Here is a 57,671-nt window from a genome sequence, read left to right as displayed (position 1 = left end):
AGGAAGCAATGCAGACCAAGAAGCTGGTATTAATATTGTCCGTCGTGCTCTACAAGCTCCAGCACGCCAAATTGCGACTAATGCCGGTGAAGAAGCAGCGATTATTGTTGGCAAAGTGCTTGAAAATAATTCAGACACTTTTGGTTACAACACTGCAACAGGTCAATTTGGTGATTTGATTTCTTTGGGGATCGTTGACCCAGTTAAAGTTGTGCGTTCAGCTTTGCAAAATGCTGCATCAATTGCTAGCCTTCTTATCACCACAGAAGCAATGGTTGCTGAACTTCCGAAAAAAGAAACTCCAATGCCTCCAATGGGTGGCGGCGGAATGGGTGGAATGGGCGGAATGGATTTCTAAGCGCCTTAAACCCATAGGTAAAAAGAAACGGGCCATTTTGGCCCGTTTTTTATTGTGTTTTGAAAGTTTATAAGTGTTTTAAAGCCTCATGAAGCATGTATATTACAAGGCATTCTTATACCTTGAAGCATTGTTGTATTTACAACTTTATATTTCACGCGCTTTTGGTGATCTTTGTATAATGTCTTTTGTAATACAGACATTCGTGTAGTGCAGACTTCTTTCGTGTAATGCAAGCCTATTGGTCTTCTTTAATTGCTTGTCTGTTTTTCCTGCTATATTTTTTGTGCTAATAGGTTGCAACAGTTTGCGATACATACGCAACAAGTTCCCATAGCTTTTAAAAAATGATTTTCAGCAAATGATTGGTATGGGATATTTGTACAAGATGGCTTATTTCTATTTGCTTGGGCGGGGGTACTTTCAAATTTATAGAATAACGTCTTGTGGCATGGCTTCAACGCCTAAAACTTCTGGAATGAAATGGCGCAAAAGATTTTCAATTCCGTGTTTGAGCGTGGCTGTTGAGGATGGGCACCCAGCGCATGCACCGCGCATATTTAAATAAACGATACCGTCTTCAAAACCACGAAAAGTAATATCCCCACCATCATTAGCAACAGCTGGGCGAACACGTGTTTCAAGAATCTCTTTAATTGTCATAACAATATCTGCATCTTTTTCGTCATAAAATTCTTCATACGCTTCAGGTGCTTGTGTTTGGAGAGTGGCATCATTGATAACAGTTGGGTCATTGGAAAGAAAATGTTCCATAATTGTGCCCAAGATCGCTGGTTTGAGATGCTGCCATTCCCCGTCATTTTTTGTTACAGCAATGAAATCATGTCCTAACAAGACACTGCTGACATTGGGAATTGTAAACAGTTTAGCAGCAAGAGGTGAATTTTGATCAGCTTCTTTGCTGTTGTGAAACTCTAACACACCTTTGGCAAGGACCACGCGGCCTGGTAAAAATTTGAGTGTTGCAGGGTTTGGTGTGGTTTCAGTTTGAATAAACATATATTATCCTTTTGTTGCGTAAGCTTTAAGGAAACAATTAACGCAAAAAAACTTAAATATTGATATAATCGCTTCAATATTTTTATTCCAAAAAATCGTTTAGAAGCACGATAACGGAAATAAAAACACTTTCTATTGACGATTAATGGTTTAAATAAGCTCACCTGCTTTATGTTATCATGAAGAAGGTAAAACATGGTAGCGATATCTTGATGTTTGTTAATCAATTTGCAAATTTTATCCGTTTTTGAACTTGCATGCATAAGCAGTTTTACTAAAAGAACTGCTTTAAAGGTTTAAAATGCACGTTATCAAGCATTTGTTCCTTCATGAATAAAGATATATGTTTGCACTTGAAGATATGGGGGCATTTAACCTAACAAAGGGCAACAAGGGGTATTGTTTGCATCAAGCGTGGTTTTAGTTTGCATTTGTCATCGGCTATAGTTTTTTTCAATCAAAACTTATTGTTTATGAATGATGTAAAAAGCCAACAATTTCACGAACGTGCTTCATTGTGTTTTCAGCCAATAGGCTAGCACGTTCAGCCCCATCACGCAAAACAGAATCAATATAAGCATTATCTTGATGAATACGGCGTAATTCTTGCGTAATTGGTGCCAGTTTATGGACAACAAGATCAGCTAAAGTCGCTTTAAAAAGCGAAAATTGTTGACCTGAAAACTCTAAAAGCGCCTTCTCTTTACTGATTTGCGCAAAGGCTGCATAAATACCAAGTAAATTGTCAACTTCTGGGCGCCCTTCTAAAGCAGTAAGCTCATCGGGAAGGGGGGCGGAGTCTGTTTTTGCTTTGCGTATTTTTTGAACGATAAGATCAGCATCATCAGTTAAATTAATTCGTGAAAAATCTGAAGGATCTGATTTTGACATTTTCTTTGTGCCATCACGTAAAGACATAATGCGCATGCCCGTATCACCAAGAAGAGCTTCTGGTATTGGGAAAAAGCCTTGTTCTTTGTTTTCTCCCTCTTTTATGGGTTCTCCCTCTTGTATGGGGATGCCAACATTTAAATGTGCAATCCGCTCAGCGTAATCATGATTAAATTTTTGCGCAATATCACGTGTGAGTTCAATATGCTGCTTTTGATCTTCTCCTACTGGAACATGTGTTGCACGGTAGAGCAAAATGTCAGCAGCCATAAGGCTTGGGTAGGCAAAAAGCCCAACAGATGCTTGTTTACGGTTTTTTCCAGCTTTATCTTTAAACTGTGTCATCCGTTGGAGCCAACCGATGCGGGCAATACAGTTAAAGACCCATGCTAATTCAGCATGTTGAAAAACCCGTGATTGGTTGAATACAATATGTTTTTGTGGGTCAATACCAGCAGCTAAAAAGGCTGCTGTAACTGCACGGGTTGAGCTTTCTAAGGTGAGTGGGTCAGGGTTAACCGTTAATGCGTGCATATCCACAACACAATAAAGGCATGTATAAGATGCTTGCAGTTCAACCCAGCGCTTAATTGCACCTAGGTAATTACCAAGATGCAAATTGCCACTTGGTTGCACACCAGAAAAGACGAGGGATGCGTGGGTATCCATAAGAATAAGCCTTTCTTTAATGATGTTACGTATTGCTTTTGTTGTGGTAAAGCTTCTTTTTTGAAAGTCAAATAGGATATTATAGGCGCTGTTTCAAATTTTTACGTAAAAAAGGGAAATAGCTCATGCCAAGGGAAAAGCAAATGATACAATAAAACAATAGAATAGAGAAAATTAAACCTGCTAAAGTTCCTATTCGCAAGAAAAGTGGTGCTTGTGAGGATAAAGGAAAAGATAGAAACCCGAGTGCATAATACAAAGCTGCAGCCATTAAGAGAATGGCAACAATCAAACACCCAACCCACTTGATAAGCTGCATATCACATTTCCAATAACCGCGTTTGATAAGGGTGCTACAAAGCAAAAGTGTGTTAACCCATCCAGAGGTAATTTCTGCAATCACAATGCCACGTGCTGATAAAAGCGGAAATAATGTGAGCGCTAAACCAATATTGATCAAAACACAAATGCCTGCAAAAATCATGGGTGTTTTTGTATCTTCATGGGCAAAAAAGTTTGGAATGAAGACCTTTATGAGCACAAAAGCTGGAAGCCCTAATCCATAAAGTTCAAGCAGGTGTGCAACAGTGTGTGTTGATTGGCTTGTAAATTGACCACGCTCAAAGAAAAGGCTGACAATGGGGTTGGATATCAAAAAAAAGAGGATCGATGCCGGTAAGGTTAAAAACAGGGTAAATGCAATGGCATAGTTTTGCAAATAATTGGCTTCTTTGTTATTTTTATTGCGGAAGGCTTTTGTTAACTCAGGTAAAAGAACAGTCGCAACAGCAATACCAACAACGCCTAATGGTAATTGATAAAGGCGGTCAGCATAAACCAAAGAAGAAACAGCACCTGGGTGGCTGGATGCAATATTGGTATTGATCAATAAATTGATTTGCGTAATTCCCCCCGTAATGGCAGCGGGAAATGCCAGGGTTAAAAGCTGGCGAACATTGGGGCTCAGATAAGGAAGACGTAGGGAAATTTTCATCCCACTTTGACGCAAAGCAACTGCAATTAAAGTAAGTTGAAGAAGGCCAGCAACCATAACCCCCCAGGAAAGGTTTAGCCCAATCTGCCAAGCATCAAGCTGAAATATCCAAGCATAGGCGAGCACACCGATCATCACAATATTTAAAAAGACGGGGGCAATAGCTGCAACAAAATAACGTTGTAATGCATTGAGCATTCCCCCCATCATGGCTGCTAAAGACATGCACGCTAAATAGGGAAACATAATTGCAGTAAAACGAATTGTAGCCTCAAATTTTGTTGCATCTTCTGCAAACCCTGGTGCAATTACAGTACGCACCAAAAAAGGCATACTTACTTCTATAGCAATGGTTAAAAGTAAGAGTAGCGAGAACAAAACACCAAAAACCTCTTCTGCAAATTTGCGTGCATTTTCAGTTCCATTTTCAGTAATTTTTTTTGAAAACAGGGGAACAAAGGCTGCGTTAAAAGCACCTTCAGCAAAAAGACGGCGAAATGTGTTTGGAAAACGAAAAGCTGCGTTGAAAGCGTCAGCAGCAGGACCTGTACCAAAAGAAGCTGCCATGAGTATTTCACGCACAAAACCAAAAAGACGACTTGTGCAAGTTCCAGAAGCAACAGTTATAAATTTTTTAATTAAGCTCATAAAGATATATTATGTTTGGAAAACAAAAATAGAGTTTGAAAAAAGCAAAAATCACAAGAGACCATGCAAATATTATCACTCATGTTAGTCTCATAGTATTTTATGACGGTGTTTGCCCTTTCTGTCAATAAAATGCATCAAAGTTACATACATCAAAGTTATTTGAGTGATATTTGCTCCACTTCAAGTTATAGATTTTATCATTCCTCTTCAATTGATCTATAAACAGAACAAAAGACAATAAGGGCAATATTGATGCCTTTTTAAAATATCTCCACGAAAATTTTAAAATCTTATGCTGATGTTAGTCGCATTCTTATCAGTTGCTTTTCTTCCTAAACTTTATGGTGGCATGACACACTCTTAATACGTTCCAGCATCTCCTGGTTATGAGCTTATACTTTTCCAATAAATGAGAGCTCACTTTATTCATTTACACATCATTCAAAATGAGAGGCTTTCTGCCTTTCGTTGAAAAACCTCTGTAAGTTGAAAAACTATTTTATTGCCAATTTTCTGAAATTACTTTATTAATTAAAAGGTGTATTGATCGTATACGCAGCGATCAAGAGGGATTCAAAAGTCCTTCCAGTTCGAACACAAAAATTAACCCATTATCATATGGGGTTCCCGGGATTCCGGGAGTTTTTGTGATGTCCAGGTGCTATGGCACTAAAAGCAAAAAAGCTGACTCGAACTCAGTACTTTTGACTCCCGGAATACCAATGCGAGGGCGCTCGCTACCCGGCGGGGGGTTGATCTAGAAGTGCAAAAAAATCCTCATAATGATATTTTTGTAGGCAAAAAAATCCGATATAGAAGAAGAATGTTGGGAATGTCTCAAAAAACATTGGCTCATCATTTAGGTATAAGCTTTCAACAAATCCAAAAATACGAAAAAGGATTAAATCGTGTAGGAGCTGGACGGTTGAAAGACATTGCCGATATATTTGATGTTCCTATTTCCTTTTTTTACCCTGACACCACAACAAAAGAAGGTGGTGTGCACCATCATGATGAAATTATATCGAGCAAAGAAGAATATCTGCTTTTAAAAAGTTTTAGAGTTCTTACATCAGTAAAACAGAAAGCAATTTTAGAATTAATTTCTGATCAGAAGTAAAACTTATTAAATTATAATATAGCGCTATTCTTTCTCATAAGTATTCATGAGAACTTCTAAAAACTCCTCATGGCGATAACAGTTCTGTTTAGCCATGGCCATGATGCAAAAATGATTAATGGCAACCGTGCTGCTCTTTAATATTAATCTGTGCATCATCTGGCTTGTTCATGGTTTGAAAAAGCAGATGCAAATTTGGGTTTACCTGTCTCTTGAACTGTTAGTTATGCTTAGATGCAAGCTTGAAGTTAACATGTATATCTATAACCATAACGATGGAAAGATTTGTGGAAAAAATTACTTAAGAGTTATGTATGTGATGTAAAACGTAAAGAATTCCGGGCAGGGGGTATCTCAAAATATTTGTGCTGTTAAATCAGATGTGTCCCTTAAAGTGGGTAACATCCAGGATAGTTATGACAATGATTAACAATGGCAAAACTGTCAGCTTATACAGCCTATATATTCTTGATTCTTAGGCATCATAGTGATACTCAATTTATTTTAATTTATTAAAGGCATAAGGCATGCAATTATCTCCAATTTATTTTAAGAATAATCCATATAATCAAATTACAATTCTCTTTACTTTAGGCATTGTCTTTCTGTTGTTTTTTATTTTAGGAGATTCCGCTTATGCTGCTGGTGCACCAGTTGGATTACCATGGGAAACACCTTTAAAAAGAATTATGAGATTAATATCAGGACCTATCGCTTTTGGTATTTCTTTAGTTGCTATACTTATTGGTGGAATTGTTTTAGTTTTTGGTGGTGAGATTAACAGGCTTGTAAAGTGGGCTGTTCGTGTAGTTTTTGTTGTCAGTGTGGTCGTTTTTATCAACGCGCTCTTTGCAGGTGCTCTCTTGTAAATATGGTGATTGGAGAAATGCAATGGATGAAGAGTTAAGATGTACGCCCATATATCGTGCTCTTTACGAACCTAAGCTAATTATGGGAGCAGAGCGCGAACCAGTGCTGATTTTAACGCTTTTAATTGGCGTTTTTATTATTTCAGCAATGAGCATTGTTGCAACAATTATTGGCACGTGTATTTGGTTGATTGGCCTTTATGTGCTACGCAAAATGGCAAAAATTGATCCTATGTTGTTTCGCGTTTACATTCATTACTTGCGTTATCAGCGTTATTATCCAGCTCGCTCAAGCCCTTTTCGGGTTGCACGATCAAAATGGCCTTATTAGATGTTTTAATTAAAACATTCTCGTTTTAGTCTGGCTCGGTTTCTGATTTTTTAAATTTTGCCATCTTAATTGATGAAAGCTAAAATTATCCTCAAAAATTTAATTGGTTTTTGGGGTGGGAATATGGTGGTTTAAGAAAGCAGATGACAAAAAAATGATCTTGCGATAAGAAGTTTAAAGACTAAAAAGCGGGCACAATATAATATAAATAGATAATCATGAAAGAACTCACCCATATTGATCCTATAATTACCCATTATGATGCTGTATTTTGTGATGTTTGGGGGGTTGTGCACGATGGTGTGCGCGTTTTTGATTCAGCTGTGAAAGTCTTGCAGAAAATGCGCAAGATGGGGAAAAGCGTTGTTTTGCTCACCAATTCACCCCGACCACGTGAAGATGTTATAGCCCAATTGCAAAGGCTGAAGGTTGCCAGTGATTGTTATGATGCAATTGTCACTTCAGGTGATGTAACGCGTGATCTTATTTTGAGTGCACCGCAGAAAATCTTTTTTATTGGTCCGCAACGTGATTTGGCTTTGTTTAAAGGGTTAGCATGTGAGCTGGTTGAAGAAGAGGAAGCTGATGCGGTGGTTTGCAGTGGCTTTTTTGAAGATTTTGGGGAAACGCCACAGGCTTATGAAGGTATGTTACAGCACCTACAAGAACGGGGCTTGCCTTTTATTTGTGCCAATCCTGATATCACCGTTCATTGTGGCAATCAAACATTGTGGTGCGCTGGTGCATTGGCACAGCTTTACCAACATTTAGGCGGTGAGGTTCGTATTGCGGGTAAACCCCACGCACCTATTTATGAATGTGCTTTTGAAAAACTAAAAAACATCCGCGGGACAATAGAAAAAAGTCGGATTTTAGCTATTGGAGATGGCATTTTGACCGATGTTAAAGGCGCTATCGATTTTGGTATTGATGTCCTTTATATTCTGGGTGGGATCCATTGTCATGACTATACGCAAAATGGTGTGATCAATAAAGAAGCTTTGCATTCTTTTCTTGACCATTATGGTTATCAGCCACAAGCGATGATGTGGGCGCTTCAATAATGGATAATTTTTTGCGTCTTCAAGGGCACACAGAGATTCCTGAAATTTTACGTGGTGCAGTTTTGGCTATTGGGAATTTTGATGGTGTTCATCGTGGTCACCAAGCGGTGTTGCAAAAAGCGCTAGATTTAGCACGTGTAAAAAACAAGCCAGCTCTTGTGTTGACATTTGAGCCACATCCAAGAAGTTTTTTTCAAGGTTCAGATTGTATTGATCGTTTGACACCGGCAACTGAAAAAGCCGAAATCTTCAAAATTTTGGGTTTTCATGGTGTTGTTGAAGAGCCTTTTGATGCACAGTTTGCTGCTCTTTCAGCTGATGAATTTATTAGCGTTGTTTTAAAACAAGCTTTTGATGTTTGTGTTGTGGTAACGGGGGATAATTTTCACTTTGGTCGAAAAAGAAGTGGAAATGCGCAGTTTTTGCGTCAAAAAGGGGAAGAGTGCGGTTTTGAAGTTGTTCAAATTCCTTCTTTATGCACCCTACAGGGGGAAAAAATTTCTTCTAGTTTTATTCGTCAGCTTTTATCACAAGGGCAGGTGGAAAAAGCAGCCCATTTATTAGGGTACCATTATCGTGTGCGCTCAAAAGTTATACATGGTAAAAAGCTTGGTCGGTCTTTGGGTTTTCCTACTACCAATCAAGTGTTGCCTTCCCAAACAAGCTTAGCGCATGGTGTTTATGCAGTACGATTGCGCCGTTTAAGTGGTGTTTTGCATGATGGTGTTGCAAGTTTTGGCTGTCGCCCAACAATTGTTGATGGTGGAGCACCACTTTTAGAAACTTATTTGTTTGATTTTACTGACGATCTTTATGATGAAAACTGTACAGTTTCTTTTTTGCAGTTTTTACGAGGGCAAAAAAAGTTTGATGGACTAGAGCTTTTGAAAAAACAAATGCAACATGATGAAAGTGAAACAAAAGCGATTTTAAAGACAATTCAACCGCTTTCATCATTAGATCAGCTGCTGACTTTTAAAAAAACATCATGATCCGATCTAAAAAGGAAAAAAGAATCGCAAAAATAGAACTTAAGCTGATTATGAGAATAAAAATATATTCCAAAACGTCATGAAAAAGGTGAATTTTTCGTTTATGAGTAGGGGAATCAGCGGTTTGAATATCAGATTTCATCATTGTTTTTGTCGCTTTTTAGATAGCCTCATATTTTTAATAGTAAGAAAGTTTAATGTTTGTTTCTTTCTGTTTTATTAAAACACAAGGTTAAATAATACGCGCTAAAGAGCAAAGGTGAATTGAGCGTGTGCCATAGCAGCAATAAGCGAGCAGAGGAAGTGGTGCTGTTTTTAAAATTGTTTGCATAGCTTCAATGTGAGATTTTTCTATAACCGAAGGTGTAATAGGAATATAATGAGCTTGTATTCCATATTGATGAGCGGCTGCTTGAATGGTGGCAAAATCAGGCTGGTCAGGCTCTTCTTGATCGGGCCTGTTGCAGACAATAGTTTTAAATCCAGTTTTTGCGAGCGTTCCAATGTTTGCAACGCTGATTTGGGCACTAACAAAAATACCATCTTCAATTTGCTGCAACTTCATTTTTGTTTGTCCTTGTTGAGTATACTGCTTTGGTGCACTATTTATGTTGCTCTCTTGTTTTGTGCCTTTAAATAGGCAGTATAATTAAATAAACAGTGTGATAAATGAGATTTTTATGAGCGGCTTGAGTTTAACAAAAATTTATAGCCTGTCTAGAAAGATGAAAAGCCTCAAACGGCGTGAATGGTATAAAGTGAATGGTATAAAGTGGCTGCCAATTTAGTCTTATAAATTATCGTTAATGTCTTATAAAAAGTAATCTGCTGAAGTCAGATCAAACTTAGTGATCAAAGTGCTTTTATTGTGAGATCAATTGATAAAGATGTTGTTATAAAAATGCTTAAATCTTTGAAAGGGTAATATTGCGGTAAAAGTTACTTATTAAGAATTACTTGTAAAAAACAGGCTTTTAAAAAACAGGTCGCTCTTAAAATGCCTTAGTAACAAAAATTTTTACACAAATTTTTAAGGCAGTAATTACGTATCAATAATACAACTTAAGTAAAGAAAATTACACTTTCCTCTTCTTAATTTTTATGAACTACTTTTCAAATTCTATGTACTTTCTTTGCTTGGTATATAACACTCTTATTTAACTGCTCAAAATAGCTCAGATTTTGCTATGGATGTGAAGAGCTTATAAGATGAGCCTCTCTCAATGAGACTTTATTGAATGCCAAGCACCAAAGCTAAAACAATAATGGCATTGGCACTGATAATCAGTGTCGAATAAAGCATAGCAGTTTTTACAATATCAGTCATAACAAACCTCTCATTGTTTTTAGAAACCTCTCGCGGTTTCTTATTGTATCAATGTATGTTCACACAATGTTACAAGCTGTAATATACGCTGATATCAAACATTCGGCAAGCTTAAAATTTTTTTTTGAATTAAGGGTGGGTGGGTGTGCTTTATGTTATGGTTTATAGGGGGTAAAAGGTTTGTTATAGTGATGTGTAAATTTTAAAATATGTAAAAATTGTGTAGCCACGACCCCATTAATTGTGTAGTTACAACATCATTTTCACACAAGCTTTGTTACTTAAAGTTTGTGAGAAAAAATGCGCTAAAGAGTTTTTTTAAAGTTCTTTTGGCAAAGGGGGGTTGAATGTAATTGTTTAAGGAGAAAAGTGTGCAGCGTAGTCCGGGTACCCATATTGGAGACCAAAATCAATTTTCTGGTCGAGATATTGCGTTTGCGATGGGAATTATCATTATTCTCACGGTTCTCTTTTTACCTGTTCCTGCCTTTATTTTAGATTTGGGGCTTTCCTTTTCCATTGCATTTTCTGTTTTGATTTTAATGGTTTCGTTGTGGATTCAGCGGCCACTTGATTTTTCAGCTTTTCCAACAGTTTTGTTGATTACGACCTTATTGCGCTTATCCCTTAATATTGCGACAACTCGTGTTATTTTAACCCATGGTGATGAAGGCTATAAAGCCGCAGGAAATGTGATTCACGGTTTTTCGCAATTTGTGATGGGAGGGGATTTTGTTATTGGTCTTGTTGTTTTTGCCATTGTTATTATCGTCAATTTTTTGGTGATCACCAAAGGTGCAACGCGTATTGCTGAAGTGGGTGCACGTTTTACTCTGGATGCTATTCCAGGAAAGCAAATGGCTATTGATGCTGATCTTTCATCAGGTCTTATTGATGAGAAAGAAGCGCAGCGTCGCCGTCATGAGCTTGAAGAAGAAAGTTCCTTTTTTGGGGCAATGGATGGTGCATCAAAATTTGTGCGTGGCGATGCTATTGCCGGGCTTATTATTACGGCTGTTAATATTGTTGGGGGTATTATTATTGGTGTTACACGCCATGGAATGACATTATCTGGTGCGGCTGATGTTTTTACTAAACTTTCAGTGGGTGATGGTCTTGTTACACAGATACCGGCTTTGATTGTTTCTTTGGCGGCAGGTCTTTTGGTTTCTAAAGGGGGTACCCGTGGTTCAGCTGAAAAGGCTGTTTTGGGGCAACTTGGAAGGTATCCCAAAGCGCTTTTTGTATCTTCTCTTCTTTTATTTATGTTAGGGTTGATGCCTGGTCTGCCAGCTGTTCCTTTTATTCTTTTGTCTTTGCTTATGGCTTCGATTGGTTATTCTATTCCACATCGCTTGCGCAAAGAATCTCTTGCACAAGAAGCACAGTTGGCACAAGATGCACAAAAGGCTCATCAAGAAGAAAGCCAGTCACTTAAAGCATCGCTTGAAACGGTGCGCGTCGAAATTGCTATGGGCAAGCAATTGTCTAAACATTTATTATCCAAAAAGGTTGAGCTGGCTGACCGTGTTGCAAAAATGCGCCGTAAATTTGCGCAAGAATATGGTTTTGTTATTCCTGAAATACAGATATCAGATGATTATAAAGTGCCGGCAAAAAGCTATTGGATCAAATTATATGGTACGGTTGTGGCATCTTACGAAATGCGCATAGGTGAGGTTCTCATTATGCCGGGCAATAAACCTATTCCCAATATTCCAGGTGAGCAGGTATGTGAGCCGGCTTTCGGTATGCGTGCTTTTGCAACCTCAGAAACATTTCGCTCTGAATTGATGCGTGAAGGTTATATGGCGGTGGATAATCTTTCAGTATTATTAACCCATTTAAGTGAAGTTTTACGCAATAATTTAGCACAATTATTTTCTTATAAAGATATGCGCATTCTTCTAGAGCGCTTGGGGGGCGAATACCGTAAATTATTAGAAGAAATTTGTCCTGCACATCTTTCTTATTCTGGTTTACAGGCGGTTTTAAAACTTTTATTATCAGAACGTGTCTCCATTCGTAGCTTAAATCTTATTTTAGAAGCGGTGGCTGAAATCGCACCCCATGTGCGGCGTTCTGATTTGATTGCTGAGCATGTGCGATTGCGTTTATCACAGCAAATTTGTGGTGACTTGTCTGAAGACGGTGTGCTACAGGTTTTACGGATGGGAAGTTACTGGGACCTTGCTTTCCACAAAGCTTTAAAACGTGATGCAAAGGGTGAAATTATTGAATTTGATATGGATCCTGTTGAACTTGAAAAATTTGGAACCGAAGCAACAGCTATCATTCGCCAATATATGGAAAAAGCGGTGCGTTTTGTGCTGATCACATCGCCTGAAGCGCGCCCTTATGTTCGCATGATTATGGAACGCCTTTTCTCGACGTTGCCTGTTCTTTCTCATGCGGAAATTGCTCGTGGTGTTGAAGTTAAAACATTAGGAGTTATCTCTTCACGGGAGAAGAGTTGATGTCATTGACGTCTTTATTACCTGTAACCTCTTTGCCAATTGACCAGGTGGTTATCATCGCCATGTTAGTTTTTGCACGGGTAGGGGCTTGTTTGATGCTTATGCCGGGCATATCAAGTCTACGTATTCCCATGAATTTCCGTTTATTGCTTGCTATTGCTTTTTCATTTGTGATGCTTCCTTTGGTTGTTGATCTTTTTAAAGAACTTGGTGATAAACCTGATATTGCAGTCCTTACACGCGCTTTGTTTTCTGAAATGCTTATTGGGGCTAGTTTGGGGGTTATTGCTCATGTTTATCTGTGGGCTTTGCAATTTATGGCGACAATTATTGCCATGTCTATAGGATATTCAGGTCAACCTGGCCATAGTGTGATTGATTCAATGCCAGAAACTCAAATTGCTCATTTGTTTGTTTTAGCGGCTGTCATGCTTTTTTTTGCAAGTGATTTGCATATGGTGACTATTCGTGGCCTTTTGGCTTCTTATGATGTTGTCTCACCATCTTTTATTCCAAGTCCAGAAGCCGCTTTGATTGATTATCGTGATGTTTTGTCGCGAGCATTTTTAACCACACTATCTATTGCAGCGCCTTTTATTACTTATGCGATTTTAATCAATATTGGGGTTGGATTGGTCAATAAATTAACACCTACTATTCCAGTTTATTTTATTTCGTTGCCTTTTGTTATTGCAGGCGGGATATTTTTACTTTATTTCTTGATACCGGAGCTTTTACATTTTTTCAGTTTAGAACTTCAAAATTGGCTCAATAAGGGACCTTAAAAGTGCAAAAAGGTAAACGCTACCGTAAGCTTCTCAAAATACAAAGTTTTATGAAAGCTTATCATAAGATTGAATTAGAAGGTTTACACAATCAGCTTTCTGCTTGTGAAGAGGAGACGCGGGCACTTTTTTCCTTAATGGAAAAGGAGAAAGCTCCTGATTTTTTGGATGTCAATTTTTTAGCGCAGCGTTTACAACGTATAGCTAAAACAGAAAAACATCTTCAGGGGCAGATTGTGGAAAAAAAACAAATTGTGCATGAAGCTTCTAGCCGTTTGCAACGATTAGAAGAAAAGTGTAAAGAGGTTAAAGTTATAGAAGAACGTCAACAATTTAGTAATATGCTTGAAGATTATATTGCAGATAAAATGATAAAAAACGTCAGTTTGACATAAGTTTGGTACTTTATAGTGCTTAAATGTTATAGGGGTTACTTTATTTTTTAAAGCTATTGAAAGAATAAAAAAAATCCTATCTTTGTAGAAAATATGAATTACGAAGAAAAACGAGTAGTCGTTAAAAAGAGGCAGCATATAGCGCTTTAGTTGCTTTACATGATGTTTTTGTGTTGATCCACGCGGGGTGAGTTATTTAAACATTGTGTTTTGCTGAAAAATACATTATATACAAAATCTCTGCGCACACAAGTTACTTCGTGTACGAAGAGTGATTTTACTCACGTGAGTATAAACCATTTCTATGAAATTAGAGAAAAACATACATTATTGTCAAATTTAAGACGAAACTTAAGAATTTAAAACAAAGAAAAGCGAACGGTAATTAAATAAAGGGAAAAACTCATGGCTATTCAGCCACCTTCAGATATTGTTCTTGATGTTGCGCGCGCAGCTGACCCAGTTGAATATCGCGCTTCTGTTGAAAAATTGCGTGATTTACGCAACACAGCACGCACACAAACTATTGCACACCAAGAAAACAATTTTGCTCAACTCGTGCATGCTGATTACACAACCTCACATAACGTAACGCAAAACGAACTTCAACAAGTACACATAAAACCGCACAGCGTAGAGAACAAAAATACTGAAGCCTTTAAAAACTTTGAAGCCTTTATACTGCAGACTTTTGTTGAAAATATGTTCACAACTGAGATGCAATCCATTTTTGGAAAGGGGCAAGCGGGGCAAATTTGGAAATTTATGATGGCTGAACAATTGGCTAAGGAATTTGCTACATCTGGAGGAATTGGCATTGCGCAAATGTTGATTTCTGAACAGGCTAAGAAAGAAGAGGGGTCGTATAATGGAGAGAGAAATAGAATAAATGCTACCCATTAAAGACGCCGTTTATCATTGGTGCGATCATTCATAAAATGAGCTGATCTGGCACATTAATATCGAACACAAACTTAATATGACAATTGAAATACCATAAAGGGGAATAAAAATGTCTGTAGCGCAATGTGATGATGAAAATGTTACATTAAAAACAAAAGTTCTCAATAATGATCTGATTGGTCGTGATTGGGCAATAACAAAATTTATGGCTGCTGTTAAAGGGCTAATAGAAGTGGTTGATTATGAAAGCAATATGCTTGAAAGCCACGGCGTTCCAGATTATGAAGAGGTTAATTTACGTAAAACGCGTGGTCTGCGTGATCTTAATCAGTCGATGAAAGATGTTATGCGCTATTTAGATCAGGATGTTGAAAATAAAATAGAAAGTTTACTATCTGATTTACAAGAAAAATTACAGCGCAATAGTGAATTACTTCAAGTGCATTTAGAAGCTGTTAAGGAACTTTCTCAAATTATGCAAACAGCTGCTCGCGCTGAAGAAACAGATGGAACCTATGACCCCGTTTTAGTTAATGCTGGAAGCCGCAAATGATTAAAATGATTGCGATGGGAGTATGGGGTTGTTTGGTGGCTCTTGGCACTTTAATGCTGAGTGTTAAAGTGAATGCTGTACACCCCGATATTTCAGAAGTGTCTGCTCCCGTTGTAGAAGAGATTAGTTCTGGTCAAACAGAAATCGTCAGTGTTCCCATTTTAGTTGAGGGAGTTGTCCAGGGTTATATAATTTCACAATTAACTTATCTTGTAGACAAGAAAGTTGAGAAAGACATGTCTCTTCCTTTAAGTGTATTGATTAATGATGCTATTTTTAAGTGTTTTTGGGACAGTTATTCAGATGTGCGTGCAGTCGAGAAGATAAAATTTGAGACGGTTAAAAAACAGATTATAGATGAAATTAATCAGCATTTTCCAACGCCTGTTGTGAAAGATTTGCTTGTGAAACAGTTTAATTATCTTCCAGCGGATCAAATACGCGATATGAAACATACAGGATAGAAATATTTAAACTATGGTATGAAGAAGCTTTTTTGAAGCATAAAGTTTTCAAAAGGTTGTACTTTGGAAAAGGGTTTTTGAAAAACTTCTCCGGAAGTTATTAGTGTTAGAAAATTGTTTTTATATCAAATATGTCCAACCTTAATAAGATCCACGCGGGGTGAGGGGGGATATTATAAAAAGAACTTTTTATTTTATTATCAAATAGAGAGGCTTATTTGTATAATAGCATTTAGAATCTTTACTTTTTGTCTTGCACCCTTCTTATTTTTAAGGTGTGGTGCTTTAATCTACAATGCAGTTCGTATTTTAATGAGGCAGTACATATTTTAGTGGGTAAGTCTTTTTTGTATTCGTGCATTATTGAGTGCATTCATCAAATTACTGGTATTGGTTTCTTCATCGGATGGGTTTTTAAAAATGCACTTATCCAACTCAACCCCAAATTCTTCTGATGACATGATGAGCTGGAAAAAGGCTTGTACACCTTCATTTGAAAATTCCATATGAAGCAAGATTTTTGGTGTAGTATTCCAATCTAATTCATAACTGGCGTTACGCGCAAAACGCATGGTATTGGGGTAAAAACGCAATTCTGTAGCGCTTTCAATAAGTTCAGAAAGATGGTTAAAACGCTCTGTGTGGATACAGGCAATGAAGTCACCTACCTCGATCAGTCGCAATTCTGGAATAAATTGCGCTACCTGTTTTGCCAGAAACATTTCACGGATTTCAGTTATATAATTTTTTTTCATCGTATGACTTTATGTTATTGTTTTAATATTTTAAAGTTTATATTAATTTGGTGTTGAATTTTGAAAAAAGTTGCAAATGCTTATTTTAATGGATCTTCTGACTGTTGATGAAACGAATTAAAGCAGCAACACTTTCATATAATTCAGGTGGGATAACTTGGTCGACTTCAACTTGTTTATACAATATACGTGCTAACTCTACATTTTCGATAACAGGGATGTCATTTTCGACAGCAATTTCACGAATTTGTAAAGCGAGAATGTCTTGCCCTTTTGCAACCACAACTGGTGCATAATCAAGGGGTGGTTTATAGCGCAAAGCAACAGAAAAGTGGGTTGGATTTGCCACAATTAAGGTTGCAGTAGGAACATTAGAAATCATTCGCCGACGCATGCGGTCACGTGCTAAGGAGCGCATCCGTGCTTTGATCATAGGGTTTCCTTCAAGGTTTTTATGCTCTTCTTTAATTTCTTGTTTGCTCATGCGTAATTTTTGGCGCCAGTGAAAACGTGACCATGCTAAGTCAAATCCTGCAATAGCAGCAACGGCCACAATGAAAGAGAGCGAAAGACCGACGAGTTTTTTACGAATATATTCTGGTAAAGCTGGTGCATCTGTTAATAATGCATTGATGAAAATTGTATTGTTTTTGAAAAACATAATATAAACAATGATGCTCACACCGATCAGTTTGGTTAATGATTTTAAAAATTCCACCAACCCTGCTTTACTGAAAATGCGTTCAAATCCATTACTGAGTGAAACGCGCGACCATTGTGGGCGGATGCGCTCCATAATAATACGTGGTATATGTTGTATAGCTGATGCACTTATACCGATCAGGGGTATAATAATTAAAATAGGTGCTAATGCTAAGCCTACATTACCACCTACCAAATAAATCAAATGTTTAATATCTTCTGCAGTATTAATGCGCCACGATTCAGGGCGTTCAAGCCATTGAAGCAAAAAATGCGAAAGCTGTGATAGAGCTGGAAAAGCAATAAAGATAGAAATTACGCTAAAGCTTAAAAGAGAAGAAAAAATAGGCAATTCACGAGAAAAGGGAAGATTTCCTTTTTCTTCTGCTTTATGAATTTTGTGTTCTGTTGGTTCTTCTGTTTGGCTCTCTTTATCGGGCTTTTCATCTGACATGTTGGTTTAAATGCGCCTTTTAAGACGTTCCTTCTTCACCTGAGAGATTAATTGTTCCTTGTTCTGATAGTTTGATTGCTGTTTGGGCAATACTACGGCGTGCATTTATAATTGCTTCTTGTTGGATGGAGTCATTGCCTGAGGAAAGTTCTGCTTCCACTATACGCCGTGTACGTTGTGAAAGAGAATTTAAAACAAGGTCTTTCATCTGATTATCTGCACCATGCAAAGCTGTAATAACGGTATCAGCTGTAATCTTATCAAAAAGCAATAATCGTGCTTGTTCTGTCAAACGCGGAATATCTTCGAAAACAAAAAGCTTTGCTTTGATTTTTTCCAGATCTTCTGGACTCAAATCTTTAAGATTTGCAAGCATCTCGTCAACATCTGCTTTATCAAGCTCATTAAGGATGGTGGCCACTTGTCCATGATGCGCTTTCTCTCCCACATTATTATCTTGTGAGAAAACAGAACGCAGCGCTTCATCAAGGACTGTGTCTATTTCTGGCGAAACTGGGCGTAGATGCAATCTTCTACGGGTAAGATCAGCACGCACCGCCATAGGCTGCGCCATTAAAATTTTTGCTGCAATTTCAGAAGGAAGACGCGAAACAATATAGCTAACCACTTGGGGATGTTCTTGTGCAAAATGCATTTGCAAAACATCGATGTTTAATTTTGCAATAATCTCCCAAAGGCTTTCGCGAGGTGGAGCTGGTGCCTTTGAAGGGTCAAGAACTAAAGCTGCTTCTTCTTCTGATAATGTTTCTTGTACCAGACTGTCGAAACGTGAACCAGCTTCAGAAAACGAAGCTCCTTCAGCGAAGGCATCTTCAAATTGACGAACCAGAACTTCAAAATCAGCAAGAGAAATATTGGGCAAAGTATGAGCCTGCCCACTCAGACGGCGTAAATCATCTGGAGTGAAATATTTTAAAAGACGCGCAGCAGCAGGTTTTCCTAAAGCAACAAGGAGTGCTGCAACTTTTTGTTGCCCAGAAAGTGTATCAATAAGTGTAGAAGATACATGTGTATCAAGTAACGTATTTTCCAACTCGTCTTCTGATACAACATTTATTACTTCTGTCATTTTTTCTTTCATTGCCTGCGTCATATTTGTTTTTCACATTTTGCAAGTTGATTTATTTACCCATAACTTCGGTAAGGCTTACCCCAAAACGGGAAGGGTCGTCTTCTAAAACAATAACCTCCCCACGCGCGATAATACGACCATTGACGATAATATCAATAGGATCTCCAATTTGCTTATCAAGCGTAATCACTGAACCGCGACCTAAATCCATTAGGTTTGCTACTGGCATAGTGGTTGAACCTAAGACAATTTGAACTTCAACTGGGATACTCATAATGAGTTCTGGATTGCTGTGCACTTCATTTGTACTTTTTTGTGCATTTGTAGCACTCATGCTTCCAACAGTTTTTCCTGCTGATGCAGTAAAAGCAGGGCCACTGTTTGCTGTTGCGCCAGGGGTAATAATCCCTGGTTTTTGTGCACTTGTTCCAGCACTACCTGGCATCCCAGGTTTTGCTCCTGTGGGACTAGGTGATGTTGCTGGACGAGGTGGCGTTGCTGGGTTGATCCCTTTAGCACCCCCAGGAGGATTTATATCATTTGTCATTTTGTCACCATATTCTTTGTTTTTGACTTTATACTCTTTGGTTTGTAAAGGCTTTGAGGTTTTCTATTTTAAAATTGTATTTTATTATTCAAAGGATCTTAGTGCATTTTACGCTGCACAAAGACCGGAAGGTTTTTGGGAACAATGGGTGGCTGTTGGTGTGTACGTTGTGCACTAGATTCCATTGTAGGCCCATGAGCTTTGGTAGTTAAAGTGGCGCGAAAATGGTCAAGATCACTTTGTAGTTGATTGCGGACATTTTCCATATGAGCGACCGAGCGATCAATATTGCGCCGAATCCGTGTTGATTCAATAATACGTGCATCCATTTTGCGGTTTTCATCGCGAAATTCTTGATGTTCTTCACGTAATATTGAAATTGCTCGATCAAGGCAAGCAGTTCCGGTCTGAACTTGTTTAGCCAATTCTCGACCCATGTGGATTGTTGTCGTCAATTTTCGTGTCGTTATAATAAAAACACCTAACGATATCATTGCTAGAAGTGCACTTGCTATATTAACTATGAACCAGCTCATCAATCATTTCCTTTTCTTCATCAATAGGATCAGTGACCCGGATGGAAAAATTTGTCCCCATTTTACCAAGGGAGCATTTATAAAGAGATTTTTTGCCACTGCGTAATTTTATCTGTTTAACAGCATTGGCAGGAAGGGGCAGAACTTGCCCTACTTGAAGTTTTGATAATTCATCTAAGGTCATTGATCCTTGTTGGACAAACGCTTCGATAGATACGTGCGCTCGGCTCACTTCTTGTTTTAAACGTTTAGCCCAAAGCGGATCTGTATGTTTTGCAGGTGCGCGCAAGGCCCGTGTAACGGCTTCTTGAATAGGGCGGTGGCAACTGCGTGGCATTAAGATATTCACGCTTGTTTCTATTTCATTACATTTGACTCCAAGAGTACAAGAAAACATCTGCGATTGATGAAAGGTTTCTGAATTAAATTCTTGCGCTTTGAGTATTTGCTTGAAAAGTAAAAGAGAGCCATCCCCTGTGCCAAATATTCCATCCATTGTATTAGCCAGCAATTTTCCAAAATATTCACTTATTTTGTATTCTGTTGGGCTAAAGGGGCGTCCATTACGGTTTATAAGCTTTGGCTCTGCTGCACCAAAAAACGCTTCTGTTATAAGATCAACCAAGGCTGCATCAAGAACAAAGATAACATCATCTCCCCAAAGACTGGAACTAAAATAAATCAATAATGTATCTGTTCCAATCGTTTGAGTAATTTTATCACTTTTAAGTGTATCAAGCGATTGTACATCGATAGAAAATTCTAAGGATGTATAATGACCTAATTGTGCACAAAGATTGCTCGCTGCGTCACGAAACACATATTGAAATGACATAAGGTCATCACTTGACAGACCAGCCGCACGCAAAATGTGTTGGGCCAACACATCTTGCTTTTTCTCTTCATTGATATTGTGCTCAGTTTGCGCAGCCTGTTCGGTTTGCGCAGTCTGCTCGGTCTGTTCAGTCTGTTCAGTTTGTTCAGTCATGTTCAAGCGGCCTCTTTTTCAGCACCTGGACCAACGATTGTGTGTTGCTCTACAACATCAATTGTTGGACGATCTTTTGCTGAAATGGTTTTGCGTCCATATTCTAGTGCAATTTGTGGTATTGCACCGTTCATATAAGCCAACAGTGTTTGTTTCACGACAATATAAATACGTGTTTTTTTATGGCGCACCGTTTTAATTTTTGTGGAGATGGGTGCAAAAACACTGTAGGAAAAGAAAATACCCGCAAATGTTCCAACAAGAGCTGCTCCAATCAAGTGTCCTAACACTTCTGGTGGTTCACTAATAGCACCCATAGCTTTAATCACACCCAAAACAGCTGCTACAATACCAAGCGCTGGCAGGGCATCAGCCATATTTTGCAGAGCATGAGAAGATTTTTCAGAATCTTTTACAATTGTGTGAATTTCTTCATCCATTAAAGCTTCAATTTCAAAAGGGCGAGCGTTTCCCATGATGATAAGACGACAATAGTCACAAATAAAACTGGTTAGAGAATTATCTTTTAAAACCAAAGGATATTGCTGGAAAAGTGCAGATTCTTTAGGGTTGTCAACGTGCCCCTCCATTTCAGAGCGTGATTTTGAGCGCATTTCCCGCATAAGAACATAGAGCAAACCTAAGGTTGCTAAAAAATCTTTTTGTTTGGGAACAGCGTCTGTTATCGCTTCCAATGTTGCTTTCATTGCATCTTTAATCACACTAAAAGGGTTAGAGACGATGAAAATACCAATGGCTGAACCCAAAATGATAACAAATTCCCATGGTTGTACCAAAACATCAAGATGCCCACCCATGGCAGTGTAACCTCCAATTATACATCCTAAAGTGAGCACTAATCCTATAATGACACCCAATACCGTGGTCTCCTATTTTTTAGTTTCGGTGGAAAATAAATGTTTATGCTTGTGCAAAGCTTACCAATTTTTCATGATGAATTGTTTGTAATTTTATGTCATGCTATAAAAAAGTGCTGGAATGCACAAGAATTTGTGAAAAAATTTTTAAGTATATCAAAAACGCTAAATTGAAAATATTGTCATAATAAAATATTGTTGCAATAAGAAGCAGTTTTATCATCAGTTTCAGACAAGTTTTATACTTTAAAGAAGTCTGCTGAGAGAAAGGTTTGCTATGATTAGCACATATATGAGTTATAGAAGTACAATCGATAATATGAAACAAACGTCGAGTCAGCTTTTTAATGAGCCTCAGGTTAAGCGTGAGACAAACTATTATGTAAGTCATATTATAGGTATAAGATCAGTTGATGATTTTTTGGCAGACGATCGAATCTATCGCTATGCTATGAAGGCTTATGGTTTGGAAGATATGATTTATGCAAAAGGTATGATGCGTAAAGTGCTTTCAGACCCTCTTTATGCTTCTCAATTAACAGATAGGCGTTATCAGCAATTTGCAGAAGCCTTTAATTTTAGCCTTTATGGTGAAGAAGCTACTCAACAAGAGAGTGCAAAAACAGGCACTGTAAATAAATATATGCAGCAAACTTTAGAAGTAAAAGTTGGTGAAGAAAATGAAGGAACGCGTTTGGCTTTGTATTTTACCCGTACTATTGGGGAAATGACAAAAGGTGGTCTTCTTTCAGAAAAAAGTTGGGCTTATCAAATTCTCGGCGATAAAGCTTTATCAGCGGTGGTTTTTACGGCTCTGAATATTCCAGAAAGTGTGCGTTCATCAAAAATTGAAGCGCAAAAATCTTTATTGGAATCACGCATGTCCCTTGCAGATTTAGAAGATCCAAAGAAATTAGAGCAATTTATTGCACGTTTTTCTGTTATGTATGATGCGCAAAATCGAACAGATACAAATCCTGCTCTCACACTTTTGCAAAATTCAAATTCAGGAAGCGGATTAGCGTTTTCTCCTGAGACAATGGTGGCTTTACAATCTCTTAAGCGTGGTAGTGCTTAAAGAGATTGTTAATAGTATAAGAAAAAGAGGCAGATTTATGCAAAATCCGATTTATGTGGGAGTGTCGGGTCAAATCAGTTTGGCGCGCCAGATGGAAACAATTGCGCAGAACATGGCAAACGTTAATACACCAGGTTTTCGCGCTGGTGGTATGAAGTTTGACACGTTGGTATCTTCCGTTGCACGTGAACAAAGAGATCAGGTCGTTTTTGCGAGCGCTGGTAAGGGATATATTTCAACAGATCGGGGTGCTTTGGTAAAGACCGGTAATCCTCTTGATGTTGCTGTAGGGGGTGATTCATATTTTTCTATGCAGGCTGCTTTTGGGCCAGTTTATACTCGCGATGGTCGAATGATTATGACGCCAGAAGGTGGTTTGGTTTCAGTAACAGGACTGCCTTTTTTGGATGATGGGGGCGCACCAATCCAGCTTAATCCTGCAGGGGGTACTCCTCGTATTTCAGCAGATGGGAGCATTTATCAAAAGGATGTTTTGGTTGGAAAAATTGGTCTGTTTCAATTTCAAAAAGGGACTCAATTGCGTTATGGTCCTAATGCTTCTGTTATTCCTGATAGGCCTGCCATGCAATCAGAAGGGGGGATTGGTGATAAGGTTGTACAAGGTTACATTGAAAGTTCTAATGTGAATGGTGTGGTCGAAATGACGCGTCTTATCGAGGTAAGTCGCGCTTTTGAACGGGTTGAGGCAATGTTGCGTCAGCAGGAAGAAATGCGTTCTAAATCTATTCAAATTCTTGGTGGAAAATCTTAAAATAATTGATCACACAAGTCTTTTATGAAGAGTGTATTATGCAATGCAAAAAAGCAAAAATGATTCTGCATCAACGGACGTTTTAACAGATACTACGCCAATGGTTTCTTCAGATACAAAGACTTCTCCTGTAGATGCAGATCCTGCAGATTCAGATCTTACGAATGCAGAGCTTAAAGGGACAGATCTTACGAATGGAGAGGGTGCTGTTCTATCTGTTGGGGAAAAACAGGCAGATGCTCCACCTACAGCTTTGAGCCGATTGCTTTCTTTTGCAACACATCAAAATGACCCTTCCTCTTGTTTGGTTAATCAAGGGGGGGTTATAAGCGATGTGGCGCGTGGTACATTGGTTGCGCGTGGTTTATCACAATCTGTATTGCTTGGGGATACAGTGTGTATTGATTGTGATGGGCAGACAGTGCGGGGTGAAATTATTCATGTTAATGAAGAAAATGTTTTAATTAAACCTTATGATGAAACCGTTGTTCCTGTTCTTATGGCTTCTGTTTTTCCGCAAGGTCCGCTTTTTGTAGCGCCAGATCGTTCTTGGTGTGGTCGTGTTGTTAATGCTTTGGGGGAGGCTATCGATGGTAAAGGGGCACTGCTTTCTGGCCCACGCAATATGGCGGTTGAGGGTGATGTGCCACCAGCACTCAAACGTGCACGTGTGAAAAAGGGGTTACGTACAGGCGTTAAAGTGATTGATATTTTCACACCTCTTTGCTTTGGTCAGCGTATTGGAATTTTTGCTGGCTCTGGGGTTGGAAAATCAACCCTTTTGTCGATGATGATGCAAGCTAATCATTTTGATACAGTTGTTTTAGCACTTACAGGTGAACGTGGCCGTGAAGTGCGTGATATGCTTGATGATACATTGCACAACAAATTAGACAAAGTAGTTACGGTGATTGCAACAGGTGATGAAAGCCCAATGATGCGGCGTTTAGCTCCAATCATGGCTACAACAATTGCAGAATATTTTTCTTCCTTAGGTGACAATGTTTTACTCGTGGTCGATTCGGTTACACGTTATGCATTAGCGATGCGTGAAATTGCTATTTCTGCTCATGAACCACCTGTTTCACGTGGTTTTCCCCCCCGGGTTTTTAGTGAGTTGCCACGTTTATTAGAACGAGCAGGTCCTGGTAGAGAAGGCAAGGGGTCTATTACCGGTGTTTATGCAGTGTTGGTTGATGGTGATGATCATAATGATCCTATTTCTGATGCAATTCGCGGGATTTTAGATGGCCATATTGTGCTTGATCGTGCTATTGCTGCCCAGGGAAGGTTTCCTGCCGTTGATATTCCAGCTTCTATTTCACGTTTGGCGCCTCATAGTTGGACAGATGAACAGCGCATATTGGTTCAAAATTTGAAGGAAATGATTTTTCGATACGAAGAAACACGTGATTTGCGTGCAATGGGTGCTTATCGTGCAGGAACAGATCATGTCCTTGATCAGGCAGTTTTTTTAGTGCCATCTATTTATGCTGCTATGAAACAAAGCCCTGATATGCCGCTTGTTAATGACCCTTACGATGAATTGGCAAGGTTATTGAAAAGTCAATAATTGCCTATGAGAGACCAAAGTTAAAGAGCGTCTTTTCAAGAGGTTATTTTGTTTATCAATAGCAATTATTCAGTATCTATAAGAGAAAAATGGCTTTTAATTTATGAAGGTAGAGAGACAATTTTTAGTAAAAACCGATGTTTTTCTTTTATGACTTACAAAGGACAAGGTTGATATAAAATTTATACATTATATATTATGTTTCTATTTATTTTTTAAATTACTGTTCTTAAAATTATAAATATAAGTTGATGTTTCTACTTTATTTTACTTTAAAAAACATACAGACAAGGCTCGCGCAAGATTGTTTTCTTATCATCTCTCCCAAGAATTTAAGGATTATAAAATTATGGATTCAGTCAATCTTTTTGATATTGCCAATAAACAAGCAGATTGGTTAACTGTGCGCCAGAAGGCGATCGCTAGTAATGTAGCTAATGCTAATACACCGGGGTACAAAGCCCGTGATGTGCAAGATTTTCCAACTATTTTGCAAAACCAAACGATTTCCATGGCTGTTACCAATGTCCGTCATATAGATTTGACGGACAATGGTATGGAAGCCCGAGCTATTCGTTCTGAAAACGTGATGGAAATTACGCATTCTGGAAATAATGTTGATTTAGAAGAGGAAATGCGTAAAGGCGGGGAGGTTAGTCGTGATATGTCTCTCAACACTGCCATTGTTAAGGCTTTTCATCGTATGATGATGGTGACAGTTAAAGGAGGGTCTTAAAATTATGGCTGATAGACTCATTGCGGCAGAGCAAGTTGCTACAACAGGTTTAAGTGCACAGTCAATGCGTTTGCGTATTATTGCTGAGAATTTAGCCAATGCCAATTCAACGGGGAAATTTCCAGGTGCAGCACCTTATCGGCGCAAGACTGTCAGTTTTGCAGCTGCTCTTAATCCGCACAGTGATGCACAAGGTGTGCAAGTGACACGTATTGGCAATGATAAAGCACCTTTTATTATGCGTTACGAACCAGGACATTTGGCTGCTGATAGTAATGGCTATGTGAAATATCCCAATGTCAATTCTATTGTAGAGATGGCAGATATGCGTGAAGCAAATCGTTCTTATGAAGCGAACTTACAAGTTGTCCGCCAGGTACGCGATTTGGTTTCACAGACAATTGATTTACTGAAATGATAAGGCAATTCATTGCGTTATCGGCGAATTTTATATTTGAATTTTTGTAGGAGCGTTAAAAAATGATCCAGGCCCTCACTTCCATAATATCTAGCAGTTCTTTGGATTCATCAAGCCAAGTAAGCGGGCAGATGAATAGTGCTGCTATGCAACATTTACCTGTTCAGGCAGCTGAAGAGAGCAGCAGTGTCAGTTTTAGTAAAATTTTGTCTGAAGTTGTAGGGGCAGCTGAAATGAAATTACAAAATGCAGAAAGTCTTTCTATTGGTAGCTTGGCTGGCAGTGATGTTGGGGTGCGTGAAGTTGTGAATTCTGTGATGGAAGCTGAACGGTCGTTAAGTACGGCTATTGCTTTACGTGATAAGATGGTACAAGCATATCTTGAAGTGAGCCGGATGCAAATTTAAAACAGGCTGAACAGAGTTAAAAAATATAGGAAAAAACCATGGTCATGAGATCACTTTCAATTGCTGCAACAGGTATGGCTGCTCAGCAAACCAACCTTGATGTTATTGCTAATAATTTAGCAAATATTAACACAACAGGTTTCAAACGTGCGCGCGCAGAATTTGCCGATTTAATGTATGTGGCAGATCGTGCGGTTGGTGTTCCCAATATGCTCAATCAAGCTATTATGCCTGAGGGTGCGATGATTGGAATGGGGGTGCGCACTGCAGCAGTTCGTAAGGTTAATATGCAAGGGGCTTTTGTTCAAACTGGTAATGCATTGGATTTAGCTATTAACGGAAATGGCTGGTTTGAAGTGCAAGATCCTAATGGCAATGTTTTTTACACACGTTCAGGTGCTTTTAATTTAAGTGAAACAGGGCAGATTGAAACATTGGATGGCAATTTAGTGCAACCTGTTATCACAATTCCTGTAGGAAGTAAGAATATAACAGTAAGTCCTGATGGAACTGTTTATTATCAAACTGATATGGACCCCAACCCTGTGGAAGCTGGTCGCCTTAATTTAGTTAACTTTGTCAACGCAGTTGGTTTGGAAGCAGTAGGGGATAATCTTTTCCGTGAGACACCTGCTTCTGGTGCGCCGGTGCCAGGTTTTCCAAAAGATGATGGATATGGCAGCATTATGCAAGCAATGCTTGAATCTTCTAATGTTGATCCTGTAAAAGAAATCACAGAACTGATTGCAGCGCAGCGTTCTTATGAAATGAATTCTAAAGTTATTCAGGCGTCAGATGAAATGGCGGCGGTTGTTTCTAAGAATTTAAGGTAAATGCTATGAAAAAGCTTTTGCTTCTACTTACAGCCTTTTTGTTATCATTCTTTTCATTGACAGTAGTTTATGCTGATCGGGTCAATTTTATTGTTCCTAATAAGTCCGTTTATGCTGGGCAGCGTGTGAGTGATGTAGGTTTAAGTGAAAAAAGTTTTTTTATAAAATCTGAAGCTGCTTCTTTGTATGCTACACAGATGAATCAGCTTCTTAATAAAGTTGCAAAGCGCACCTTAACGGCTGGTCGCCCCATTTCACTTGCTTCTTTGGGGGACCCGGTTTTAGTCGAGCGTGGTCAGACAACCAAATTAATTTTTCAAACGAATAATTTGCAGATCACTGCTTTGGGTGTGGTTTTACAGTCGGGATCCTCAGGCGATCTTATTCGCGTTCGTAATGCCGATTCAGGCCGTATTGTAATGGGCACTGTTTTACAAAATGGTGACGTGAGAGTAGGTTTTTAATGGTTGTGCGTTCTCTTTCTCGTTTCTTTTTTGCTTCTTTGATAGGCTTTTTTTCAGTCTTTATTCCAGCATTTGCGGATGAAGGGGGCAAAAATGTAGAACAGTATACTTCTCCAGCGGCATCTGATGCTGCTTGGTTAGGGTCTGGTGGTGATCCTGCTAAAATGCATTACGCAGATTTGGCTCGTCCAGGTGCGGTCGCACGCTTGAAAGATATTGCAGAAATTCAAGGTGTGCGCTCTAATCAATTGGTAGGCTATGGTTTGGTGATTGGTTTGAATGGTACGGGTGATTCTTTACGAAATGCACCTTTTACAGAGCAAGCTATGCGAGCCATGCTTGATAATTTGGGGATGAGCCCTCCTGCTGGTGCATCGCGTGCCAATAATATTGCTGCTGTTATCGTTACGGCTGAGATGGTGCCCTTTGCCACACCAGGATCACGCATTGATGTGACGGTTTCTGCATTGGGAGATGCAACGTCTTTACAAGGTGGGACATTGGTGATGACACCGCTTCTTGGGGCGGATGGTAAAACTTATGCGGTAGCGCAAGGTAATATGGTTATTTCTGGTTTTGGTTCTCAAGGCGTGGCAGAAAGTGTGACGCAAGGTGTTCCAACATCGGGTCGTATTCCTAATGGTGCGTTGGTGGAGCAGAAGATTGAAGGTAATTTCAACCAGAGTAATAAGATTATTTTGGAGTTGCGCAACTCTGATTTTTCAACGGCTGTTCGTGTGTCAGATTTAATTAATATTTTTGCCAATAAGCGTTATAAGCACAATGTTGCTAAAGAGCGTGATGCAAAAACTGTTGTTTTGAATAAACCCCGCAATATTTCGATGGCGCGTTTTATTGCTGAAATTGAAATGCTTCCTATTCCTACAGATGAAGTGGCACGTGTGGTTGTTGATGAACGTACAGGGACTGTTGTCATTGGTGAAAAGGTGCGTGTTTCACGTGTGGCGATTTCACACGGAAGTTTGACAGTTCGTGTAACAGAAGAGCCAGCTGTTTCACAGCCAAATCCTTTTAGTGATGGAGATACGGTTGTTGTGCCCAGAACATCTGTTGATGTTAATCAGCCAGTATCCAACATTGGCATTTTAGATGGGGTAGATTTAGATAATCTCATTAAAGGGCTTAATCAGATTGGTGTCAAACCAACAGCCATTATAGCAGTTTTGCAGGCTATTAAAACTGCAGGTGCTCTTCATGCGGAGCTTATTGTTCAATGATAAAATTACAATTTTATTCTTCTTGGTTTTATGTAGCGATGCTCATTGTATGTGGAGCGGGTAAGGGTTATGCGCAAGATGCACTTGATCTAAGCCCTGAGCCAATGTTCATTTTTGCTTCTGTTACCGATCCAGCACAAAAATCGGCACCAGCTCCTTCGCCCGCAAAGAAGGTAAAATCTGCAAACCGGTTGGATCAGGCAAAAGCGCCTACAAAGGCACCTGCAACAACATCTACGACAACACCTGCAGATAGTGCTTCAGAGATAAAGGCTTCACCTGTTTCATCGACACAAGGTTTGTCTAAAAAAGACACAGAAGAAGTAGAACGTTTTTGTGATAATATTGGCAGTCAGGCTGCAGATGCGCGTTTTCAATTACAACGTCAACAATTACAACAATTGCGTGATCAAATTGATGAACGTGTAAAAACTTTAGAAGAAAAACGGCGCGAATATGAAGTTTGGCTCGAAAAGCGTAATGAATTTTTGTCAATGGCAGAGGATTCTTTGGTTGAGATTATTTCAAAGATGCGTCCCGATGCAGCCGCTGCTCAATTAGCTTTAATGAGTGACCTGGTGGCAGCTTCACTTGTGCTTAAGCTTAGCCCTAAAATATCAAGTGCTATTATGAATGAGTTGCCTCCTGAAAAATCAGCTGAATTAACGCAAATACTTGTGAGTGCACAACAGACCTCGTCAAAAAAGAAACAAGCACAACAAGTGATTGATACAAAGTAATGATGAAAGTGAAAAAGATGAAACACAGTCAAAAACGCTCTTTACACTTTTTTTTAAAGGCTGGCATAGCTTTGATGTTAATGCCATTGGCTGCTTGTTCTTATAATCCGAAGGATTTTAATTCGGCACCAGATTTTTCTCCCGTACGTGCAGATTTAGGCTTTGCGCCTTCACGTGCAGCCCATTTTTATCCACCGGCACCAAAAGAAAGCAAATATTCGCTCTATCGTCCCAATGTTGTTAATAACTTTTATCGTGATCCACGGGCAATGAAGCCTGGTGATGTATTGACTGTGCAAATATTTATTAATGATCGGGCTAGTTTTAATAATAAAAGTGATTTAAAGCGTGATTCAAGTTCCAAATATACTGTTGGAACGCAGTATTCGTTTTTAGAAAAGCTTGCAGGTAGTGTTGAAGCATCATCATCAAACCAATCTAAAGGTGATGGTAAAGTAGAGCGGCAAGAAAACATTCGTCTTTCCATTGCTGCTGTTGTAACAGATGTTTTGCCAAATGGTAATTTGGTTATTAGTGGTTCGCAGGAAGTGCGGGTTAATTATGAAATGCGTATTCTCAATATTGCGGGGATTGTTCGTCCACGTGATATTTCTGGCAATAATATGATTGATTATGACAAAATTGCTGAAGCACGCATTTCATATGGAGGGCGTGGACGTATGAGTGAAATACAGCAACCTCCTTACGGTCAACAGTTACTCAATCAAATTGCTCCTTTTTAATTCGTTATACTATAAGGGTCTTTTTAAATTTGAGATTCGTTTAATAATAATTTCAGGCAATCAATAGAATAATTTTACTTCATTATTTGTAATAATAAGGGGTTCTTTATGGCAGAAGCGCTGAAGGAAGAAGAAAAAACAGAAAAAAAAGACAATAAAGACAATGGTGTAAAAACATTATTGATCGTTGGGGTTGTTTTGACAGTCGTTGCTGCAGCTTCTGGGTGGCTTCTTGGTATGTGGATGAGTAAAGAAGTAACACCAAGTTCCAATGATTCTAAAGAACCAGTGGCAAAAACTTCAGCAAGTTTGATTATGGACGATTCACGTATGATTATTTTGCCTCCTATTTTGACTAATATAGCGGTGCCGGATAAAACTTGGATTCGAATGGAGGTTGCATTAGTTGTTAAACCTGGTGAAAATATTTCGCCGGATATGGTGGCCGATATATCGAATGATTTTGTATCGTTTTTACATCAAATGACAATTGAACAAGTAAAGGGGCCATCGGGTTTAATGAATTTACGTACCGATCTTTTTGATCGCGCTAAAATTCGTTCTGACGATAAAATAAGTAATATTTTGATTTCAAGTTTGGTAATAGAACAATGAAGAAATTTGTCGGTTTTGTATTCATGATGCTTTTGTTGGTAACAACAGATGCTACAGACGTGTTTGCACAACAAACAAATTTGGCAAGCACTGGTGGCCTTTCAGGGCTCCTCGCACCAACTGACGGCAAAATCAGTGGACGGATTGTTCAGCTTTTTGGTTTGTTGACCGTTTTATCAGTGGCACCTGGTTTGTTAATTATGGTGACAAGTTTCACTCGTTTTGTTATTGCTTTTTCACTCTTGCGTTCAGGTTTAGGGCTGCAAACGACACCTTCTAACCTGGTGATGATATCATTGGCTTTATTTATGACCTTTTATGTGATGGCACCAACATTTAATACTGCTTGGGAGCAGGGGGTTCAGCCTTTAATAAAAAGTGAAATCAGCGAACAAAAAGCTATAGAAAAAATTAGCCAACCTTTTCGTGAGTTTATGATATCGCAGGTTCGTGAAAAAGATCTTGATTTGTTTGTAGATCTTTCCGATCCTTCTTTTAATGTTAAAACAGGGGCTGATATCGATTTTCGGGTTTTAATTCCTGCTTTTATGATTTCTGAGTTACGCCGTGGATTTGAAATTGGCTTTCTTATTGTTTTACCTTTTTTGGTAATAGATCTTGTTGTGGCGACATTGACAATGTCAATGGGGATGATGATGCTTCCACCAACAGTTATTTCTTTACCGTTTAAAATTTTGTTTTTCGTGTTAATCGACGGTTGGAATCTGCTCGTTGGAAGTTTAATAAGATCTTTTTAAATATAGTTAGCACAGTCATTAACTATAGTTAATATATATTTGTATTTAAAATACAAATATACTTTACAAAGTATTTTATTATTATAAAAATAAAAATATACTTTAATTTATATTTCTAATAGATATTTATTTTTTTGATGCAAGCTTGGGGGAGGGCTCCTAGCATCCCATCTATTTTTTCTTTGGGGGCTAATTATGGCTATAAACTTATTTGTAAACCAGTCAGCGGTTGCATTGCAAACAGTACAATCAATTGATAATCATTTAAGCCGACTACAAGATCAGCGTGAAGCAGAGTTACAAATTCGCAATACGCCAGATCACGCTGCTTATGAGTCAATTTCACCAATGATGAAATATGATAGTGCTACAATAGTTTCAGTTGTTGATGCTATTAAGCAGAGCAAAGAGCAGGTTGAAGTTGCAAAAACTGTGGTTGAGCTTACCAAAGGTTCGTTAGACACAATCGAAAAATTGGTGATTTCTGCATACACCAAGGGGGCTGAAGATTTTTCAAAGATTCAAGATCATATTGCAGAACATGTGAAAGATCTCTCTTATGCCATTGAAGAGGCTGCTATTAGTGCAGGAAATATTGTTGCCAATGGTGGGATGAAAGCCAAAATTCCTTCTTCTTATAGGCATGAGGGTTTAACTGTTTATGTTGATAGCATTGAAATTGGCGGTCCAGAATTGAACTTTGGTGTTTTAAATATCGATGGCACAATCGATATGTCTAAAGGCATTTTGAAGAATATTTTTAATACAGGTACAACAATGAATTTTGATGCGGCCAAAGTGGTGTTTGATACGGCACAAAAAGACTTTCAAAAATTAAAAGATACTTTTATTCAAGCAAAAACTCACTATGCTGCTGATCCTTCGTTGACTCGTAAAGTGGTGTATAATGATGCTCAGCAAGCTATTGATGACAACACAAAAGATAATGAAGTATTAAATAAAACAAAAGCTGAACTTAAGACAGTTGCAGAAAGTATCTCTCTGGTAGATTTTGTAAAAATGAGGGATATTGATCAATTATCTACTGAAGTACGCGATATCCTTTTTGAGAGTCTTCAGAACAATATTCAAAACTCAATTACTTCGATTTTAACTGCAGAAACTAAAATTAATTCTATAATTAATTTAATTGATATTCAGCCTGAACTTGTCAAAACATTAGTTGGAAATATCGACTCAAATATTAGGGCTTTAGTTGATATTAATATGGATGCTGAATCAGCACGTCTATCAGCTTTACAGATACAAAAACAACTTAGTGCTCAGACATTTTCAATTGCTAATCAAAATACCTATCATACTTTAGCTCTTTCACAAAAATAGAAAAGCAACTTTTTAGATAGGTTAATTCCTTTTTGATAACACAAAAAACTCCCTCCTATCAAAAAAACAAGCACATAAAATTACCTTTTTGATCAAAGTAAAATAATATTTTTAAAAGCGATAACGCAATGTTCCTGAGAAAATAGCTCCAGATAAGCCAGCTTTTTGAAGTTTTTGCTGATAACTAATATCTCCATGGAATGTAACGTTTTGAATAAGTTCTGCATTAACACCTATTCCCCCTTCAATTGCAGGTCCTATAGGGTCAAAATAGAAACTCTTCTTGCCAACTTGTACTGTTCCTCCATCACCAAAAACACTGATAAGATTAAGCTTACCATAGAAAGAAAGGGTACGACCGTCTTCAAACTGGTTAACATTTTTAACCAAACGCCCACCCATACGCGCTGACCATTGATAAGGATTGCTCATATCCACCTTAAAGTTATCGGTATCTTGAATGGTATTAAACATTAATTGCTGGTAAGCAATCTGTGTCTGTGGCTCAAATACTAAACCTTCAATACTGGTTACAAGCTGTTTTCCCAAAGTAGCAGACACACTCCACGTTTTAGCATCATCCACTCTCGCGGTTTGACCGATAATAGCATTGGAGATATTTCCTCTAAAGAGACCATAGGATAAGAACGTATTGATGTACACTCCATTGTTATGCTGTATACTGCTATAGGCCGTGAAGAGCCATTTATCAAATGTAGTCTTCTTAACATCTGCCATATTTTGTGGCGTGAAGGACAGTTTTCCATAAGTGCCTAAAAGCCCAAAATATGAAGAAGTATTTTGCCCTTCCAATGCAGCCAATGCAACACTCGTTTGTAAAGCAGCATAACTAATATCAGCACCATAACCGTATTCAAGTGCAGTACGGTTAGATGATAAAGTCACTTTGTTTCCATAAGAAGATATAAAAAAGGAAAGTTTTTTATCATTTTTCATTTCCCATGGCATTGTTCGAATATTAGTTAAAAGAGCATTTTGATTTTCAATATCAGTGAAACCTGCAGCAAATAAAGCATTTGGCATTACTAAATAGTTTGCCATTTGCGGTAAAAGAGCCTTTACGTTTGAGTTGGGGAGGTATTGATTTTGCAGGCGAAAATCCCAAAAAGTATTACTATAATATGGATTTATATCCGATGTTCTTTGGTTAATGTTAGGTAAATCATTACGTAATGTTGATCCATAAGCATTTAACGTATGTTTGTAAGGTGAACCATTGATTGTAATATAACGCGTCGCTAGTTTGAAAGAATTCTTTGTTGCGTGTCCGGCAACGTGGATAAGAGAAATCCCACGTTTATTTAAAGGAAGAGAGTCAGTTACAAAAAGCAAATTTTCTGAATCCGGAACATTTTTATGAAAATTGACATATACCGTTGTTGATCCTGATACGTTTCCCCTAATAAATAAGCGGTCAGCTTTTTGCCCATTAGTATTTAAATAGAGCTTAGCATTACCTCCTGCATTATAGACTTCTCGGGTACCAGGTGTTCCTGATCCCACATACAATGTTTGATAATGACCTTCTGTTGGGCTTTCAAAAATAATAGTACTATTGTTGATATTAAGCACAGAAATATCAGAGCGGGCTCTTTGAGCAATATCAAGAATCAATGCTCTTGGAATAGGCCCAAGCAGTTTATCTTTCGCACTTGTTTCTGTTTTACTAACCCTTAAGATCCATGTGGAACCATTATTGAGATTTAAAACTGTTTTCTGCTGTAAACTCCCCACCGCATCTCGATCATTATAATATCTTTTATATGCCTCTACTGCTGCTTGTTTAGCTTTATAATATTTTTCTGCTCTTAGCCTCTTCATGCCTTCAGGAATTCGTTCTATAGGATTTTCTTGGCTCATAAGTTGTAAAATGGAGATCTCTGTTCGATCACTTACACGATTACGTGCCAATTGTGCCTTTGCTTCGTCTATATCTTTTTGTTTTAAAATCCTTGTACCACCTTTTAAAACAGAGTGATCTGCGGTTAGTATAAGAGTACCAATGTTGTCTCCTTTATGTACTCTATTTTTCACTAAAACATCGGCATCAATTTCTGAATTTTTAAGGAATACTGTACCGTTTGTAGAAGGTCCTAAAATACCCATACCACTTTTAACAAATAGCTTTGTATTGATAAACGTTACTACATCGGTATCCCGTCTTAAATCTGGTTGTTTGTAAGAAAAGAAGGAGATACCAGCTCCACGCTCGACAGTTACAAATGAATCTAAAAGAGTGATCTTACCATCTGAGACTAGCAAACCAACTTGTCCGCCTGTTGCATGAATGTTTGTGGCATTGATAGTTCCACCATTCGTTGCACTAAGAGCATAAAAACCTGAAAAATTTCCTCCGTTTCTTATTTGTGAAGAGCCATCAGCAATTATTGCATTTATTGCATTACTACTTCGTAGGTAACTATTTACTCCATTATTATTTTGTGCATAACTTGTGCTATAATAAGAACATAAAAAAAACCCACTTACGGTACATAATAAAAGACTTCTTTTACGCATGTATATATCCTTAAATATGTATTTCCCTTCTAAGATCTCTAACGAATCATTTAACTTATTCTGTGTTTTATGTAAAGTATAAAACACAATATATATTTTATAACTTAACGAAATATATATTTTATAACTTAACGATATGTAAACTCTTTTTAAAAGCGATAACGCAATGTTCCTGAGAAAATAGCTCCAGATAAGCCAGCTTTTTGAAGTTTTTGCTGATAGCTAATATTTCCATGGAATGTAACGTTTTGAACAAACTGTGCATTAAAACCTACCCCCCCTTCAATTGCAGATCCTATAGAATCAAATTGAAAGTTTTTCTTGCCAGCTTGTATTGTCCCTCCATTACCAAAAACACTGGTAAGATTAAGTTTACCATAGAAAGAAAGGGTACGACCATCTTCAAACTTATTAACATTTTTAACCAAACGCCCACCCATACGCACTGACCATTGATAAGGACTGCCTATATCCACTTTAAATTTATCAGCGTCTTGAATGGTACGAAATATCAACTGCTGATAAGCAATCTGTGTCTGTGGCTCGAATACCAAGTCTTTAACGCTGGTTTCTAGCTGTTTCCCCAAGGTAGCAGACGCACTCCATGTTTTTGCATTATCCACTCTTGCAGTTTGACCAATAATGGCATTAGAGATATTTCCTCTCAAAAAACCATAAGACAAAAGCATATTAATGTACACTCCACCATTATGCTGTATACTGCTATAAGCTGTGAGGGCCCATTTATTGAGTGTAGTCTTCTTAACATCTGCCATATTTTGTGGCGTGAAGGACAGTTTTCCATAAGTGCCTAAAAGCCCAAAGTATGAAGAAGTGTTTTGCCCTTCCAATGCAACCAATGCAACACCTGTTTGTAAAGCAGCATAGCCAATATCAGCACCATAACCGTATTCAAGGGCAGTGCGGTTAGACGATAAAGTCACTTTGTTTCCATAAGAAGATAAGAAGAAAGAGCTCTTTTTATTGCTTTTCATTTCCCATGGCATTGTTCGAATGTTAGTTAAGAGAGTATTTTGATTTTCAATATCAGTGAAACCTGCAGCAAATAAAGCATTTGGCATCACTAAGTAGTTTGCCATTTGCGGCACAAGAGCTCTTATCTTTGCACTGGAATCGAGGTATTGATTTTGCAGACGGAAATCCCAAAAAACATTATTATGTGGATTTACGTTAAACAATTTTTGGTTGATATCAGCTAAACCGTAGCTTGATTTTGGTCCATAAGCATTTAACACATATTTGTAAGGCAAATCGTGAATGGTGGTATAGCCATTTGCTAATTCAAAGGAATTTTCTTTTGCATTTCCAAAAACTTGGATTAGAGAAATCCCACGTTCATTCCAAGGACGAATTACAGTTACGTCTGTAGGGTCTCCATGAACATTGGTATGAACTGTTGTTGATCCTGTTACATTACCCAAAATAAGAAGGCGATCAATTTTTTGTTGATCTGCTCTCTTATCATCACTCCACTGAGCATTTAAGTGGAGATTTACATGACCTTTTGCATTGTAAACTGCTTCACGACCATCTGTTCCTGTTCCTATGTACAATGTTTGATAATGACCTTCTGTCGGGCTTTCAAAAGCAACAGTACTATCGTTGAGATTAAGTATAGAAATATCAGAACGGGATCTTTGAGCAATATCAAGAATCAAGTTTTTTCGAAGAGGACCAAGCAGATTATCTTGCGCACCTGTTTCTGTTTTACTGGCCCTTAAGGTCCATTTGGAACCGTTGTTAAGATTAAAAATTATTTTTCGTTGTGGATTTGTCGGAGGGATTGCAGATTGGTTATTACGATATTGTATTACATCTGCAGCTTCTTGTTGTGCAAATCTTGTACCACCTTCTAAGGTAGAGTGATTTGCGGTTAGCATAAGAGTAGCATTATTGTTTCCTGGATGCGCTTTATTTTTCACTAAAACATCAGCACTGATTTCTGAATTTTGGAGAATTATTGCACCGTTTGCAAAAGGTCCTAGAATACCTATACCACTTTTAACAAACAACTTTGTATTAAGAAATGTTACTACATTGGTATTATATCTTCCGTGAGATATTGTTTGCGGTTGAAAAACAATACCGAATCCCCGATTGATAGTTATGATTGAATTTTTAAGGCTAATTCTACCATCTGAGGCTAACAAACCAGCGTGCCCTGCTTTTGCATGAATGCCTGTGGCACTAATACTTCCACCATTTGTTGCACTAAGAGCATAAAAACCTGAAACACTTCCTCCGTTTATTATGATTGTTAAAGGATAGTGATCAGCATCTATTGCAATTTCTTTGTCATAAATATTAACATTATTCAGCACTATTGGCTGACTATTGGTATTTGCTGAAATTCCCCCTCTCGTATCACTATGCGCATAGCTCATGCTATAATAAGAATAAAATAAAACCCCACTCAGTGCATAATAAAAGGCATTTTTACGCATCTATATACCCTTAAGTATTTACCCATCTCCTTTTATTAGAAGCGTTTAACTTATTCTGTATTTTATGTAAAGAATAAAAAACGATATATATTTTATTATTTCAAAGATAGGAACATTTTTTAAAAATGATAGTACAATGCTCCTGAAAAAATTTCCGGATAACCCGGCTTTTGAAGTTTTTTCTGATAATTAATATTTCTAGGGAGTGTGATATTTTGGACTCTCTGCATATAAATTTTTCCTTTTCAATATAATTTCTATAAGATCAAAGGAAGAAGCTATTACCGGTTTATATTGTTATCATATTGTCAGAAATTTTGGTAATGTTCAGTTCACTATTCACCATGAAAGGAAATATTACAACTGTTGATGTTAGTCACTTTCAACCGTTAATCATAACAGCGTCGTGTATTAATTTCTTCCCACAAAATAAAAAAGAAGTTTCCTTTTGATGATCAATTTTTGTGTGATGAGATAAAAAGATTTCAACATATTAAAAAGGCAGCACATTGTGCTGCCTTTTTAATCAAAGTGAATATTATCACTGTTTTAAAAACGATACTTCAATCCTCCTGAGAGAGTTGCTCCAGATATACCAGCTTTTTGAAGTTTTTGCTGATAGCTAATATCCCCATGGAATGCGATATTCTGGAATAGTTGCGCATTGACACCTATTCCTCCCTCAATTGCTGATCCCATGGGATCAAGATGGAAGCTATCACCAACGCGTATTGTTCCTTCATCACCAAAAGTACTGATAAGGTTCAGTTTACCATAGAAGGAGAAAAGATGACCATCTTCAACACGGTTAACATTTTTAGTTAAACGTCCACCCATACGAACGGCCCACTGATGAGGATTACCCATATCTACCTTAAAGTTATCGGCATCTTGAATGCTGCCCAACAACAATTGTTGATAAGCAATCTGCACCTGTGGTTCAAAGATCAATCCTTCAACACTGGTTACCAGTTTTTTACCCAAAGTAGCAAACACACTCCATGTATTCGCATCGTCTAACTTTGCAGTACGACCAATAACAGCATTGAAGATATTTCCTTTCAAGAAACCATAGGATAAGAGTGCATTGAGGTACACCCCACCATTATGCTGCACACTACTATAAGCTGTAATACCCCATTTTTCGAGTGCAGTTTTATCAACATCTGCCATATTTTGTGGCGTGAAGGACAGTTTTCCATAAGTGCCTAAAAGCCCAAAATATGAAGAAGTGTTTTGCCCTTCCAATGCAGCTAACGCAACACCTGTTTGTATTGCAGCATAGCCGATATTAGCTCCATAGCCATATTCGAGACCAGTGCGGTTAGACGATAAAGTTGTTTTACTTCCATAGGAAGACAGGAAGAAAGGATTCCGCTTACCGTTTTTCATGTCCCATGGCATCGCTGTTCGAATATCAGTTAAAAGAGCATTTTGATTTTCGATATCAGTGAAACCAGTGGAAAATAAAGCACTTGGCATCACTAAATAGCTTGCCATTTGTGGCACAAGAGCTTTTACCTTTGAGTTGGCAAGGTATTGATTTTGTAGACGGAAGTCCCAGAAATCATTACTTTTATTATCTACAACACTCTCATCAACACGAGCATTTCGATTATTTTCATCAGATGTATCATCTTCAACGGGATCTTTCTCAAACAACATTTGGTCAGCACTAGCCAAATCATTGTTCGATTTTGATCCATAGGCATTTAGTATATATTTGTAAGGTGAACCACTAATTGTAGTATAACCATTCGCTAATTTGAAAGAGTTTTCTTCTGCTTTTCCAGAGACTTGGATCAGAGAAATCCCACGTTTATTCCAGGGGACAAAACCAATTGCTTCTGTAGCATTTCCTTGAGCGTTAACATATACTGCTGTTGATCCTGATACATCACCTTTAATGAGCAGATGATCAGCTTTTTGCGCTTTTATCTCCTTACCATCACTCCATTCCGCATTTAGGTAGAGTTTAGCATTACCTTTCGCATTATAGACTGCTTCAGTATCATGTGTTCCTGATCCTACTTGTAATGTCTGATAATGATTCTCTGTTGGCCCACCAAAAACAACAGAACTATCATTAAGATTAAGCACAGAAATCTCAGAGCGGGATCTATCAGCGATAGGAGCTAGCTGATCGCCAGCTGTTTCTTTTTTACTAGCTTTTAAAATCCATTGAGAACCATTGTTAAGATTAAAGATCACATTATTTGTTTCCCCAACCCTCGTGCCACCTTCTAAGGTAGAGCGATCTGCGGTTAAAGTAGCTGTAGCCTTATCTGTGGTTTGCAGTAAAACATCAGCACGAATTTCAGAATTTTTAAGCGTGATATTATTATCAAACTCTTCAGATGATGTAAAAACTTGGTCCCGTTCTTGAGGATCCTCTTCATTATCGATAGAAAAGTTAGCAAGATAAATACCAGTACCATTCTTAACAATAAGTTTTGTATTGGTGAAATTGACTTTATTACCTTTACTTTTTTCGTTAGATAAATCTAAACCGATTTTATCCGCTGTTGCAGAAACAGCGGCAACATCAATTTGTCCTCCCTCTTTTACATAAAAGGCAATACCATCTTCTTGTGTGTGAGGATCATTTCCTGCAATTGCAGTAACAGAACCACCATTCATTGTAACTTTTGTATTTTCACCTTCTGCAAACAAACTATTACCTTGATTGGATGTAACTGCAACGTTTGTAAGAGCAATTTGCCCTCCATCTTTTGCATAAACTGCGTTCTTTCCGCTAACTTTTCCTCCCACCATCGTGATTTGGGCTTTTTGTTTTTCTGCGACTAATCCGACATTTTCAGATGTGACTTCAACATTGTTAAGTTCAACAACACCTTTCTCCACAGCTTCTATTGCTTTTGCTGTTTTGCCTGCTACCTCAATAGAGCCTCCATTCATTATAATTTGGGCTTCGTTACCTGCAGATAGCCCTTTATCCTCAGACTCAATTGCTACGTTATTTAAGTTAATTGTACTTTTATTATCACTCTTTACGGCTGTTTTAGCTACGCTAATAATACCTCCAGTCATTGTGATCGTTGCCTCTTCTTCTGCAGACAATCCAACGCTCTCAGATACGATTCTTTCAACATCATTTAAGATGACAACACTTTTACCTTTAGCATTTACTGCTATAGCAGTGTCGTTACCTCTTACATTTATATCACCGAAAGGGTTATCAAATTTACCTGCATCAATAAAGCCACCATCCATTGTGATGTGCGATCCATCCGTCGCCACTAACCCTTGTTTTTCAGATGCGATGAGAACGTCACTTAATGTAACAACACCCTTGTTTGCAGCAGATACTGCTACATCAGTTACGTTAATAATACCGCCAGTCATCATAAATTGAGCATCTTTTTCTGCCTTAAGACCAGTCGCAACTTGATCAATGAATGTTTCGCCCTTCAACTCAATCACACTTCCAGAGCCACTAGCATATGCACCAGTTCCTTCTTGTTTTTCCTTACCAGTCAGCGTTAAATTGGTACCGTCGATTTTACCACCACTTGTTGCACTAACAGCGCTTTTTCCCTTACCTGCAGCTTTATATTCTTTACCAGAAACTACTTGTGGATCTTGCTCACCAGTAACACTAAGAGTTTCCTCTGCATGTACATTAAAATGAGCGCCAAACAATACAATAGCCGCTGCTGTGGATAATAAGAGGGACTTTTTATGCATGATACTTTCCTTACTTACAAACCCCATATTCATCCCTCCCCGCTTATAAGAAGGATACAAATGGATTATTTAGAGCAATAAATATTTTATTATAATTTATCTGTAAAGAAAAAATAGTTTTACATATTTAAAGATAAATTACAATAAAACACATATTGTTTATTTATAAAATACAGATTGTATTTATATATAATTATATTATAAGCATAGATATAGTTTAAAAGTTAATTTTTTTACTGCTTTCTTTTATTAAAAGACGATATTGTTATCTACATAATGCTTTAAGATAATAGTCAATGGGTATTATGAGATTTTTTTGTTGAAAGTGAGCGTCATTTTCGCGCAAGTTTTATTTTTTATGGCTTTAAGGAAAGAGAGTAGATAAGCAGCTATAGAAAAGTTGTCTTTATTTGGCTCGAAATGGGTTTTTTCTCAATAAAAATGGTGCAACTATATGCTTGATAAACTTTTGGCTTTTCTTTTTTCTTCCGGCCAGGCTCTTCAGAAATTAGGGGTAAAGCGTCTTGTTGCGCTTGGTCTGGTTGGAATCACGTTGTTTGGAACGATTTTATTTTCCAGTTTTTATTTAACACGTCCTTCTTATGAGACGCTTTATATTGGTCTTTCTCGTGATGATGTGAATCGTATGGGGGTGGCTTTGAGCGAAACGGGAATTGCTTTTGATGTTTCTTCCGATGGAAGTTCTATTCAAGTTCCTGTGGGGCAGGCGGAAAAGGCTCGGATGTTTCTTGCAGAAAAAGGGCTTCCTACATCAAATAATGCAGGGTATGAATTGTTTGATAATATGGGGTCATTGGGATTAACATCTTTTATGCAGGAAATTACCCGCCAACGTGCTTTAGAAGGTGAAATTGCGCGCACAATTCAAGTTGTGCAAGGTGTAAAGGCTGCACGTGTTCATATTGTTTTACCAGACAAAGGGTCATTCCGTAAGGCTAATCAGAAGCCTACAGCTTCTGTTATGATTCGTACAGATGGTAGTTTTTCAGTCGAATCTGCTCAATCTATTCGCCAGTTGGTATCTGCGGCGGTTCCTTCGCTTGAAGCAAGTTCTGTGACGGTTATGGATACACGGGGGCAGTTATTGGCTTCTGGGGTTGATGCGGCGAATGGAGCTTCTATTCGGATGGCTTTGCTTGAACAACAAGTTGCATCGCAAATTGATGCTAATATTCGTAAGCAATTAGTACCTTATCTTGGCCTTGATCACTTCCAAACGAGTGTGCAAGTTGATTTGGATACAGATCGTCAACAGATCAATGAAACTGTTTTTGATCCGGAATCGCAGGTTGTACGTTCTGTGCGCTCTGTGCGTGATCAGGCGGATAGTCAAAATAGCCGCAATAATGATGCTGTTGGGGTGGAGCAAAATATACCACAAGAGGAAATTGCTAATGGTGGTGGAGAACGTTCAACTGATAAAAAAGACCGTCGTGAAGAAACGACTAATTATGAAATTAATTCTAAGATTATTTCCACTGTTAAGGATGGTTATAGCGTGAAAAAACTGGCTGTTGCTATTGTGGTGGATCGTGCACGTTTGGTTCTTGCAAAAGGTAACAATGGGGATTCTGAAAGTTTCATTAATGATGAAATTAATCGTATTCAGCAGATGGTGGCAACAGCTGCAGGACTTGATCCAAAACGTGGTGATATTATCAATGTTACAGCAGTTGATTTCATTGGCTATTCTGATAAAGATCTAACACCTATACAAACGCCTATTTGGAAATCATTATCACCTTATTTATCCAGTTTCGTTAACGGATTGGCTTTGGTTATTGCTGTCTTGTTGATTTTGTTCCTAGGTGTGCGCCCCTTGATGCGTGAAATGCGTGAGGGACAAAAGACTCTTGATAATGAAGAAAATGCTTTGGCAGGTCTTAAAGATGTACTTGCTTTGGAAAATCAATCTAACACTAATGGAGAATTTGGTGGCATTGCAGGTGCAAAAGATGATACGCTTAATAACTTACGCAGTCGTATGCGCGTAGCTCCCCAAAATCGTCTTGAACAAATGATAGCAATAGATGAACAACGCTTTGCTGAGGTTTTACGCGAATGGGTTAATGACGCCAATGCAACTGTACAACCCGCATAGATTTGCCAAAGTGAGATGTTGAATGGAAGCGATCAAGGGAATGGAAAAGATAGGTGAAGAACTTAAAAAAGAAGCAAGTGATACACTTGCTTCTTTTCTGAGTGATTTTTCATCTGTCGATAAAGACACAGAGGTTTTACTTTTTAGTGGTGAAAGTAAGCAGGCGCATGATAACGAGAAATATGAGGAATTTTTGTTATCCGGTACTGATTTTTTAAAAGAAGATATGGAAGAAATATTGCCTCTCCATGTTGCTTCTGAAAATGCTGTTGATTTTAAAATTATCGAACAAAAAACTTTTGATCAGGTTGAACAAGAAACGGCAGAAAAGTTGCAAAAACAATTTGCGGCTGAAAAACAGCAAATGGAAGAAGAGCATGCCAAAGCTATTGAAGCGGCTAAGCAAGGTGTGGTTGAAACCCTGGGTGCTCAGATGCACAGCCAATTAATGGAAGGGTTTGCTGATTTGCGTCAAGGGGTTGCTAAAGATATTGCGCAGGTACTTGCTGCCTTTATTGGTGAGAAAATTACACAACAGGCACTTCAGCAATTTGCTACAAAGATGGTAGATCAAGTTACCGATGCAGAGCAGCCTTTAATTCTTGAGGGAAATGAAAAGCTGCTTGAACAGCTCAAAAAACAGGAGGGGTTTGATGCTTCTAAATTTGAATTTCAATCAACTAACAGTATAGAGATACGTTTACGTCGCGGTAACGTGGTTACTGCTACACAACTGACTCCATTATTGGCAAACTTGCAGGAGTTGGTTCAATGAAATCTGAAGGTGAACAGTCTCACTCTGAAATTATTATTGTGCGTCGTGGGGGGCATGGCGATCATGACGAGCACCATGGGGGTGCTTGGAAAATTGCTTATGCTGATTTTGTGACAGCAATGATGGCGTTTTTTCTTGTGATGTGGCTTGTTAACGCAAAAGATGAAGAAACTAGAGAAGCTATTGCAAATTATTTTAATCCAATCAAACTTACGGATTCTCAAACAAGTAGCCGTAGCATTCAGAAAAAAAATGATATTGAAGAGGACAAGATTTGTCCTGTTGGTCAGACATGTGGAGGCGATAGCAAATCAGAAAGTGTTCAGCCGGTTGCTTTGGAAGAAACAGAATTAATGCGTGATCCCTATGGTGGGTTGGAAAAAATTGTTCAATCCCAGCAAAATGTGCAAAGTCTCCCTGATAATGATGGGAAGCATGAAACTCTTATGGATAATAGTAAGGGTGATTCGAAAGAGAATTTACTAGCAACTGATTATCGGGATCCATTTTCACCTCATTATTGGAATGAAAATGTGGCATCTCATAACAGTACGTTGAATGCGCAAGGAATAGAATGGAAGGAAGGTCAGGCACAGCAACAATTTGTGCAGGAAGATGTCCCTTCTCAGGAGTCACGTGATTTTGCAAAAGAGGTGACAGATCTTATTAAAGAAATAACTGATGAAAATCATTTATCCGTTAGTGTATTCCCAGTCAGAGAAGGTGTTATGATTGAGTTGATGGACCAGCTTGAGTATGAAATGTTTAAAGTTGGTTCATCTGTGCCTGCGGCACAAACAGTTAAATTTATTGATCGTATAGCAAAAGTTGTTGCAAAGTATCCAGGAGATGTGGTGGTTAGTGGTCATACTGATGCACGCCCTTACCGTAGTGCAGCTCGTGATAATTGGCAACTTTCAACATCACGTGCACAAATGGCTTATTATATGTTAGTGCGTGGTGGTTTGGATGAAAAACGCATTTTGCGTGTTGAGGGTTATGCAGATCGGAATTTAAAAAACAAACAAGATCCTTATGCTTCTGAAAATCGACGTATATCCATTTTTGTACGGGATCCAAATGTTGATCTTACGCAGGAAATGCCTGCCTTAAAAAAGGTCTTGTCTAAACATCCAAGACAAATGGAATCAGTTTCTCAAAAGGAAAAAACACCATGATTGTAAAAAGGGTATATGGTGCTGGTCTTTTGTTTTTTATAACATTTACACAAGGGATTTTTGCGCAAGGAGCAGGGGAGGCTTCCCAAAAAGAAGAATCAACTTCTTATAAAAAAGCTGAGGAAATGTTTGTAGTTCAGGCAGTGTCCTCTTTTAAATCTGAGGAGTCTTCTGTTGGGTCAGAAGCTGTTTTGTCTCATCCAATGCAGCTTGTTCGTTCTTTACAAAATTTACAAGATCAAATTGTATCAGGCCAAGAGGAAGTGTTGCAAAAACAACCGCAGCTTTTAAGAGAAATTGGTGAAAAATTTTTAAATTTTAATCCTAGCATTTGGAAAGATGAGCAAAATCTTTACGCATTATTGATTTATCTTTTTAATGGTGGCAACCCTTCGGTTGTACGCGTAATTTTAAAAAATTATGGCCAAGGGGTGATTTCAGAAAATATAATGACTGGTGTTTTGGCTTATTTGTCTCATAAACAAGAGGTCTTTTTTAAAACTTTTGCAAATTTAACCGATGAAGATATTCAATCTATACCACCTGCTTTATTCTTTTCTATAGTGCTTTCTACAGTTGGTAATACGATTATAAAAGATCCTGTTCTAGCTATGAAACAATTGGATCAAGTAAGGCTTCTTGCTCCGGGAACTTTATTTGAAGAAAGTGCAATTCGTCGTGAGATTAAGGTTGCTACGATTCTTGGTAAGACGGATCTTTTTACTTTATTAGTGCGCAATTATGCAAGTCGATTTGGGAAGTCACCTTATGCAAAGGACTTTTGGCGTGAGTTTGGAATTGCTATACCACGCATTGATGAGAAATTAGATGATCAACAGTTAGAGGCATTGATTTCATATGCCCCGCTTATGGTACAATTGATGGCATATATGGATGTTAGTCGCACTGCATTGATTAATGCGCGTATGGAAAGGGCGCAATTGAGTGCTCAAAAAGCTTTAACATTGGCGCATGAACTCAATGTCAATGATACACCGGCCCGCCTTTATTATGCTGCTAGTTTAGCTAGTTCTGTAACAGCACATGAGGCGGAACAATTGTTACAGAATATTTCAGGCAAAGATTTATCAGAAAAAGATCGCTTGTTATTTATTGCTGCGCAGGCTGTGGCACAAAGAGTTACTTCTTCTCTAGTGGATGGTCAAAAAGAAGTTAAGACACAAAATTCTACACAACCACAAAGTCAAAAAGAATTAGATACAATGTCAAAAGAAGTTGTGTCGAAAGAAGCTGTTGAACAACAAAATGCTCCATCTTCTACATCAACAGAAATAAATCAGCTTGTCGAGCAAGCACGAGAAAAAATAAATGAAGTCGATAAATTATTGAGGACATAGATATGATGATAAATACTGATGAATTATGTGATATTCTTTCTACATCAGTGTCTAAAGTTAATAAGACTTTGGTTCAACCAAAAGAAGGTGGAGACAATCAGTTGCGTGAAGCGTTTAAAGCGCTGGTTAGTCAAGGTACGAAGCTGTCGGATGAAAAGGTTTTTGAGGAAGATTTTTCTCAGGCAGAAGAAGAAGCTTTAAAAGAAGATTTAGAACAGGATGATGCTAAAACTTTAAAAGCAAAAGATAAGCGTTTAAAAGATAAAAAGAGAGTTTCTCTTCAAGATGTTTCTTACCCTTTATGCTTGGTACAGCAGTTTGTGAAACAAGAAAAAATTGCGCAAAGATCAGACAGATTTGAAAGAAATGAGAACGCACCATCTTCTATGAAGGGTAATGTGCAAGATCAAAAGATTACAGAGATTCAAAAAACAGATGTGGTTAAGAATGAAATCCAAGGAGAGAACCAAGTTAAAGCCGCTGAAAAAAATCCACTTGCACGGAAATTTGTACCAAATTTTATACACAGTGTTACACAAAATAGTGAACCATTAATGGCCCGTTTGGAGGTGGGGGTTGAAAAATCTCAACTTCTAGAGGGTCTGGAAATAGGTGATAAATTTACTTTTGAAAAAGAAAATTCTGCTTTAATCAATAAGTTAAGCGATGTTGACATTACGTTGAATAAAAAGGTTGGCCATGTGCAGCTTTTGCGTTTGAAGTTAACACCTGCTGAGCTTGGAACGATTGATGCTAAATTGCGTATGAGTGCGCAAGGGCTTCATGTTGAATTGCATATTCAACGTCAAGAAACAGCGCGCCTTTTGGCTAACAATCAACAGATGTTGGTCCGCATTTTGGAAAAGGTTCCTGTTAATGATGACAGTCGCATCTTAGTCAGTATTATTGATAAAAGTGTTCAAACTATCCAGCATGGTCAGTCTTCGCAGATGGATCAGGGGGCAGGGCAGAATGATAGTGGACAAAATTTCAATGGTCAGCGTCAGGCTTTTGGTCATAAGGGTCAGAATGAACAAAATGAATCAAGGCAGTTTTTCAAACAATTTTTATTGGTGGATTCATCGCTGTTGGATATTTCCGTTGACAATGTTCATCCACACGATCCTTATCGGTTGGTTGTGTAGCTTTGTTACACTGAGCAGTGCTATAGCTGCTGGAAATGTGTGTGAAGCGGAAATGATTGGTGCTTCTAAGCGTTATGGTATTCCTTTGGGTATTCTTTATGCGATTGGTTTAACAGAAACAGGTCATAAAGAATCGCTTCAGCCTTATGCATTAAATATTGATGGCAAAACTGTTTTTGCTAAAACGCAAGCGGAAGCTTTACGTATTTTTAAAACTGCTCAACAGCGTGGTGCTAAATTAATCGATGTGGGTTGTATGCAAATCAACTATTTTTATCATCGTAAACATTTTTCTTCTGTGGCAGAAATGCTGCAACCTCATGTTAATGTAGATTACGCAGCGCGCTTTTTACGAAGTTTACGTCAAAAAGAAGGCAACTGGACTATGGCAGTTGCACGCTACCACGCTGGCCCCAATAATGACCCAGCTCAAAAACGTTACGTATGTCGTGTTATGCGTAATATGATTGCAAGTGGTTTTGGTCAATGGACTCCTAATTCTCGAGCATTTTGTAAAAACGCACATTGAATCATTTTTTGAAGAAAAAATGGCACATTGTTTCATTTTGAGCAATTTTATATGTATTAAACAAGTATAAGTTGTACAAACAAATTAACAAAGCAATTATAAATAGTAAATCATTGATTTATATAAGATAAATTAGAAAAATAACTTGTGTTTTTAAAGATTAAATTATACGTTTTTTTAAGATTTAGATCTTTCCGAAAATAAATTTTAAGTTAAGTTATGTGAGTGAGAAGCGCATGATAGTTGTAGTAGATGACCGTAAATTAGTAACGGATGGCTATTCTACGCTGTTCGCTCGAGAAGGAGTAGCTACAACAGGTCTCCTTCCTTCAGATTTTAGTGAATGGATTTCAACAGCTCCAGAGCATGAAGTAAGTTCGATTGAAGCGATTCTTTTAGGAAAATGCGAAAATCAAATTAAACTTCCAAAAGAAATCCGCGCATACAGCTCAGCACCTATTTTAGCTATGACAGAAACAAACGTTCTCGATCATACAATAGAGCTTTTTCAAGCTGGCATTGATGACGTTTTACGCAAACCAATACATGTGCGCGAAATTCTCGCACGTATTGCTGCCATTCGCCGACGCGCTGGAGGTGATGTTCGCAGTGTTAGCGCCGCAATAGAAATTGGCCCCATCAGCGTCTTTAATGATGGACGTGATCCACGCATCAATGGTATAGACTTTCCTCTTCCACGGCGCGAAAGACGTATCCTTGAATACCTTGCAATAAACTACGGTAAGCGCGTTAACAAAACACAAATTTTTAACGCTATCTATGGTATCTTTGATGACGTTATCGAAGAAAACGTTATTGAAAGCCATATTAGTAAACTCCGCAAGAAACTCAAAATAAAAATCGGTTATGACCTTATCGATTCAAAACGATTTCTTGGTTACAGTTTAGTAGTTAAAAATTAATGTTTTTAAAAACCTCTGCTTTTTTCTATTTTTCTGCCTTTTTCTTAAAATACACTGTAGTTAGCACTTATAATTTCACTCTCTCCTACGCTAGAAATAAAATTATTTGTAAAATGTGTTTTTTTTAAGGTCATTTTATTTCGATAGAAATGTTAAACAAAAGTTTCGCGCAAGAAAGTCTGCTTATGATAACGTAATAGGCTAACATTAACAGGAGATGATATGAGTATTTATGGAATGATGCGTACGGGTGTTTCAGGTATGAACGCTCAAGGGACACGCCTTTCTGGTGTGGCAGAAAATGTCGCTAATGCTAATACAATTGGATATAAACGTGCAGATGTCCAATTTTCTAATTATGTGCTACCTTCTGGAGATTATGCCTATGTTCCTGGTGGGGTGAGGAGCCATGTTGGTCATGACATTTCAATTAGTGGTCCGGTGCGTGCAACAGGTCGGGTGGGCGATGTGATGATTGATGGTAATGGTTTTTTTCGTGTCGCAGATGAAAACGGAATAGAATATTTAACGCGTGCAGGTTCTTTTTCTCGTGATAAGGATGGATATGTTCGTAATCTAACTGGTCATTATCTTTTAGATGAGGATGGACAAAGAATTCAAATTAAAGGTGGCCCGACTGATTTATTTGGTCCTGAGGTCACAACAAAGATTGATTTTAAGGTGAATTTTGACGCCAGTGCAGTGGTTTTAGATCCTCCGGGAGATATTGATCCTAATGCCCCTGAAAGTTATAATCATAAAAAATCGGTAACCACTTATGACAGCCAGGGTAAGAAGGTCCAGGTTGATTTTTATATGCGTAAAACTGATGATAATGAGTGGACAGTTGATGCCTATGTTGGAGGGGAGAAGGTTGGTACTACGGATTTAGTTTTTGATAAAGATGGTAATCTTAAAGATCCGGTGGACGATTTTACATTAACGCTTCCAGAAAATGATGGGGAAGATGGTACTTTTGAAGTTGCTGTAAACTTAGGTGGGGTAGGAAAAGATTCCTTGGTTACTCAGGTGGGTAATTTATCTGCCTTTGAACTTGAAGCAGATGGTATGGAATCGGGTGCTTTTGACGGTTTCACTTTTGGTCGCAATGGTGAGATTGAGGTAAGATATACTAATCACCAGATGCGTGTCGTGGGGTACGTGGGTATGACCACTGTGACGTCACCAGAAAATTTGACTGTTTTAAGTGGCTCTGTTTTTGGAATTAATAGTCGCACAGGAAGCCAAATGATGGGACGTTCTGGAGATGGTGTATTTGGTTTGTTGTTCTCAGGTTGTCTTGAAGATTCAAACGTTGAGATGAGCGATGAATTAACAGACATGATTGAAGCTCAACGCAATTATACGGCCAACTCCAAAGTTTTTCAAACAGGCTCTGAATTAATGGATGTTATTGTTAATTTGAAACGATAATTTAGGTAAAATTTAAAAGGATTTCAAATTATGGGGTTTAACTCAACAATTAACACAACACGAAACTCTCTCAAGGCGACTACAGGTCAATTGGGTATTGTTTCGCAAAATGTAGTTGGCGCTCAAGACCCAAACTATGTCCGGCGAACTTCATATATAGAATCAGGGCCGAGAGGTGCTGTTCACCTTATGGTTCGTCGTGACGGTGATGTCCATTTGTTGAATAATTATTTGGTCAAATCGAGTCAAGCTGCTGTTGCTGGTAGTGTCGCTAACGGGCTTAATCGTTTGTCTAACATTTATGGGGTGGATGAGTTTTCACGCGCACCTTCACAATTGCTTGGCGATTTTCAAAAAGCACTACAAACTTATGCGAATGATCCACAACAGCGTTCTGCGGGAGATGCGGCTGTTGATCGTGCACGTGATTTGGTTTACAGTTTAAATGAAGGCAATCGTGAAATCGAAAAGCTACGCAATGATGCAGATAGCGACATTCAGGATTCTGTTGATCATATTAATGATTTATTGCGACAGTTTCATGAGCTTGATCAGTATGTAGTCCGAGAAAGGAATGCGGGGCGGGATGATAGCATCTATATGGATCAGAGAGATGCAGTTTTAAAAGCTTTATCTCAAGAAATTGGCATCAATACAGTGTATCATTCTGATGGAAGTATGACTATTTATGGTATGGATGGCAGTACTTTGTATGATAAGACCCCACGGGAGGTAACATTTCAATCGAGCGGCTCCTTGCCAGCTGGTGTTGCGGGAAAGCAAGTTTTTGTTGATGGCGTGCCGTTAGGTCACCCGTCTTTTGTTGAACCCAATGGTGGTGGCAATCTTGGTGGATTGTTAAAGATACGTGATGAAATAGCACCACAGTATCAAAAACAGTTGGATGAAATGGCAAATGCTTTAATGCAAATGTTTCCAGGACCTCCTTCCTTGTTTTTAGATGATGATCAGCCAGATGGTGTTATTGGCCCTATTGAGGGGTTGTCAGGGAGAATACGGCTTAATTCTGTATTTGATAGTAATACGCAAGGTGGTGGACCAGAACATTTTAGTGAGAATCTTCAATCGTTAGTGGATGCTTTTGATCAAAAGCGGCCATTTGGAGCAGATACAGGTTTGTCTTCCGAACAATCTATTATGGATTTTAGTAAAAATTCAATTGGTTGGCTTGAAGGATTACGTTCAGATGCGGATAAAGACGCAAGATATCACAGTACAATGTTTTTACATGCGTCTGAAGCATTATCCAACGGAACGGGTGTAAATACAGATGATGAAATGGTGTTAATGTTACAATTAGAACAGACATATGCAGCCACCACGCGTATTATTAGTACGGTTGGTAAAATGTTAGACGATCTTATGATAGCAATTCGGTAGGTATGAAATGAGAGTTCCATCAGTTTCAACATATGTTTTAAGTAATGCACGGCGTGATGTAATTGCTAATGGGCAGTCTGAATTAATGCAAACAAGCTATGAAGCGACTACTGGAAAACTGTATGACCCAGGTCTTACATTAGGCCGCAGAACAGGACGCTTGGTAAATATTGAAAGCCAGATGAGTTATCTTGAAGGTTTTAGTAATACCAATAAATTGGCGATGTTAAGAATGTCTTCTATGCAAGCTGCAATACACAGTTTGATTTCATCAGGTGATGAAGCAGCTGCACAAGGAGCATTGACTCTTTTTAATAATATGCTTGTGGGTGATCCAGGAAATACAACGCCATCTGTGATACAAGCAGTTGCACAGGATTCTTTGAGTGCATTTATTTCTGCTTTAAATACCAATTATAATGGTGAATATGTATTTGGTGGGACTAATACTAGTGAACAGCCGTTGAACTTTTATACAATCGGTGGTGAAACTGGGCCTAGTAAGGTTGTAAGAGATACATTTGATGAATTTCTGGGCGGTAGAAAACCGGAAGATCTTACCAGTGAAGAGATAGAAGAATTTATTGATGGGCCATTTAGTAGCTTGTTTGATGAAGAAAATTTCACCCAAATTTTTTCAAATGCTCAAGATGGCTTTATTGAAAAGCGTATTTTGTCGAATGGTGAGACAGTCAATGTTGCAGCGAGTGCTAATGAAAAAGGATTTCGCGATGCCATGAAAAGTATGGTTTTGGTGGCAGAGTTTGGCGATATTGGTTTGTCAAAAGATGCACAAGAAAGTCTATATTCAAAGGCGCGAACTTCTACTGATCAAACGTCTACAAGTAGTTCTACGAGTGAAATTATTGCTATAGCTTCCAGAATAGGGAGTGCTGAAGCGAGAGTAAAAACGGCTACACAACGAATTGAGATTCAGACAGATCTTCTCATGAAAGCAAAGATTGATTTGATTGGTGTTGATTCAACAGAGGCTGTTCAGAGAGTTCAAGCGTTAGAAGCGATGTTAAATCTTTCTTATACTTTGACAGGGCGGATAAGCCAGTTAAGTCTTGTTAATTATTTAAAATAAGAGGTGCAGTTATTTAATGTACCAAATGCGATATGAAGATGTTATGGAAGATGATGCAATGAGCGCGCGTGAGCGTGAACGGTCTTTATTTGATCGTTGCATTAAACTTCTTTTGGACGCAAAGGCAAAAGGCCCTGGTTCACATGAGGCTAATGAAGCAGTTCAATTTGCTCGGAAGCTTTGGATCATTCTTATTGAAGATCTCGGACAAGCAGAAAATGCTTTGCCACCAGAATTAAAGGCATCTCTTATCTCGATTGGTTTTTTTATTTTAAAGGAAATTCAGAAATTAGATGAGGGAAAAGTTGCTGATTTTGATGTTCTTGTTGAGATTTCAGAATCTATCCGCGATGGTCTTTCCGCTAATCTAGAAAAGTGTGAGTGAGGAGGCAACAATGTATTTAACATTAAAGCCGAATGAAAAAATTTTTATTAATGGTGCAGTTTTACGTGTAGATCGTAAAGTGACTTTTGAATTGCTCAATGATGTGACTTTTCTTTTAGAGGGGCATGTTTTACAAGTGGAAGATACTGATACGCCACTTAAACAACTTTATTTTTCTGCTCAACTTATGTTGATTAACCCAGGAGAAGCTGAACAGGCATTGGCAGTTTTTGTTGAATTGTTAAAAAAATTGCTTCAAACTTTTACTGATAGTGATCTTTTGGAAGGGTTGAAAGAGTGTATCTATTTAACCGAGCAAAATAAAATTTTTGAAGTGTTGAAAGTTATTCGTGGTTTATTCCCAAGAGAAGCGCAAATTATGGGGAAAATACCTTTAACAAATGCAAACACAAGAGAAGTTAAACAGGTTAGCGAGGTGTGATATGACGTTAGGTGCGGTTGGTAGTGGTAGTCTTGAAAATTTTCTGCGCAGAGATAGTGGAAGACAAGATGTTATTGAAGCTAAGAAAGGCACAGATTTCGATACATTTATAAAATTGTTGGTAGCACAGATGAACAATCAAGATCCAACCAATCCTATGGATTCAACAGAATTTGTAGCACAATTAGCAAGCTTTTCAGTTGTTGAACAAACTATAAAAACAAATGATAAACTTGATCAGATACTTTCAAATGCTTCCATTAATGGAGCAGAAGGATATGTTGGAAAATATATTCAATTTGAGGATGCTGATGGTAAGATAATTGAAGGATATGTTGAATCCATAAATATCTATACTGATGGTATGGTTGCGACATTAGATAATAATGAAAAAGTGCTTATTGGTCCGGGTATTACGGTAATGGGCAGTAAACCTGATTCAGGTAATGATCAATCTTATGTTGAGGCTGAGGTTGAAGTATGAATGAAGCTGATGCTATTGATATAGTAACGGCTGCTATATGGACCATTTTAATTGCTAGTGGTCCAGCAGTTCTTGCTGCTATGTCTATAGGGATTTGTATCGCGTTATTTCAGGCGTTAACACAAGTGCAGGAAATGACTCTAACATTTATTCCAAAAATTATTATTATTTTTCTTGTTTTAGCGCTGACAGCTCCATTTGTTGGAGGGCAGATTTATGCATTCACACAATTGGTTTATAATCGAATAGAGACAGGTTTTTGAAAATTTTAATATCATGTTTAGCAAAAATGTATTGAGAAATTTTTATCAATCTTTGATTGTCTGTTTTTAATAAAACTTACCCATTTATATTTGAAGATATCCGCTTATTTTTTTTGTGATCAATGGGGTTGCAAGGGAATTCTATAATTTTTAAAATACTTAAAGCAAATAGATTTTTTTGAGAAGAAATTTGGCAATTATTTCTTCAATCTTGAGAAGGGCTTTTTCTTTTTGGATTGTTGTTATAGGATAAAATTTATTTTAGCTTATAGCCAAACTATACGTAAAGTGTAATCTCTATCTCGTTTGTAAAAAATAATACCGCGGCGCCTATCTTAAGTAGATATACGCTTCTTTAGTTTCAGTGGGCTGAAATTGTATACAAAAATCATCAGAAAACATATTTTCTCTCTCCCCTCAAGAGAATCAGAAGCGTTTGAAAATGTTCAAACACTGCTCAATAATTAACGCGATTTTTAGTTACTAAAAAACAGTAATGAACAAGGATACACCGCAAGAGTGCAAGTAAGCTTTATCAATCCTTTTCATTTAGTGAACGCTTTAATAATGCTTAATATCTTATCTGTCTTGATGCTGCCGAATAAGCTAAGATAACTATGATCTTCAAAAAAGTTGTTTTTGCTATCTATCGGTATCATTCCAAAAAACATTGCCGATGACTCATTCGTTTACAGTGTACTTACGTGGCCTGATTGTCTGAGAAAAGTAGTACATTATATCTTGAACGTTCTACCTATGGATTGGTTAATTCAAATAACAGATAGGTATGAAGCTCCCCATAGGTAATAAGTTTGTCAGATTCAAGTTTGGGTTGTAGAGTGTAGTCTCTTGCCTACTGACCTAATTATGCTGAGCTTTTAGTACAGCAAAAGTTTTCTAAGAGCGCTATAATAATACAGCATGCAAGGAATTACGAATAGGAAGGATATTCCTCCAAAATAGCATTTCTTTTATTGGATCAATGCAATCTCTTATTTCAAGCGGATGATCCTCAGAAAACATTAGAATAGCTAGTAATAGTAGTTTTAGTTCACATGCTTTTATTTCTTAGAGATCAGAATAAGGCTCGATTTATTTGTGATATGGGATTTTCTATTAAGAATGCTGATGAGATATAAGAGATAGTCATTTCTAAGAAATTACAGGAGCCTTTTTGTTTCCAAACGGCTATATACAAGATGCTGCACACTTAAGATATATGAGCGTGCAAGCAAGCAATTGCGTGGTTTGTGAAGTGATTTGTGTCATTACGTTTGCGATGTTTGTTAATGCGATGGTTCATTATTACTTTTTGATAGAGGGAATAGCATAGTATTGTAGCTTGTGTTTTTTTGTATGCCAATAGTAGAGAGATGGTAAGTATCCTTAAGAGAGTTTTCATTAAAATAGAAGTTGTTAACAAGCATATAAGAGTTATTGCTAATGCTCCATAGTATCCATTGATCGCCGAAGCTTATAGTTTCTATTATAGAAGAAGTCTTAGAGAATGAAAAAGCACGTCAAGCAATTGCATAGTGTATGTGTAGTTGAGTCATTTCAGCAAAGTTGAATGTGCAGTTTAATAACATTTGAGGAATGAATGATTGATGTGGGTATAAGGCAGTATGAAAGTCATTATGAGGCTTTGTAAACGCGTTTAGGTAACTACGCCTTTTCTATGTATGCGAAATTTTCATGTATGTTTTTTTGCATTGTGTGTGAGTGTTTTGTTTATTTTTTCTTGTTTTGAATAGAATGCCTTCAGGGGAATTTTGTTTAGGGGTTTGAGACGTTCAGGTATGATTTTGTTTTGATTTTCTTTTTTTTAAAGAATAGTTTTTCTCTTTTAATCTGAAAGGTTTCAAGAGCATAGTGGGTTATGGTTATGCGTCGTGT

54 protein-coding genes (1 of these 54 running past the window's edge) are annotated in these 57,671 nt (G+C 37.9%); 40 read left to right on the top strand and 14 right to left on the bottom strand.

Annotated elements, in window-relative coordinates; all coding sequences use genetic code 11:
• Positions 1 to 358, top strand: partial view of a chaperonin GroEL gene (groL, locus tag J7R05_RS05955; RefSeq protein ID WP_010704263.1) — the 3' portion only. It extends 1,286 nt beyond the left edge of the window; 358 of the gene's 1,644 nt are visible here — the last part of the coding sequence; its start codon lies off the left edge, out of view; the stop codon is at positions 356 to 358.
• A gap of 429 nt (positions 359 to 787) precedes the next feature.
• On the opposite strand, the gene J7R05_RS05950 is transcribed toward groL, so the two are convergent.
• The 3 genes from J7R05_RS05950 to murJ all read right to left on the bottom strand — a co-directional run bounded on the left by J7R05_RS05950 (position 788) and on the right by murJ (position 4,580).
• Positions 788 to 1,378, bottom strand: a complete 591-nt coding sequence (locus tag J7R05_RS05950; protein WP_010704262.1) for a NifU family protein — start codon at positions 1,376 to 1,378, stop codon at positions 788 to 790.
• A gap of 471 nt (positions 1,379 to 1,849) precedes the next feature.
• Positions 1,850 to 2,938 (bottom strand): tryptophan--tRNA ligase, encoded by a 1,089-nt coding sequence (gene trpS, locus J7R05_RS05945; protein ID WP_208541599.1) that lies wholly within the window; start codon positions 2,936 to 2,938, stop codon positions 1,850 to 1,852.
• A gap of 79 nt (positions 2,939 to 3,017) precedes the next feature.
• Positions 3,018 to 4,580, bottom strand: a complete 1,563-nt coding sequence (gene murJ / locus J7R05_RS05940; RefSeq protein ID WP_078690127.1) for a murein biosynthesis integral membrane protein MurJ — start codon at positions 4,578 to 4,580, stop codon at positions 3,018 to 3,020.
• Positions 4,581 to 5,415: 835 nt separating this feature from the next.
• On the opposite strand from murJ, the gene J7R05_RS05935 reads away from it, so the two are divergent.
• The 5 genes from J7R05_RS05935 to J7R05_RS05915 all read left to right on the top strand — a co-directional run bounded on the left by J7R05_RS05935 (position 5,416) and on the right by J7R05_RS05915 (position 8,959).
• Complete coding sequence (locus J7R05_RS05935; protein ID WP_418214929.1) at positions 5,416 to 5,703, top strand: helix-turn-helix domain-containing protein; 288 nt, start codon at positions 5,416 to 5,418, stop codon at positions 5,701 to 5,703.
• A 527-nt stretch (positions 5,704 to 6,230) separates the two neighbouring features.
• Entirely contained in the window at positions 6,231 to 6,572 is a 342-nt protein-coding gene (locus J7R05_RS05930) for a TrbC/VirB2 family protein (RefSeq protein WP_078690125.1), read from the top strand.
• Positions 6,573 to 6,594: 22 nt separating this feature from the next.
• Positions 6,595 to 6,903, top strand: a complete 309-nt coding sequence (gene trbD / locus J7R05_RS05925; protein ID WP_078690124.1) for a conjugal transfer protein TrbD — start codon at positions 6,595 to 6,597, stop codon at positions 6,901 to 6,903.
• A 218-nt stretch (positions 6,904 to 7,121) separates the two neighbouring features.
• Positions 7,122 to 7,967: a TIGR01459 family HAD-type hydrolase gene (locus tag J7R05_RS05920; RefSeq protein ID WP_208541598.1), complete on the top strand. Its 846-nt coding sequence runs from the start codon at positions 7,122 to 7,124 to the stop codon at positions 7,965 to 7,967.
• Positions 7,967 to 8,959, top strand: a complete 993-nt coding sequence (locus J7R05_RS05915) for a bifunctional riboflavin kinase/FAD synthetase (RefSeq protein ID WP_208541597.1) — start codon at positions 7,967 to 7,969, stop codon at positions 8,957 to 8,959. Before J7R05_RS05920 ends, J7R05_RS05915 begins: the two co-directional genes overlap by 1 nt.
• A 232-nt stretch (positions 8,960 to 9,191) precedes the next feature.
• On the opposite strand, the gene J7R05_RS05910 is transcribed toward J7R05_RS05915, so the two are convergent.
• A complete protein-coding gene (locus J7R05_RS05910) occupies positions 9,192 to 9,524 on the bottom strand; it encodes a protein tyrosine phosphatase family protein (RefSeq protein WP_208541596.1) in 333 nt (110 codons plus the stop codon).
• Between the two features lie 1,202 nt (positions 9,525 to 10,726).
• On the opposite strand from J7R05_RS05910, the gene flhA reads away from it, so the two are divergent.
• The 6 genes from flhA (at position 10,727) to J7R05_RS05880 (ending at position 15,863) form a co-directional block, all read left to right on the top strand.
• Complete coding sequence (gene flhA, locus J7R05_RS05905; RefSeq protein ID WP_246468243.1) at positions 10,727 to 12,763, top strand: flagellar biosynthesis protein FlhA; 2,037 nt, start codon at positions 10,727 to 10,729, stop codon at positions 12,761 to 12,763.
• Entirely contained in the window at positions 12,763 to 13,548 is a 786-nt protein-coding gene (gene fliR / locus J7R05_RS05900; RefSeq protein WP_208541594.1) for a flagellar biosynthesis protein FliR, read from the top strand. Before flhA ends, fliR begins: the two co-directional genes overlap by 1 nt.
• A 2-nt stretch (positions 13,549 to 13,550) precedes the next feature.
• Positions 13,551 to 13,943 carry a hypothetical protein gene (locus J7R05_RS05895; protein WP_208541593.1) on the top strand — a complete coding sequence of 131 codons (393 nt, stop codon included), beginning with the start codon at positions 13,551 to 13,553 and terminating at the stop codon, positions 13,941 to 13,943.
• A gap of 405 nt (positions 13,944 to 14,348) precedes the next feature.
• Complete coding sequence (locus J7R05_RS05890; protein ID WP_208541592.1) at positions 14,349 to 14,846, top strand: rod-binding protein; 498 nt, start codon at positions 14,349 to 14,351, stop codon at positions 14,844 to 14,846.
• A gap of 109 nt (positions 14,847 to 14,955) precedes the next feature.
• Complete coding sequence (locus J7R05_RS05885) at positions 14,956 to 15,399, top strand: flagellar protein FlgN (protein ID WP_208541591.1); 444 nt, start codon at positions 14,956 to 14,958, stop codon at positions 15,397 to 15,399.
• Positions 15,396 to 15,863: a hypothetical protein gene (locus tag J7R05_RS05880; protein WP_208541590.1), complete on the top strand. Its 468-nt coding sequence runs from the start codon at positions 15,396 to 15,398 to the stop codon at positions 15,861 to 15,863. The genes J7R05_RS05885 and J7R05_RS05880 overlap by 4 nt, the downstream gene beginning before the upstream one ends.
• Before the next feature lie 329 nt (positions 15,864 to 16,192).
• On the opposite strand, the gene J7R05_RS05875 is transcribed toward J7R05_RS05880, so the two are convergent.
• The 7 genes from J7R05_RS05875 to motA form a co-directional block, all read right to left on the bottom strand.
• Positions 16,193 to 16,618 (bottom strand): hypothetical protein, encoded by a 426-nt coding sequence (locus tag J7R05_RS05875; protein ID WP_208541589.1) that lies wholly within the window; start codon positions 16,616 to 16,618, stop codon positions 16,193 to 16,195.
• Positions 16,619 to 16,703: 85 nt separating this feature from the next.
• Positions 16,704 to 17,774, bottom strand: coding sequence for a flagellar type III secretion system protein FlhB (gene flhB, locus J7R05_RS05870; protein WP_208541588.1), 1,071 nt, complete (start codon positions 17,772 to 17,774; stop codon positions 16,704 to 16,706).
• A 19-nt stretch (positions 17,775 to 17,793) separates the two neighbouring features.
• On the bottom strand, positions 17,794 to 18,864 hold the full coding sequence (locus tag J7R05_RS05865; protein WP_246468237.1) for a flagellar motor switch protein FliG: 1,071 nt from the start codon (positions 18,862 to 18,864) through the stop codon (positions 17,794 to 17,796).
• 52 nt (positions 18,865 to 18,916) lie between these two features.
• On the bottom strand, positions 18,917 to 19,201 hold the full coding sequence (gene fliN / locus J7R05_RS05860) for a flagellar motor switch protein FliN (protein WP_208541609.1): 285 nt from the start codon (positions 19,199 to 19,201) through the stop codon (positions 18,917 to 18,919).
• Between the two features lie 311 nt (positions 19,202 to 19,512).
• Positions 19,513 to 19,950: a BAB2_0123 family type IV secretion system effector gene (locus J7R05_RS05855; RefSeq protein WP_246468236.1), complete on the bottom strand. Its 438-nt coding sequence runs from the start codon at positions 19,948 to 19,950 to the stop codon at positions 19,513 to 19,515.
• Entirely contained in the window at positions 19,931 to 20,938 is a 1,008-nt protein-coding gene (locus J7R05_RS05850) for a FliM/FliN family flagellar motor switch protein (protein ID WP_208541586.1), read from the bottom strand. Before J7R05_RS05850 ends, J7R05_RS05855 begins: the two co-directional genes overlap by 20 nt.
• 2 nt (positions 20,939 to 20,940) lie before the next feature.
• On the bottom strand, positions 20,941 to 21,816 hold the full coding sequence (motA, locus tag J7R05_RS05845) for a flagellar motor stator protein MotA (protein ID WP_208541585.1): 876 nt from the start codon (positions 21,814 to 21,816) through the stop codon (positions 20,941 to 20,943).
• A 319-nt stretch (positions 21,817 to 22,135) separates the two neighbouring features.
• On the opposite strand from motA, the gene J7R05_RS05840 reads away from it, so the two are divergent.
• From J7R05_RS05840 to J7R05_RS05775, 14 genes are all read left to right on the top strand, one after another.
• Positions 22,136 to 22,894, top strand: a complete 759-nt coding sequence (locus tag J7R05_RS05840; RefSeq protein ID WP_246468234.1) for a DUF1217 domain-containing protein — start codon at positions 22,136 to 22,138, stop codon at positions 22,892 to 22,894.
• Positions 22,895 to 22,931: 37 nt separating this feature from the next.
• Positions 22,932 to 23,666, top strand: a complete 735-nt coding sequence (gene flgF, locus J7R05_RS05835) for a flagellar basal-body rod protein FlgF (protein ID WP_208541583.1) — start codon at positions 22,932 to 22,934, stop codon at positions 23,664 to 23,666.
• A 43-nt stretch (positions 23,667 to 23,709) separates the two neighbouring features.
• Positions 23,710 to 25,239, top strand: a complete 1,530-nt coding sequence (locus tag J7R05_RS05830) for a flagellar protein export ATPase FliI (protein WP_342385331.1) — start codon at positions 23,710 to 23,712, stop codon at positions 25,237 to 25,239.
• Between the two features lie 349 nt (positions 25,240 to 25,588).
• Positions 25,589 to 25,975, top strand: a complete 387-nt coding sequence (flgB, locus tag J7R05_RS05825) for a flagellar basal body rod protein FlgB (RefSeq protein ID WP_208541582.1) — start codon at positions 25,589 to 25,591, stop codon at positions 25,973 to 25,975.
• A gap of 4 nt (positions 25,976 to 25,979) precedes the next feature.
• Complete coding sequence (gene flgC, locus J7R05_RS05820) at positions 25,980 to 26,393, top strand: flagellar basal body rod protein FlgC (RefSeq protein WP_208541581.1); 414 nt, start codon at positions 25,980 to 25,982, stop codon at positions 26,391 to 26,393.
• Between the two features lie 62 nt (positions 26,394 to 26,455).
• Positions 26,456 to 26,800: a flagellar hook-basal body complex protein FliE gene (fliE, locus tag J7R05_RS05815; RefSeq protein WP_246468233.1), complete on the top strand. Its 345-nt coding sequence runs from the start codon at positions 26,456 to 26,458 to the stop codon at positions 26,798 to 26,800.
• A gap of 44 nt (positions 26,801 to 26,844) precedes the next feature.
• Positions 26,845 to 27,633: a flagellar basal-body rod protein FlgG gene (flgG, locus tag J7R05_RS05810; RefSeq protein ID WP_208541605.1), complete on the top strand. Its 789-nt coding sequence runs from the start codon at positions 26,845 to 26,847 to the stop codon at positions 27,631 to 27,633.
• Between the two features lie 5 nt (positions 27,634 to 27,638).
• On the top strand, positions 27,639 to 28,097 hold the full coding sequence (gene flgA, locus J7R05_RS05805) for a flagellar basal body P-ring formation chaperone FlgA (protein ID WP_182480320.1): 459 nt from the start codon (positions 27,639 to 27,641) through the stop codon (positions 28,095 to 28,097).
• The gene (locus tag J7R05_RS05800; RefSeq protein WP_208541580.1) at positions 28,097 to 29,335 is read left to right on the top strand and encodes a flagellar basal body P-ring protein FlgI; all 1,239 of its coding nucleotides are present in this window, start codon (positions 28,097 to 28,099) and stop codon (positions 29,333 to 29,335) included. Before flgA ends, J7R05_RS05800 begins: the two co-directional genes overlap by 1 nt.
• Positions 29,332 to 30,075: a MotE family protein gene (locus tag J7R05_RS05795; RefSeq protein ID WP_208541579.1), complete on the top strand. Its 744-nt coding sequence runs from the start codon at positions 29,332 to 29,334 to the stop codon at positions 30,073 to 30,075. Before J7R05_RS05800 ends, J7R05_RS05795 begins: the two co-directional genes overlap by 4 nt.
• A 74-nt stretch (positions 30,076 to 30,149) precedes the next feature.
• Complete coding sequence (gene flgH, locus J7R05_RS05790) at positions 30,150 to 30,818, top strand: flagellar basal body L-ring protein FlgH (RefSeq protein ID WP_246468240.1); 669 nt, start codon at positions 30,150 to 30,152, stop codon at positions 30,816 to 30,818.
• A 108-nt stretch (positions 30,819 to 30,926) separates the two neighbouring features.
• Positions 30,927 to 31,433, top strand: coding sequence for a flagellar basal body-associated FliL family protein (locus J7R05_RS05785; RefSeq protein ID WP_208541577.1), 507 nt, complete (start codon positions 30,927 to 30,929; stop codon positions 31,431 to 31,433).
• Positions 31,430 to 32,191, top strand: coding sequence for a flagellar type III secretion system pore protein FliP (fliP, locus tag J7R05_RS05780; RefSeq protein WP_208541576.1), 762 nt, complete (start codon positions 31,430 to 31,432; stop codon positions 32,189 to 32,191). Before J7R05_RS05785 ends, fliP begins: the two co-directional genes overlap by 4 nt.
• 195 nt (positions 32,192 to 32,386) lie before the next feature.
• Complete coding sequence (locus J7R05_RS05775; protein WP_208541575.1) at positions 32,387 to 33,535, top strand: flagellin; 1,149 nt, start codon at positions 32,387 to 32,389, stop codon at positions 33,533 to 33,535.
• A 111-nt stretch (positions 33,536 to 33,646) separates the two neighbouring features.
• On the opposite strand, the gene J7R05_RS05770 is transcribed toward J7R05_RS05775, so the two are convergent.
• The 3 genes from J7R05_RS05770 to J7R05_RS05760 all read right to left on the bottom strand — a co-directional run bounded on the left by J7R05_RS05770 (position 33,647) and on the right by J7R05_RS05760 (position 42,246).
• Positions 33,647 to 36,073 carry an autotransporter outer membrane beta-barrel domain-containing protein gene (locus J7R05_RS05770; RefSeq protein ID WP_208541574.1) on the bottom strand — a complete coding sequence of 809 codons (2,427 nt, stop codon included), beginning with the start codon at positions 36,071 to 36,073 and terminating at the stop codon, positions 33,647 to 33,649.
• A gap of 149 nt (positions 36,074 to 36,222) precedes the next feature.
• The gene (locus tag J7R05_RS05765) at positions 36,223 to 38,538 is read right to left on the bottom strand and encodes an autotransporter outer membrane beta-barrel domain-containing protein (RefSeq protein ID WP_208541573.1); all 2,316 of its coding nucleotides are present in this window, start codon (positions 38,536 to 38,538) and stop codon (positions 36,223 to 36,225) included.
• Positions 38,539 to 39,087: 549 nt separating this feature from the next.
• On the bottom strand, positions 39,088 to 42,246 hold the full coding sequence (locus J7R05_RS05760; protein WP_208541572.1) for an autotransporter outer membrane beta-barrel domain-containing protein: 3,159 nt from the start codon (positions 42,244 to 42,246) through the stop codon (positions 39,088 to 39,090).
• Positions 42,247 to 42,700: 454 nt separating this feature from the next.
• Between J7R05_RS05760 and fliF the strand changes: the two genes are divergently transcribed.
• From fliF to fliQ, 14 genes are all read left to right on the top strand, one after another.
• The gene (gene fliF / locus J7R05_RS05755; protein WP_208541571.1) at positions 42,701 to 44,368 is read left to right on the top strand and encodes a flagellar basal-body MS-ring/collar protein FliF; all 1,668 of its coding nucleotides are present in this window, start codon (positions 42,701 to 42,703) and stop codon (positions 44,366 to 44,368) included.
• Positions 44,369 to 44,390: 22 nt separating this feature from the next.
• Positions 44,391 to 45,143 (top strand): hypothetical protein, encoded by a 753-nt coding sequence (locus tag J7R05_RS05750; protein WP_208541570.1) that lies wholly within the window; start codon positions 44,391 to 44,393, stop codon positions 45,141 to 45,143.
• Positions 45,140 to 46,321, top strand: coding sequence for a flagellar motor protein MotB (locus J7R05_RS05745; RefSeq protein WP_208541569.1), 1,182 nt, complete (start codon positions 45,140 to 45,142; stop codon positions 46,319 to 46,321). Before J7R05_RS05750 ends, J7R05_RS05745 begins: the two co-directional genes overlap by 4 nt.
• A complete protein-coding gene (locus tag J7R05_RS05740) occupies positions 46,318 to 47,679 on the top strand; it encodes a chemotaxis protein (protein WP_246468232.1) in 1,362 nt (453 codons plus the stop codon). Before J7R05_RS05745 ends, J7R05_RS05740 begins: the two co-directional genes overlap by 4 nt.
• Positions 47,680 to 47,681: 2 nt before the next feature.
• Positions 47,682 to 48,824, top strand: coding sequence for a flagellar hook-length control protein FliK (locus J7R05_RS05735; protein ID WP_208541568.1), 1,143 nt, complete (start codon positions 47,682 to 47,684; stop codon positions 48,822 to 48,824).
• Positions 48,787 to 49,353 (top strand): lytic transglycosylase domain-containing protein, encoded by a 567-nt coding sequence (locus tag J7R05_RS05730; RefSeq protein ID WP_208541567.1) that lies wholly within the window; start codon positions 48,787 to 48,789, stop codon positions 49,351 to 49,353. The genes J7R05_RS05735 and J7R05_RS05730 overlap by 38 nt, the downstream gene beginning before the upstream one ends.
• Before the next feature lie 236 nt (positions 49,354 to 49,589).
• Positions 49,590 to 50,276 carry a response regulator transcription factor gene (locus tag J7R05_RS05725; protein ID WP_208541566.1) on the top strand — a complete coding sequence of 229 codons (687 nt, stop codon included), beginning with the start codon at positions 49,590 to 49,592 and terminating at the stop codon, positions 50,274 to 50,276.
• A gap of 222 nt (positions 50,277 to 50,498) precedes the next feature.
• Positions 50,499 to 51,710 (top strand): flagellar hook protein FlgE, encoded by a 1,212-nt coding sequence (locus J7R05_RS05720; protein ID WP_208541565.1) that lies wholly within the window; start codon positions 50,499 to 50,501, stop codon positions 51,708 to 51,710.
• Positions 51,711 to 51,740: 30 nt separating this feature from the next.
• A complete protein-coding gene (gene flgK / locus J7R05_RS05715; RefSeq protein WP_208541564.1) occupies positions 51,741 to 53,111 on the top strand; it encodes a flagellar hook-associated protein FlgK in 1,371 nt (456 codons plus the stop codon).
• A gap of 7 nt (positions 53,112 to 53,118) precedes the next feature.
• A complete protein-coding gene (locus J7R05_RS05710; RefSeq protein ID WP_208541563.1) occupies positions 53,119 to 54,201 on the top strand; it encodes a flagellar hook-associated family protein in 1,083 nt (360 codons plus the stop codon).
• A gap of 16 nt (positions 54,202 to 54,217) precedes the next feature.
• Entirely contained in the window at positions 54,218 to 54,586 is a 369-nt protein-coding gene (gene flaF / locus J7R05_RS05705) for a flagellar biosynthesis regulator FlaF (RefSeq protein ID WP_208541562.1), read from the top strand.
• Positions 54,587 to 54,596: 10 nt separating this feature from the next.
• Positions 54,597 to 55,028, top strand: a complete 432-nt coding sequence (flbT, locus tag J7R05_RS05700) for a flagellar biosynthesis repressor FlbT (protein WP_208541561.1) — start codon at positions 54,597 to 54,599, stop codon at positions 55,026 to 55,028.
• Between the two features lies 1 nt (position 55,029).
• Positions 55,030 to 55,512 (top strand): flagellar hook assembly protein FlgD, encoded by a 483-nt coding sequence (flgD, locus tag J7R05_RS05695; RefSeq protein ID WP_208541560.1) that lies wholly within the window; start codon positions 55,030 to 55,032, stop codon positions 55,510 to 55,512.
• The gene (gene fliQ, locus J7R05_RS05690) at positions 55,509 to 55,775 is read left to right on the top strand and encodes a flagellar biosynthesis protein FliQ (RefSeq protein WP_208541559.1); all 267 of its coding nucleotides are present in this window, start codon (positions 55,509 to 55,511) and stop codon (positions 55,773 to 55,775) included. Before flgD ends, fliQ begins: the two co-directional genes overlap by 4 nt.
• Positions 55,776 to 57,671: the final 1,896 nt, after the last annotated feature.

It is taken from the genome of Bartonella capreoli (genome assembly GCF_902813205.1).
Lineage (GTDB): Bacteria > Pseudomonadota > Alphaproteobacteria > Rhizobiales > Rhizobiaceae > Bartonella > Bartonella schoenbuchensis.
Note: the sequence above shows the minus strand (reverse complement) of the source record. Positions and strands in the feature narration are given on the sequence as shown.

Excerpts from the sequence above, each read along its gene's own strand:
- fliP (WP_208541576.1), top strand. The coding sequence starts at position 31,430 with ATGAAGAAATTTGTCGGTTTTGTATTCATGATGCTTTTGTTGGTAACA.
- flgA (WP_182480320.1), top strand. The coding sequence starts at position 27,639 with ATGAAAAAGCTTTTGCTTCTACTTACAGCCTTTTTGTTATCATTCTTT.
- J7R05_RS05875 (WP_208541589.1), bottom strand. The coding sequence starts at position 16,618 with ATGAAAAAAAATTATATAACTGAAATCCGTGAAATGTTTCTGGCAAAA.
- fliF (WP_208541571.1), top strand. The coding sequence starts at position 42,701 with ATGCTTGATAAACTTTTGGCTTTTCTTTTTTCTTCCGGCCAGGCTCTT.
- J7R05_RS05735 (WP_208541568.1), top strand. The coding sequence starts at position 47,682 with ATGATGATAAATACTGATGAATTATGTGATATTCTTTCTACATCAGTG.
- flgH (WP_246468240.1), top strand. The coding sequence starts at position 30,150 with ATGTTAATGCCATTGGCTGCTTGTTCTTATAATCCGAAGGATTTTAAT.
- flbT (WP_208541561.1), top strand. The coding sequence starts at position 54,597 with ATGTATTTAACATTAAAGCCGAATGAAAAAATTTTTATTAATGGTGCA.
- J7R05_RS05910 (WP_208541596.1), bottom strand. The coding sequence starts at position 9,524 with ATGAAGTTGCAGCAAATTGAAGATGGTATTTTTGTTAGTGCCCAAATC.
- flgF (WP_208541583.1), top strand. The coding sequence starts at position 22,932 with ATGCAAAATCCGATTTATGTGGGAGTGTCGGGTCAAATCAGTTTGGCG.
- J7R05_RS05745 (WP_208541569.1), top strand. The coding sequence starts at position 45,140 with ATGAAATCTGAAGGTGAACAGTCTCACTCTGAAATTATTATTGTGCGT.
- J7R05_RS05765 (WP_208541573.1), bottom strand. The coding sequence starts at position 38,538 with ATGCGTAAAAATGCCTTTTATTATGCACTGAGTGGGGTTTTATTTTAT.
- fliE (WP_246468233.1), top strand. The coding sequence starts at position 26,456 with ATGATCCAGGCCCTCACTTCCATAATATCTAGCAGTTCTTTGGATTCA.
- murJ (WP_078690127.1), bottom strand. The coding sequence starts at position 4,580 with ATGAGCTTAATTAAAAAATTTATAACTGTTGCTTCTGGAACTTGCACA.
- J7R05_RS05725 (WP_208541566.1), top strand. The coding sequence starts at position 49,590 with ATGATAGTTGTAGTAGATGACCGTAAATTAGTAACGGATGGCTATTCT.
- J7R05_RS05885 (WP_208541591.1), top strand. The coding sequence starts at position 14,956 with ATGTCTGTAGCGCAATGTGATGATGAAAATGTTACATTAAAAACAAAA.
- fliN (WP_208541609.1), bottom strand. The coding sequence starts at position 19,201 with ATGAGTGCTACAAATGCACAAAAAAGTACAAATGAAGTGCACAGCAAT.
- flhB (WP_208541588.1), bottom strand. The coding sequence starts at position 17,774 with ATGTCAGATGAAAAGCCCGATAAAGAGAGCCAAACAGAAGAACCAACA.
- J7R05_RS05850 (WP_208541586.1), bottom strand. The coding sequence starts at position 20,938 with ATGACTGAACAAACTGAACAGACTGAACAGACCGAGCAGACTGCGCAA.
- J7R05_RS05915 (WP_208541597.1), top strand. The coding sequence starts at position 7,967 with ATGGATAATTTTTTGCGTCTTCAAGGGCACACAGAGATTCCTGAAATT.
- flgG (WP_208541605.1), top strand. The coding sequence starts at position 26,845 with ATGAGATCACTTTCAATTGCTGCAACAGGTATGGCTGCTCAGCAAACC.
- J7R05_RS05800 (WP_208541580.1), top strand. The coding sequence starts at position 28,097 with ATGGTTGTGCGTTCTCTTTCTCGTTTCTTTTTTGCTTCTTTGATAGGC.
- J7R05_RS05840 (WP_246468234.1), top strand. The coding sequence starts at position 22,136 with ATGAAACAAACGTCGAGTCAGCTTTTTAATGAGCCTCAGGTTAAGCGT.
- flhA (WP_246468243.1), top strand. The coding sequence starts at position 10,727 with ATGGGAATTATCATTATTCTCACGGTTCTCTTTTTACCTGTTCCTGCC.
- J7R05_RS05795 (WP_208541579.1), top strand. The coding sequence starts at position 29,332 with ATGATAAAATTACAATTTTATTCTTCTTGGTTTTATGTAGCGATGCTC.
- J7R05_RS05865 (WP_246468237.1), bottom strand. The coding sequence starts at position 18,864 with ATGACAGAAGTAATAAATGTTGTATCAGAAGACGAGTTGGAAAATACG.
- J7R05_RS05760 (WP_208541572.1), bottom strand. The coding sequence starts at position 42,246 with ATGCATAAAAAGTCCCTCTTATTATCCACAGCAGCGGCTATTGTATTG.
- J7R05_RS05880 (WP_208541590.1), top strand. The coding sequence starts at position 15,396 with ATGATTAAAATGATTGCGATGGGAGTATGGGGTTGTTTGGTGGCTCTT.
- J7R05_RS05750 (WP_208541570.1), top strand. The coding sequence starts at position 44,391 with ATGGAAGCGATCAAGGGAATGGAAAAGATAGGTGAAGAACTTAAAAAA.
- J7R05_RS05830 (WP_342385331.1), top strand. The coding sequence starts at position 23,710 with ATGCAAAAAAGCAAAAATGATTCTGCATCAACGGACGTTTTAACAGAT.
- trbD (WP_078690124.1), top strand. The coding sequence starts at position 6,595 with ATGGATGAAGAGTTAAGATGTACGCCCATATATCGTGCTCTTTACGAA.
- J7R05_RS05710 (WP_208541563.1), top strand. The coding sequence starts at position 53,119 with ATGAGAGTTCCATCAGTTTCAACATATGTTTTAAGTAATGCACGGCGT.
- J7R05_RS05730 (WP_208541567.1), top strand. The coding sequence starts at position 48,787 with ATGTTCATCCACACGATCCTTATCGGTTGGTTGTGTAGCTTTGTTACA.
- fliQ (WP_208541559.1), top strand. The coding sequence starts at position 55,509 with ATGAATGAAGCTGATGCTATTGATATAGTAACGGCTGCTATATGGACC.
- J7R05_RS05920 (WP_208541598.1), top strand. The coding sequence starts at position 7,122 with ATGAAAGAACTCACCCATATTGATCCTATAATTACCCATTATGATGCT.
- J7R05_RS05950 (WP_010704262.1), bottom strand. The coding sequence starts at position 1,378 with ATGTTTATTCAAACTGAAACCACACCAAACCCTGCAACACTCAAATTT.
- J7R05_RS05935 (WP_418214929.1), top strand. The coding sequence starts at position 5,416 with ATGTCTCAAAAAACATTGGCTCATCATTTAGGTATAAGCTTTCAACAA.
- flgD (WP_208541560.1), top strand. The coding sequence starts at position 55,030 with ATGACGTTAGGTGCGGTTGGTAGTGGTAGTCTTGAAAATTTTCTGCGC.
- J7R05_RS05740 (WP_246468232.1), top strand. The coding sequence starts at position 46,318 with ATGATTGTAAAAAGGGTATATGGTGCTGGTCTTTTGTTTTTTATAACA.
- trpS (WP_208541599.1), bottom strand. The coding sequence starts at position 2,938 with ATGGATACCCACGCATCCCTCGTCTTTTCTGGTGTGCAACCAAGTGGC.
- J7R05_RS05855 (WP_246468236.1), bottom strand. The coding sequence starts at position 19,950 with ATGAGCTGGTTCATAGTTAATATAGCAAGTGCACTTCTAGCAATGATA.
- flgC (WP_208541581.1), top strand. The coding sequence starts at position 25,980 with ATGGCTGATAGACTCATTGCGGCAGAGCAAGTTGCTACAACAGGTTTA.
- J7R05_RS05720 (WP_208541565.1), top strand. The coding sequence starts at position 50,499 with ATGAGTATTTATGGAATGATGCGTACGGGTGTTTCAGGTATGAACGCT.
- J7R05_RS05775 (WP_208541575.1), top strand. The coding sequence starts at position 32,387 with ATGGCTATAAACTTATTTGTAAACCAGTCAGCGGTTGCATTGCAAACA.
- J7R05_RS05930 (WP_078690125.1), top strand. The coding sequence starts at position 6,231 with ATGCAATTATCTCCAATTTATTTTAAGAATAATCCATATAATCAAATT.
- J7R05_RS05770 (WP_208541574.1), bottom strand. The coding sequence starts at position 36,073 with ATGCGTAAAAGAAGTCTTTTATTATGTACCGTAAGTGGGTTTTTTTTA.
- flaF (WP_208541562.1), top strand. The coding sequence starts at position 54,218 with ATGTACCAAATGCGATATGAAGATGTTATGGAAGATGATGCAATGAGC.
- flgB (WP_208541582.1), top strand. The coding sequence starts at position 25,589 with ATGGATTCAGTCAATCTTTTTGATATTGCCAATAAACAAGCAGATTGG.
- fliR (WP_208541594.1), top strand. The coding sequence starts at position 12,763 with ATGTCATTGACGTCTTTATTACCTGTAACCTCTTTGCCAATTGACCAG.
- J7R05_RS05785 (WP_208541577.1), top strand. The coding sequence starts at position 30,927 with ATGGCAGAAGCGCTGAAGGAAGAAGAAAAAACAGAAAAAAAAGACAAT.
- J7R05_RS05890 (WP_208541592.1), top strand. The coding sequence starts at position 14,349 with ATGGCTATTCAGCCACCTTCAGATATTGTTCTTGATGTTGCGCGCGCA.
- flgK (WP_208541564.1), top strand. The coding sequence starts at position 51,741 with ATGGGGTTTAACTCAACAATTAACACAACACGAAACTCTCTCAAGGCG.